The organism is Coriobacteriia bacterium, assembly GCA_018368455.1.
GTDB lineage: Bacteria > Actinomycetota > Coriobacteriia > Coriobacteriales > UMGS124 > JAGZEG01.
In genome coordinates, this window is sequence record JAGZEG010000012.1 from 1 (window position 1) to 57,671 (window position 57,671).

The following is a 57,671-nucleotide window of genomic DNA, read 5'->3' on the forward strand; positions in this document are numbered from 1 at the left end:
CCTCGTCTCCTCATCGTATTTGACCCTGAGATCCGGCACGAGAACTGCCTCCCAACCCTTGTCTCCTTTAATGAGTCCAAGAATTGGGAGGCAGTTCACGATGGGTCTCGCCCCCTTTTTTGCTGCGCGCCGGCCTACGAGGCCTGGACCCGCGGCGCCTTTGCACAGCGAGCACCGCTCTGTGGCCAGGAATCGCGCGCATGTATGGGCACCATCCGACCTCCCGAAGCCGAAGGCGTCGCGAACCGACAAAACCGCAGGTCGCGCCTTTCGCGGAGCGCTCCCTCTCAGACGAGGGGCATTCACAGCTCGGCTTTTTGGCCGCGAATAGAGCACCAGCGTGCAGGGAGGCAGCGCGCAGGCACCAGACGCTTCTCCACAACGATGGAGGTTCGGCGGGGGCCGCACATCGCATCGGGGAGAAGTGGACAGCCTGGGTAAAAACGAGCGCACGTACACCGGGAGAACAGGCGCGCCACACGGGCCGCCAAAGACGCGGCCAGTGGGAGGCGCGTGCGCATGCGCATCGTTCGGTATCTGAAGCAGTGCTGGGTCGCAGCGCTTACGATCGTCGCCCTGCTCATCTTGCAGGCCTTTTGCGACCTGTCGTTGCCGCGCTACACGTCCGACATCGTTGACGTCGGCATTCAACAATCGGGCATCGAGCATGCCGCCACCGACGAGATGAGCCAGACGACGTTCGAGGCCGTCGCCATGATGGTGAGTCCCGATGACGAGGCAACGCTGTGCTCCGCCTACGTCTGGGACGAAAGCTCCTCCACCTACAGGCTCACTGACGAGGGGCGCGACACCATAGAAGTGCTCGACACCATCGTCGCGTTCCCGCTTGCCGTCACTCACTACGCTGACCTTGCCAGCAATCTGGACACCGGGGGCGAGCCGGCGGCAACCGAAGACTCCGCCATCGATCCCTCCGCGTTTGACGTCGCACGCACGCTTGAGGCCTACGAGGCGGGCGTCGTCTCCAAGGACGACATTCGCGCAGGGCTCGACGAGGCCCGCTCCGCCCTCGGTGGCGCCAGCGACAGCATCGTCGCTCAGATGGGCATAGCCGCAGCCCGCGTCGAATACGAGCAGCTCGGCTACGACCTAGGTGCCATGCAGATGCGCTACCTGCTCCTCTGCGGCGCCAAGATGCTCGGGCTCACGCTGCTCGGCGCCATCGTCGCCGTCGGCGTCGGTCTGCTCGCATCACGCAGCGCCGCCAAGATCGCCCGCAGTCTGCGCCAGCAGCTCTTTGAGCGCGTCGTGCACTTCTCCGACGCCGAGGTTCAGGCGTTCTCGGCAGCCTCGCTCATCACGCGCGGCACAAACGACATCCAGCAGATTCAGATGACGGTCGTCATGCTGCTGCGCATGGTGCTGTACGCGCCCATCCTCGCCATCGGCGGCATCATCATGATCTCGACGACAGACGTCTCCATGAGCTGGGTCATCGCGCTGGCCGTCGTCGTGCTGTTCATCGTCATCGCCATCCTGTTCGCCGTAGCCATGCCCAAGTTCAAGGCCATGCAGCGCCTCATCGACCGTGTGAACCTCGTCGCGCGCGAGATGCTCACCGGCCTGCCCGTCATTCGTGCGTTCGACCGCCAGCAGTTCGAGGCGCAGCGCTTCGAGACGGCGAACCGTGAGCTCATGGGCACGCAGCTGTTCACGAACCGCGCCATGACGTTCATGATGCCGGCGATGATGCTCATCATGAACGGCGTTTCCGTGCTCATCGTATGGGTCGGTGGCCACGCCATCGACGCCGGCACAATGCAGACCGGCGACATGATCGCGTTCCTTACGTACGCGATGGTCATCATCATGGGCTTCCTGATGATCGGCATGATCTCCGTCATGCTCCCGCGCGCCGACGTGGCGGCCGGGCGCGTCGACGAGGTGCTCGCCACGTCGTCAAGCATCGCAGACCCCGCCGCCCCGCGCGACGTCGAGCTGGGCCGGGAGGCCGGGGCGCGCATCGCCTTCGAGGACGTGACGTTCCGCTATCCCGAGGCGAGCGCGGGGTCGGAAGACGGGGCCTCAAAGCGGGGGTCGCGCGCCGAGCGGGCAGCAGGCGCCGGCGCTTCGCAGGCACACGAGGCGGGCGAGGCGGCCCTGTCACACGTGAGCTTCGTGGCGGAGCCGGGCACGACGCTGGCCGTCATCGGCTCGACGGGCTCTGGCAAGTCAACGCTCATCAAGCTCATCGAGCGCTTCTACGACGCATCGGAGGGCCGCGTCACCATCGACGGCATCGACGTGCGCGAGCTGTCCCAGCATGCCCTGCGCTCCCAGATCGGCTACGTGCCTCAGCAAGCGTTCCTGTTCTCGGGTACCATCGGCTCGGCCATCGCCTACGCCGACCCCACCATGGGCGTCGAGCGCATCGAGAAGGCCGCCGACATCGCCCAGGCGTCCGAGTTCATCGCCGAGCGCGAGCAGGGCATGGACACGCCCATATCCCAGGGCGGCACGAACGTCTCGGGCGGCCAGCGCCAGCGCCTCGCCATCGCGCGCGCCATCGCCAGCGACGCCCGCGTGCTGCTGTTCGACGACAGCTTCTCCGCGCTCGACTACAAGACGGACGCCGCCCTGCGCCGCGCGCTGCGCACGGAGCTCGCCGGCCGGACGCTCATCATCGTGGCACAGCGCATCTCAACCGTGCTCGACGCCGACGAGATCGTCGTGCTCGACGAGGGTCGCATGGTAGGCCGCGGCACCCACGCCGAGTTGCTGCGTACCTGCGAGGAATACCGCGAGATCGCGCAGTCTCAGCTCTCGGAAGAGGAGCTTGCCGCATCGCTCGGCGATGCAACCAACACGGCCGCAGATGGCTTAGCTGCGAAGGGAGGCGATGCCCGATGAGCAGCCAGGACACAAAGCGCACCACCGGCGCGGGACGCCCTCGCCGCGGGCCCATGGGCCACGGAGGCCCCGGCATGATGCCCGTCGAGAAGGCGAAGGACTTCAAGGGCACGGCGCGTCGCACGTTCGCGTATCTCGGCCAGTTCAGGGTGCAGCTCGTCGTCGCCATCGCATTCGCTATCGGCGCGTGCGTGTTCAACGTCATCGGTCCTCGCGTGCTCTCCACGGCCACGACGGAGCTGTTCAACGGTATCTCCGCCAAGATCACCGGCACGGGCGGCATCGACTTCTCGGCCGTTGCCCGCATCCTGCTCATGACGCTCGGCCTGTACGCCATCTCGGCCGCCTGCCAGTTCGTGCAGGGCTGGATGATGACGTCCGTGTCGCAGCGCACGTGCTACCGCCTGCGCCGCGACATCACGCAGAAAATAGACCGCATGCCGATGGGCTACTTCGAGGGCACGTCTACGGGCGACGTCCTGTCGCGCATCACCAACGACGTCGACACGCTGGGCCAGAGCCTCAACCAGGGCGTGACGCAGCTGGTGACGAGCGCCGTGACCATCGTGGGCGTGCTTGCGATGATGCTGACGATCAGCCCGCTCATGACGCTCGTGACGCTCGTCATCCTGCCAGTGTCGGCGCTGCTCACGGCAACGGTCGTCAAGCGCTCCCAGCGCTACTTCCGCCAGCAGCAGGAGACGTTGGGCGCCATCAATAGCCAGGTTGAGGAGACGTTCTCGGGCCAGGCCGTCGTGCGCGCATTCGGGCAGGAACAGCGCAGCGTCGCGGCGTTCGCGGCCACGAACGAGCGCCTGTACGAGAGTGCGTGGAAGTCCCAGTTCCTCTCCGGGCTCATGATGCCGCTGATGAACCTCGTCGCCAACTTGGGGTATGTCGCCGTCGCCATCCTGGGCAGCGCCCTCGCCGTGCGCGGCGTCATCACCGTCGGCGACATCCAGGCATTCATCCAGTACGTCAAGAACTTCACGCAGCCCATCACGCAGCTCGCGCAGGTCTCCAACGTGCTGCAGATGATGATGGCCGCCGCCGAGCGCATATTCTCGTTCCTTAACGAGCCCGAGGAGACCGACGCCTACGACGTCGCGAGCGCGGCAAATCAGCCGGCCAACGATGTACGCGAGGCCCGCGTGGAGTTCGATCACGTCAGCTTTGGGTACACGCCGGAACGCCTCGTTATCCATGACTTCTCTGCGCAGGTGGAGCCTGGCAGCACTGTTGCCCTCGTCGGCCCCACGGGCGCCGGCAAAACGACGATGGTCAAGCTGCTCATGCGCTTCTATGACGTCAGCGGCGGCGCCATCCGCATCGACGGTCGCGACGTGCGCGACTTTGACCGCAGCGATCTGCGCAGCCTGTTCGGCATGGTGCTGCAGGACACGTGGCTGTTCAAGGGAAGCATTCGCGAGAACATCCGCTACGGGCGTCTCGACGCCAGCGACGAAGAGGTCGAAGCCGCGGCAAAGGCGGCGTTCGCGCACCACTTCATCATGACGTTGCCCGAGGGGTACGAGACGCAGATCAACGAGGACGCGAGCAACATCAGCCAGGGACAGCGCCAGCTGCTCACGATAGCCCGCGCCATCCTGGCCGATCGACGGATGCTCATCCTCGACGAGGCCACGAGCTCGGTGGACACGCGCACCGAGGAGCGCATCCAGGCGGCCATGGACAACCTGATGCGCGGGCGCACGAGCTTCGTCATCGCACACCGTCTCTCGACGATCCGCAACGCCGACCTCATCCTCGTGATGCGCGAGGGCGACATCATCGAGCAGGGCACCCACGACGAGCTGCTCGCGGCCGGCGGCTTCTACGCCGACCTCTACCGCTCGCAGTTCGCGGAGAGCTAAGTTGCGGGGGGCAACGGCCGAACAGACAAGCAAGGCCGTTGCCCCCTACCTCACGAGCGCCAACACCTCTTCAACATCAATGCAGCACACAGGTGAGTAGCGTGCTAGTCCCCGATCGCGCGTGATGAGCCTCCGCGCCGGGAGCCCCCGGGCCGACAGCCTCCTCTGCACAGAAACGCCCTCTTGTGCATATCTCTTGCCACGGCGTTGTTTATTTTGCCCGTCGAGTGAATGATTCTCGGTAACTATGTGCAGCATGCGCCCCCCTCTTTCCGCACTACCCTGCGGTTTTACCCGCCAGCCATCCGCGCCGGGCAGCAAACTGCTCCCAGCCCGCCAAAGAAATCTGCACTCGACGCTCGTTTTGCGCACGCCAACCCGAAGAAACATGCACTCGGCCCGTTTTTGCGCGCCAGCCCCAAAACGCGTGGCAGAACCAGCCATCCCCATAAGCCCCGTGCCATCGAAGCTGTGGATTGCGCCAACGCGGCCGCGCAGGGGCGTCACATAGCCGATAATCGCGGGCAAACAATCGAGGGACGGCGGCCGGCGACGGCGCAACGGGCCCACATGGCCGCCCGTGAGAAACCCCGGCCCACGGAGAAGGGACTCACCACCATGGTCACGCTCTACGACGGCGGGGTCTACCTGCTCGATGGCACGCAGATCATCCCGGAGGCCGACGCGCCCCAGATCGCGGCGCGCGACGGCCTCGCGCTCGACAAGGAGCAGGCCCGCACCGGCACCATCGCCTACTCCATCCTCAAGGCGCACAACACCTCGGACGACATGGCCCGCCTCAAGCTGCGCTTCGATGCGATGGCCTCGCACGACATCACGTACGTCGGCATTATCCAAACAGCCAAGGCCTCGGGCATGGAACGCTTCCCGCTGCCCTACGTGCTCACGAACTGCCACAACTCCCTGTGTGCCGTCGGCGGCACCATCAACGAGGACGACCACGTCTTCGGCCTGTCCGCCGCGCGCAAGTATGGCGGCATCTTCGTCCCGCCGCACATCGCCGTCATCCATTCGTTCATGCGTGAGATGTTCGCCGGCTGCGGCAAGATGATCCTGGGCTCCGACTCGCACACCCGCTACGGCGCGCTGGGTACGATGGCCATCGGCGAGGGTGGCGGCGAGCTCGTCAAGCAGCTGCTGCGCGACACGTATGACGTCGCCTATCCCGGCGTCGTGGCCATCTACCTCGAAGGGGCGCCCCAGCCCGGCGTCGGCCCGCACGACGTGGCCCTCGCTATCATCCGCGCCGTATTCGCCAGCGGCTACGTCAAGAACAAGGTCATGGAGTTCGTCGGCCCCGGCATCGCATCCATGAACTGTGACTACCGCAACGGCGTCGACGTCATGACGACGGAGACGACGTGCCTGTCCTCCATCTGGCGCACCGACGACGCCACGCGCGCCTTCCTCTCCGAGCACGGTCGCGAGGGCGAATACCGCCAGCTCGACCCGGCGCCGCTCGCCTACTACGACGGCTGCGTGCGCGTCGACCTATCGAGCGTCAAACCGATGATCGCCCTGCCGTTCCACCCCTCGAACGGTTTCGAGATCGACGAGCTAAATGCCAACCTGGGCGACATCCTGCGCGAGGTAGAGCTCGAGGCGCAGCGCATCGGCGGCGGGCGTGCGACGCTCAGCCTCACGGACAAGATCCGCCCCGACGGCAAGCTGCAGGTGCAGCAGGGCGTCATCGCCGGTTGCGCGGGCGGCAACTTCTGCAACGTCATCCAGGCGGCCCGGGCGCTCAAGGGCAAGAGCTGCGGCGCCGGCGAGTTCGCGCTGTCGGTTTACCCCACGTCACAGCCGGTGTTCCTCGAGCTGGCGCGTCAGGGCGCCGTCTATGATCTCATGGAGGCCGGCGCCATCGTGCGCACGGCGTTCTGCGGCCCGTGCTTCGGCGCCGGCGACACGCCCGCCAACAACGGGCTGTCCATCCGTCACACGACGCGCAACTTCCCGAACCGCGAGGGCTCCAAGCCCGGAAACGGCCAGCTCACGGGCGTCGCACTGATGGACGCGCGCTCCATTGCGGCCACGGCGGCCAACGGCGGCGTGCTCACGGCGGCAACGGAGCTGCCCGAGAGCGTCTGGGACGAGGACTGCGCGTACACGTTCGACCGCTCCGTGTATGAGAAGCGCTGCTACTTCGGGTTCGAGAAGGCGCAGACCGACACCGAGCTCGTCTACGGGCCCAACATCAAGGACTGGCCTGCCATGGAGCCGCTGGCCAACGACATCCTGCTGCGCGTGTGCTCGAAGATCCTCGATGACGTGACGACGACCGACGAGCTCATCCCCTCAGGCGAGACATCGTCGTACCGCTCCAACCCGCTGGGCCTGGCCGAGTTCACGCTGTCGCGGCGCGACCCGGAGTACGTCGGGCGCTCCAAGGCCGTCGACGCCATCGAGAAAGCGCGCCTGGCTGGGACGCCGTTGGCGCAGGCAGAGCCTGAGCTGTCGGACGTGTTCGCGGCGCTACGCGATGCGGGTGCGCTGAAAGCCGACACCGATGAGCAGGCCGTGGAGGTCGGCAGCATGGTATACGCGCGCAAGCCCGGCGACGGGTCGGCCCGCGAGCAGGCAGCGAGCTGCCAGCGCGTCATCGGCGGCCTGGCGAACATCGTGCGCGAGTACGCGACGAAGCGCTACCGCTCCAACGTCATGAACTGGGGCATGGTGCCGTTCCAGCTCGACGCCGACGAGCCGCCGTTCGAGGTCGGCGACTACGTGTTCGTGCCCGGCATCCGCGCAGCCCTCGACGGCGACCTCTCCGACGTGCCGGCGTACGTCGTGCATATGGGATCGGCCAATGCCACGGGGGCGCGTCCCGTCGCCGACGTCGAGGAGATCCACCTGTACGTGGCAGACATGACGCCCGAAGAACGCGAGATCGTGAAGGCTGGTTGTCTCATCAACTACAACCGTAACCGCGCTCAGAGGGCCTAGAAACGCAGGGTTTCCAAACAGACCAGGATTGACAGGAGGGGGCGGGCCGCATGACCCGCCCCCTCTTTTTTGCGTATCCCGGCTGACGGCGTGCGGGATATCGTGGCCCCCTGCTAAGAAACGCCGGTTTGGCGACCGCGTGAGCATCCTCTTGCTATAAAACGCCGGTTTGGCGATACCCGTTAGAACCTCCCGCTAAAAAACGCCGGTTTGGCGATCGCCCAGATACGCGCGCGAAGCCCACGCCTGTTGCCCACAGGCTTCCCACCTCGTGTTTTGCCGAAAGCCCGACGATAAGTCAAAGCAGAGAACAGCGAAAAGGGCCCTCCTTCGCCCAAGCGCATCACCAAACTGGCGTTTCTTAACAAGCTTCTCTTTTCGGGCTCGCCAAAGCGGCATTTCTTAGCAAAATCCGTCTTGCCGCAACCGCACGATTCGCCGAGCGCATGCGCCCCCGCCTCCACGGGGTGACCCCGAGCCCGCACGCCCACTTACTTCGCGAGTAGGGCATCCGCCTGCGCGGCGAGCTGGGCACGCGTTTCGTCGGATACGGCGAGCTTTCCGGTCGTAAACGCCTCGCGGTCGAGGTTCGTGCCCGTGCGCTCGTCCAGAACGTCAGCGCGCAGGAAACCGAGCAGGCCCGCAAGCTCGTCGAGCACGAACTTCGCGCCCGAACCACCTGCGGCGCCAGCCAGAGCGACTGGCTTGCCCACCAGGCACGAAGGCGTCTCGAAGTCGAAAGGCTTAACAGGGCGGCTCAGCCAGTCGATCGCGTTCTTGAGAGCGCCCGGCACGCCGTGGTTGTACTCGGGCGTGAAGATCCACAGCGCATCGGCCGCCGCCACCTGCTCGCGAATACGCGCGACAGGGGCCGGCGCGGGATACTCGATGTCCTGGTTGACGAACGGCACATCAGCGTAGTCGAGCACGGCGATGTCGGCGCGGTCGCCGATGACCTCGCGAGCGACATCGGAGAGCTGCTGCTGGAAGCCGTTCTTGCGCAGAGAACCAACAACGAACAGGATGGTCTTCTTCTCGGGCATGGCGGATTTCCTTTCAGTAGTTGGGCAGTAGCACAGGCGTGTGCCCAAAAGTGCGACGAGGCTGTCGTACGCCGGCTTATTCCCCTTTGATCAGCCCTGATATTCGCATGTTATCCATTATTTCAGTAGGTTTATAAGACAAGCCCGCTCCAGAGGCAGTAATCCGTACCCTTCGGCACTTTGCCTGCGGACGCGCCCAGAATGGCGTCTTCTTATTTCTTAGCAACAGGCCAGGAACTGGGACGCTACACTTGTCACCGACGCAGCTTATGGCCCACATCGCAGGCAAAAGCGAGGCACGCATGAACTTTAGGCAGCTTGATTGCTTCGAGCAGGTCGCGAGCAGTGGCAGCTTCACCCAGGCCGCCGCCGCGCTCTTCCTCTCCCAGTCCGCCGTCAGCCAACAGGTTATCAGCCTCGAAAACGAGCTGGGCTTTCCCCTATTCGTACGCACCGCACGTGGTACGGAGCTCACACCCGCCGGCGCACATCTGCACGGCAAAATCCCCCATCTGCGCTCCGAGTTCGAAGCGGCCATAGAGACGGCCCGCCGCATCGCTGATGAAAAGCCCGACTCCCTGCGCATCGGATTCGATGGCCCCATGGCGAGCCCATGGATTGGCCGCGCCATTCGCAAGCTGCGGGAGACATGCGGAGACATCCAGGTCACGCTGCGTCAGGCAGATATCTCCGAGCTGACGACCGACCTTCTCGACAACCGACTCGACGCCATCGTAACCGTCGAGTTCGAAGTCAAGGACATGTCCGAACTCGGGTATCAGACCATAGCAACGACAACGGCGTGCGTCTTTCTTCCCGAGGGGCACCCTCTTGCCTCGCGCGCGCTTCTCTCCCCCGCCGACCTCGCAGGCTACCCGCTGCTTGTCGACTGCGTCTCGGCGGATCCTCCTGTGCTCTCGAAGTCCGCGCGCAGCCTGCGCATGCTGGGCATCGACTACGATAGCGCCCAGCCAGTTAGCAATGGCAGCCAGTTATTCCCCATGGTTGAGGCGGGACTCGGGCTCTTCGTCGCAAGCCATTTCTGCGACGAGACCGCATCGCACTACGCCGTGACATCCGTCGACCTCGACACGGGCGGCCAACGCGCCTCGCTCGGCGTGGCCTGGAGAGCATGGGGGCCGGCCCTGTCCTCGTTTGTCGCATGCGTCCGCGACGTCGCCGGCGAACACGCGCAGGGACACCCGTAGCCCGCCCCGCCCGTACGCTCGGAAGCGTCAGGTGGCCGGGCCGCGAGTGCCCCGCACGGAATCACCGAGATGCCATCGAGAGCCAGCGACTATTCCCCATTGACCATGTTGCGCACGGCGACGCAGCTCAGCGTTGCCGAATGCCCCGAGAGGCTCATGGGGACCTGCGGTGCGTAGATCTGACCGTAGAAGCAGCCTGCAGGGTTACCGCCGGCATACAGGCCGGGAATCGGCTGGCGCTCGCCGTCAAGCACGTGCAGCGACGAGTCGATCTCGAGGCCGCCGAGCGTCGTCATCCAGCTGCTCCCCATCTCCGCTGCGTAGAACGGCGGCGTATCGACCGTCGACATGAACATGGCCGGCTTGTAGAAGTCCGTGTCCTCGCCTGCCGCGCACATGTCGTTGTAGTGCGCGAGCGTCTTCTTGAACGTCTCGCCGTCGAACTTGCCGTTGTCCCAGGCAGGGCCGTTCATCTTTTCGATGAGCTCATCGATCGTGTCCGCCTTGAGAAGCATGCCCTGCTCGATCATCAGCTCGGAGTGCTCGGACGTGTCGATGCCGTCAACGAGGCGGTCAAAGTAGTGCTCGAGGTTTTTCTCCTGCGACGCTCCGTCCCAGATGGCCCAGAACAGCCCCTCGGGCTGCTTGTCGATGATGGGGCCCGACATGAAGTACCCGATCTCCTCGTTCGTGAAGCGCTCGCCACGCTGGTTGACCTTGAGGCCGGTACCCATGGCGTTCGAGGGCAGGTTCCACTCCTTCCACGGCTTTATGAATGCGGTGAACTCGTCCTCGACGCGTTTCTTGTCAACGTCCTCGATGCGCATGACCATGGCGGGCGCCGTGCAGCCCATCATGTGGGAGTTGTACTGGCCGGGGTCCTCCATCTTGGCGCCGACCCACATGCCCATCTTGTGGCCATCGCCCGTCATCCACGTCTGCCACGTGCGCGCCGTGCGCAGGCCGATGGGATAGTAGCAGCGCACCATCTCGTCGTCCCAGTCAAAGCCGCCCGTCGCCAGCAGCACGCCCTTGCTTGCGTTTACCTTGATGTATGCGCCGTCCGCGTTTTGGGCGATGCAGCCGATGACGCGCTTGGAGTCGTCGTCTTCCCAGCCCTCCTCGCGCACGAGCTGCACAGCCGGCGTCTCGAACATATAACGCGCCCCGTGCTCAACCGAGTAGTTGTAGAGTGGGCCGAGCCAGTCGGCATCCGAGAAGTCGTCGCGGCCCCACAGGCACACACCCGGCTCCTCAGACTCGCCGAACTGGTGCTGGAGGGCGTACATGTTCCAATAGGAGTCGCTGTACACGCCCCCGGTCTGCTTCATGTCCTCCTGGGACTCCGCCACTGAACCGAGGTGCTTGTAGTAGCCATAGTAGCCGCCGACCTTCACGGGGACGCCGGCCTGCTCGATGATGTCGATGAGGAAGTCACCGACCTCGCCGGACTCGTCGAGCCACAGCTTGACGATGTCCTGTTTGCTCGTTGCGTTCGAGCCGCCAAAGATGTCCCTGACGATCGTGGCCTTCTCCTCGTCCGTGCACAGGACACCGAGCTCCTTGAGCTTCGACGTGCCGAAGAGGCTCATGCCCGTAGGTCGCGTCGTGACGATGTGCCCGAGCTTCTCGAGGCAGAGCACGTCAGCCCCCAAGCTCGAGGCGTAGGCGACCGCCGGCACGCCCGAGATTCCGGCGCCGATGACGAGCACCTCGCAGTCGTACGTCTCGGCGATCTCGTCATCGGGAATGGGAGCAGGTGCGTCCATGAATGACCAGTGCTGGGCGCCGAGCTCGTCGACGCTGATGGCGCCCGCCGAAGATGCGGGACCCTCGACGCCCGCAGCATCCGCACCGGCAGAGGAAGCGGGATCGGAATCGGCACGAGCCACGCCCGCATGACCCGCCAGCACCGCCGCGGTGCCCGCGAGCGCGGCGCCGCCCACAAACGACCTGCGAGAGACAGCCGCGTTGTTACCTGTTGCCATGGTGGCCTCCTGACGTTGGAAGGAGGCGCCCCTTGCGCCCCCCTGGCATCCCGGGCGGGGGCGCTAGCTTGCCCACCTCCCGGCTGACCCAAAGTGTAGGAGACCAACATTTTCCCAGCTAAACGTCGTGCTTATGGCCCTATCGCAAATGGAGATAGCCTGAGCTGGCGACGCTTCATGCCGACCGCGCCCGCCCCTACCCCAGCGCCGCGGCCAGGTAGCGACCCGTCACGCTCGCAGGGCAGGCGGCAACCTGCTCAGGCGTTCCGGCGCACACGACGCGGCCGCCGTCCGAACCTCCGCCGGGGCCCAGGTCGATGACATAGTCGGCGCTCGCGATGACGTCGAGGTCGTGCTCGATGACGACGACGGTCGCCCCGCTGGCCACGAGCCGGTCGAACACGCCAAGCAGCACGCGCACATCGAGCGGGTGCAGGCCAATCGTCGGCTCGTCGAACACGAACAGCGCGCCCTCCTGGGCCCGACCCATCTCGCTGGCGAGCTTGAGACGCTGGGCCTCCCCGCCAGACAGCGCCGGCGTCGGCTCGCCGAGCGTCAGGTAGCCTAGACCCAGGTCGTGCAGGGTCTGCAAACGCGCCTGAACCTTGCGCAGGCCAAGCGTCGCGTCGAGTGCCTCGTCGACGCTGAGCTCCATGAGCTGGGGAAGCGACAGCGCGCAGCCGTCGGCGCCCACGCGGTGGATGTCGAGCGCCTCCGGTGCGTAGCGCGAACCGCGACAGTCGGGGCACTCGATGTCGACATCGGGCAAGAACTGCACGTCGAGCGAGATGGACCCCGTTCCGTCGCATGTCGGGCAGCGCAGCCGACCCGTGTTGTACGAGAAGTCGCCCGCCTTATAGCCCGCTGCCTTGGCCTCGTCGCAGCGCGCGTAAGCCCGGCGCAGCTCGTCGTGGATGTCGGCGTACGTCGCAACTGTCGAGCGCACGTTCGCCCCGATGGGCGTCGCGTCGATGAGCTCGGCCCGCGTGATGCCCGGCGCGTCGAGCGCACGCACGTGATCCGGTAGAGGCGCCCCGGCAACGACGGCCTGCAGCGCCGGCACGAGCGTCTCGAGCACGAGCGTCGTCTTACCCGAGCCCGACACACCCGTCACGGCAACGAGCCGCCCTCGGGGAACGTCGACGGACAGCGGGCGCACCGTGTGCAGAGCCGCCGTCTCCAGGTGAATGCGCCCTCGGTCGAACACCTCGCCAAACGACGCGCGCTCTCGCACGAGCGGGGTCTCCGGCCCTTCGGCACCCTCGCGCATCGGCGCACCCTCGGCCTCGCACGCGAGGGCCCCTCCGCCAGGCCCACCCCCGCAGTCCGAAATGCCCCCGGCAGCGACGCCGTCCTCGACGCGTTCCGCCGCGGACGCGCTGTCGACGCCCCCGCCCCTCGCCAGCTCCCGCGCCAAGAACGGCGCGATACGCGAGCCCGAGGTGGCCGCGACCTGCCTGACGCTACCCTGCGCGATAACGCGCCCACCGTCGGCCCCCGCGGCCGGCCCCATCTCGATGAGGTGGTCACACGCGGCAAGCACCCGCACGTCGTGATCGACCACGACGACGGAGTTGCCGTCGGCCACGAGGTCGCGCATGACGCCGAGCAGACCGTCAACGTTGGCCGGATGCAGGCCGATGGACGGCTCGTCGAGCACGTAGAGCACACCGGTCGTACGGTTGCGCACGGCACGGGCGAGCTGGACGCGCTGACGCTCGCCCGTCGACAGCGTCGCGCCCGCGCGATCGAGCGAGAGGTAGCCCAGGCCGAGCTCAAGCAGTCGGCGCGCCGCGTCGAGGAAGCTCTCGCAGATGCTCGCCGCCATCGGGCGCATCGGCTCAGGCAGCGTCTCCGGAACGCCGCGCACCCACTCCGCCGCCTCGCCGAGCGTCAGCGCGCTCGCCTGCGCAAGGTCAAGCCCACAAACCTGGGGCTGGCGCGCCGCCTGCGAGAGCCGCGTGCCCCCACAGGCAGAACACGGCCCTTCGCGCAGGAACTTCGCTACGCGCTTGAGGCCGCTCTCGTCCTTAGCCTTGGCCAGCGCGTTCTCGACGGTGTAGACGGCGTTGTAGTACGTGAAGTCGAGCTCGGCGAAGTCGTCGCCCTTCTTCGGGCGATAGAGGATGTGGCGCTTCTCGGCGGGGCCCTCGAACACGATGCGTCGCTCCTCGGCCGTGAGCTCGGAGAACGGCACGTTCGTGCGCACGCCCATCGCCGCGCACACCTGCTTCATGAGATCCCACATCAGCGTGCCCCACGGCTTGACGGCGCCCTCGTCGATGGAGAGCGACTCGTCAGGCACGAGCGCCGCCCGATCGACCTCACGCACGACGCCCGTGCCACCGCACGTCGGGCACGCCCCGCCCGAGTTGAACGCGAGATCCTCCGCGCCCGGGGCCCAGAACTGCTTCCCGCATGAAGGACACGTCAGCGCGAGGCCCGCCGCGACGTTGAGCGACGGCGCCACACGCGTTCCGCAATGCGGGCACACGTGGGAGGCGCAGCGTGAGAACAGCAGGCGCAGGCTGTTGAGCAACTCGCTCATTGTGCCGAACGTCGAACGCACGCCGGGGACCGCAGGTCGCTGGTGCAGCGCCAGCGCCGCCGGCACGTGCAACACCTCGTCAACGGCGGCCTTGCCCGCCTGCGTGAGGCGGCGGCGCGTGTACGTCGACAGTGCCTCGAGGTAGCGCCGCGAGCCCTCGGCATAGAGCACACCCAGGGCCAGCGAGCTCTTGCCCGAGCCCGACACGCCCGCAATGCCCACGAGTTCGCCCAGAGGCACGTCAACGTCGACGTCCTTGAGGCTGTGCACGCGCGCCCCACGCACCTCGATGTGGCTCGGCCCCGCCTGCGACCCGCAGCACCTGCCAGCCCGCTCCACCGTCGGCTCCTGCCGAGCGTCACTCGGCCACGACCACTGCCCCATGCGCCTTCCTTTCTCGCTCGCCCATCCCATCATAGCTGGGAGTGCCCGGGTCGATGCGGCCGCAGAGTCAGACTATTGCCACCATCTCGCTCCTTCTTCCTCCAGGTTTGCCCCATCGATCTTCTTGCGTGAAATATCTGACACCTGAGGCAAATTATCGCTTGCATATGACCCGTCAAACCGCGACACTTTTCATAAGGTCATGCGAGAAGGAGCCGCACATGGGTGAGGGCCAGCACACAGGACGCGAACCGCTTACGCTCAGGTTCAGCCGGACGTTCCTGCGCTTTCGCGTCGTCGTCATGATCGTGTTCGCCATCGCCACCGTCGCCGCCGCGCTGTGCATTCCACGCGTCGCCATCAACTACTCCCTCGCGGACTATCTCCCCCAAGATGCCCCCTCGACGCGCGCCATCGACACGATGCAGGAGGTCTACGGGACGGGCATCCCCAACGCCCGCCTGTATGCCGAAGGTCTGACGCTCTCGCAGGCAAGCCAGCTCGATGACGCCCTGACGAACGTGGACGGCGTCGAGGAGGTCATGTGGCTCGGCACGCAGGTCGACGTCAAGGTGCCGATCGAGACGCAAGACGCCGACGCCGTGTCCGCCTGGAAGACAGACGACGGCTACCTCTACCAGCTCGTGATCGACGCAGCCGTGGGCAACGACGCCATAGCCGGCGTCCGAGCCGCCGCTACCGACGCCGGGGCGACACGCGTCTCCATGGATGGCGACCTCGTGAGCACCGTCTCCATGCAGGAGTCGACGTCCGTCGAGGTCGTGCTCATCCTTCTTGCCGGCATCGCTATCATCGTCGGCATCCTGTTGCTCGGCTCGCACTCGTGGTTCGAGCCCGTCGTGTTCATGGTGCCCATCGGCGTGGCCATCGTCCTCAACATGGGCTCGAATATCGTCATGGGCGAGATCTCGTTCGTGAGCCAGATCAGCGGCGCCATCCTGCAGCTCGCTGTCTCCATGGACTACGCCATCGTGTTCCTGCACCGCTTCCGCAACATGCAGCACGAGTTTACCGACCCCGTCGAGGCCATGGCCCACTGCATGCAGCGCAGCTTCTCCATCGAGCTGTCGAGCGCGGCCGTCACGTTCTTCGGTTTCCTGTCGCTGACGATCATGCGCTTCGGCATCGGCGTCGACCTGGGCATCGTGCTGGCCAAGGGCATCGCCCTGTCGTTCGTGTCCGTCATCTTCCTCATGCCGTGCCTCATCCTGCTGTGCCTGCCGGTGCTCGACAAGCTCAACCACCGCTACCTCGTGCCGTCGCTCGACAAGCTGTCGCGGGGGCTCCAGCGCATCGCCGCCCCAATGGCCATCGTCATCGTCATCATCGCCGTCCCCTGCTACCTGGGCGAGGACAAGACGGGCTTCATATTCGGGTCGTCCGACCTCGTGGCGCCCGACAGCCAGGCGGGTATCGAGAGCCAGCACATCGAGGATGCGTCCGGGACGGCGAACACGTGGGTGCTTATGGTGCCCGAGGGCCAGTGGGGCAACGAGCGCGGTCTCGTCAAGGAGCTGCAGGCGACGGAGCACGTCAGCGCCGTCACGTCCTACATCACAACGGCGGGCCATGCCATGCCGGCCGACATCGTGCCAGCCGACCAGCTCGAGCAGCTCATCAAGGACGGATGGTCGCGCATCGTCGTGACGACGGACGTCGAAGGCGAGGGCGACGTGGCGTTCGGGCTCGTCGAGACCGTGCGATCCATCGCGCAAAGCTATTACGGAGACGACTACCTGCTGGCCGGCAGCACCGTGAACACGTACGACCTCAAGACGACGACGCAGTCCGACGCCCAGCCCGTCAAGATGTTCACGATGCTGTCCATCGGCATCGTGCTGGCGATCATGTTCCGCAGCCTCACGATCCCGCTGCTCATCCTCGCGGCCATAGAGGTGTCCATCTGGATCAACCTCGCCATCCCCTACTTCATGGGGACGTCGCTGAACTACATCGGATACCTCGTCATCGACTCCGTGCAGATGGGAGCCTCGGTGGACTACGCCATCGTGCTAGCGCGCGAGTACTTTGACCGTCGGCGTTCGATGAGCGCGAAGGATGCGTCGCGCGATGCGGTCACCTACGCAGGCGTGCCCATCATGACGTCGGCCATCATCCTGATCATGGCGGGCGCCTCGGTGCAGTTCATCTCGAGCAACGGCATCGTATCCGAGCTGGGCATGCTCATCTTCCGCGGCGCGTTCATCTCCATGCTGATGATGTTCCTGTTCCTGCCGTTCCTGTTCCGCCTGTTCGACGGCATCGTGCGGCATACGTCAATCGGTCTGCACGCGTATGACCCACGCAAGGGTACGCCGGCACTCGCGAGCGCCGGCTCCGGTGGGCTGCCGGGCAAGACGGGGGCTCCCGTTGCGCCGAGCACCCCGCTCACCAGTGTCCCCGCCAAGCCCGAGGCAGGAGCATCGGACGCGCCCGCGACAGCACAGGCAGCCCCGCACGACATCCCGGCAGCACACAAGGACGGCGCTCCCGAGCCTCCGAGCGGCTATACGAACGCCCAGTAGAAACCTCCAACGACACGTGGCGTCGAGTAGGGTTTCCCAACGCCCCACCGGCTCGGCTGTCTCTATCCAGCGAAATCAAAAACCGGGCCGAAGACGAAAAGCCAGGCATCCGAAGTCGCACGGATCCCTAACTGCGGCCATCGCCCAACGCAAGTGAGGGCCGCAGGGCATCGAAACGTCCCGTGTAGGTCGCACAGGACGCCAAAGAATGACCGAACCCCGTCTGTTTGGCCAAAACTACCCTGCTTTGCGAGTCCTCCGAGGCCGCAACGCCCATCACCGGAAGGAAAACCGCAGGTAAGCTCCGATCGCCAGGCAGTCGAGGGGGCTTTTGCAGCCTGAAGACGCCCCATCCCCTCGCAAAGCAGGGGTGTTTTGGCCAGCAGAGCGGGTTTCTGTCCTTCTCTGAGCAAACGCCGCCACAATGAGCCCCCACCCGACGGTCTCGGGCGGCAGATGCCCCACGCGTTCGGCAAGCCAGCCAGAGGCAACAGACAAAAAGGCGTGCCCCTGAGCCGCAGGCAGGCACCTATACCCCCGCCCATCCGGCGGAAACGCGACGGGGGGATCCCCGAAGTAGCTGCGCCTCCTACCTCGCGTCCAGGCTGACGAACTCGTACGTCTGGCCCCCAAGCCCCAGCGCCTCGGCGTGCTCGAGCGCGTGGGCGCCGTTGCGCGACTCGACGCGCTCGATGAGGGCCGCCCCGTCGGGTGCCGCGTACACAAGGTCGAGGCAGGCGCGGTCGAGCGCCACCGGGTCGAGCGAGGCCAGGATGCCGATGTCTGCCATCTCGGGCTCGGCCGGGCTGCTGTCGCAGTCACAGTCCACCGACAGCCGGTTCATGACGTTGACGTAGCAGATGCGCTCGCCCATGTGGTCGGCAACCGCCTTCGCCGCCTCGGCCATGGACTCCAGAAAGTCATCCTGCTCTGCCGAGACCCAGTGATCCCTCGTTTGCCCCGCGCTGTGGATGAGCAGCTTGCCCGCGCGTGACGCGATGCCGATGGAACAGTTCTTGATGGCGCCACTGTAGCCGCCCATCGAATGCCCCTTAAAATGCGCGAGCGACACGAGCGTGTCGTATTCGGCAAGGTGACCGCCCACCATGTCCTCGCTGAGGTGCGTGCCGCCTTCCACCGGCAGCGCCATCTCCCCGTCGGCATCCATGATGTCGACGTCGGCAATCGCCGTGAAGCCGTGGTCGGCCGCAACTTGGAGATGTGCTTCCGTCGAGCCGCGCCCTCCTCCATATGCCGTGTTGCACTCGACGATCGTGGCGCTCAGGCCGCTCACGAGGTCGGCAATGAGGTCGGGCTGCAAGAAGTTGTTCCCGCCCGGCTCGCCAGTCGACAGTTTGACGGCGACGCGCCCCTGCGGCTCGAAGTCCAGCGCCTCGAAAGCACGCACGAGACCCGCCGGGCCGATGTCGCCTGTAAAGTAGACACGCGGAACCGCGCGATCAGATGACGAGGCCGCCCTCCCCCGGGCATCCCCCGACGCCGAGGCACCGGCATTCGCAGCGTCGTCCGCATGCGCGGAGGAACTGGCGGCGGGGGCACCCTCGCCCTGCGCCCGCGATGCCTCGGTGGCACGGGCAGCGCCACCGCGCCCAGCAAGCGCACCGCCTACCGCGGCGCCGGCGCCAACCGCAACAGTGGCGAGAAACGAGCGTCGGTCCAGAGAGCGGTCTTCCATGTCGTGCCTCCTTTTCTGCGGAGAACGCTCGGCAAAACTAGGCCTTCGGCCTTCCGCCGGCATGGGCGATCAGTTCGTCATAGTGGGCGATCTTGTAATCGAGGCGATCAAGTCCAGCCTGAAGCTCCGCCAGCCGCGCCCGCGCCTCCTCACGCTGTTCGACGAGGATGGCCTTGCGCTCCTCGATCGTCTCATCGCCCCTCTCCATGAGGCGCATATACCGGGCCAGCGCCTCGATGGAAACGTTGGCCGAGCGTAGGCACTTCACGAACTCGATACGCGCGCAGTCTTCCTCGCTGTAGTCGCGCACGCCGCTTTCGGAGCGGTGCACGTGGGGAAGCAGACCCGCACGCTCGTAGTAGCGCAGCGTGTCCGCGCTGATCCCATATTTCTCGGCTGCCTCCGCGATGCGCATGAGATGCCTCCTCAGTAGGTTCTAGTAGATCTTGCCAGCTGGACGCGGAGTCGCAGCACAGACGCCTTATGCCTTCGCAGCCTCTTCGACGCAACGGATGGCGTTGAGGCTGCGCGGGTACCCGATATAGGGCACGTTGGCGCTGACAACCTTGAGCAGCAGCGCCCTGTCGTTGCCGACGCGCATGTTGGCGCGCGCATGGCTCGTGAGCTGGGGCTCGCAGCCGCCCTGCGCCGCGAGGTAGCAGAACGTCACAAGCTCGCGGTCCGCGCCCGATAAGCCTTCGCGCGTGTACCAGTCGCCGAAGCAGTTGGCCGAGAGCCAACGGTTGATCTGCGGATACTCCGGGTTACCGCCCGCCGCAAAGCCGACCATGCCCTCGCCGAAGAACTCGACCTGCTTGGCCTCGCCGGCGCTCACACGGCTCTCGAACGTCGGCTCCGTCTCGGCCTGGGCAGGTAGCGGCAGCTGGACACCACGTGCCGTGAACTCGGCATTCGTCGCCGCGAGAAACGGAGCCACGCGTCCGATACCCAGATAGGCCGTCGCCTGGTACACAACCTCCTTCGCCTCGACCGGCGTGATGCCCATGTTGAGCGCCGCTGGCAGCAGGGCGCGAAACTCGTCGATGCCCTGGCAGCCCAGCAGCGTCGCAAGCAGGGAGAGGAAACGCGTGCGGTCGTCGAGCGGCTCGTCTCCCTCCGGAGCGCCCTCACGAACGACCTCGTCGAACGCGAAGTTCTGGAAGCGCTCGATGAACTCGGGGTCCGTCGCGGCAAGCTCGTCGAGCATCGGGTTGCCCTGCGGGAACATACGACCAAGGTAGGCGCGTGCCGCATCGGTGACGTGCGGCTCTGCGGGCCGAGGATCGGAAGCGCTGTCAGAGGCCATGGGATTTCCTTTCACTGGTAGCACCGGCGGACGCGAGAGATGCGCCGAGAACGGGCCGACTTCCCGGCATGCATTCAGGACGCCGCGCCGCAAGGATGTCCATTGAACACCTTGGAGCCCACTCACATGCAAGGTTTCTATAAGCATCCCACGCGCACCGCGCCGGCGGAATATCCGGTTTGTGCAGCCCGCATAAACTGCTGCGCAGCGCGCCAGAGCCCCATGGGCACTTCGTGGACGGAGGCTCCTTCGCCTCTCCACTCCCTTGACTTTGAGCTGGCTCCAGAAGATAGGCTTGTTTTCGGACTAGCGTGTCACCCGAGGTACAGCAAGCATATGGGAGAGGGAGCGTCACGCACATGGGTATGATCTACCGCACGCTGCCGCACGGAGGCGAGCACATCAGCGTCATCGGCCTGGGCTCGGGAGGCTTGCACAACGCTAGCACGGAGGAGGTCGAGAGGACCATCGGCGCAGCTCTGGACGCCGGCATCAACTACTTCGATTTCATTCCGGGCACCGCCGCTCCCTACGAGGGCATGTGCAACGTGCTGCGCGGGCGACGGCGCGACGTCTACCTGCAGGTGCACATCGGCGCCGAGTACACGAGCGGCAACTACGGCTGGACGACCGATGCCGACCTCGCCAAGCGGGAGTTCGAGCGTCGCCTGGCGTCGCTCGACACGGACTATGCCGACTTCGGCTTCATCCACTGCATCGACGAGGACAAGGACCTCGACGCCGTCATGACGGGTGGCATCTGGGAATACGCCTGCGAGATGAAGCGCCGGGGCGTCATCCGCCACCTGGCGTTCAGCACGCACTCGGTGCACATCGCCCGCCGGCTGCTCGCAACCGGTGTCATGGACCTCGCGATGTTTTCCATCAACCCACTCTATGACTACACGGACGCCTCCGAATACGGCAAGGGCGCGGTCGATGAGCGCTACGAGCTCTACCGCGCCCTTGAGGCAGCGGGCGTCGGCATCTCCGTCATGAAGCCGTTCGCTGGCGGGCAACTACTCGACAGCAAGCTCTCCCCGTTCGACCAGGCGCTCACGCGAGCGCAGTGCATCCAGTACGCGCTGGACAGGCCCAGCGTGCTCACGGTTCTGCCCGGCGTGCGCGGCGAGCAGGACCTGCGCGACGTGCTGAGCTACCTCGACACCAGCACCCGGGAGCGCGACTACGGAGTTTTGGGCGAGCTCGCGCCGCGCTCCAGCGAGCCATCGTGCGTCTACTGCAACCACTGCCAACCCTGCCCGCAGGGCATCGAGATCGGCCTGGCCAACAAGTACTACGACTTAGCGCGCCTTGGCGACGGGCTCGCGGCCGACCACTACCGCACGCTCGAGTTGCACGCCTCGGACTGCATCGGTTGCGGCCACTGCGACGATCGCTGCCCGTTCGGCGTCGCGCAGAGCACCCGCATGGAACAGATCGCGGGATACTTCGGGGAGTAAGACAAGGTGGCCCGCAGTCTGGGCAGCATGAGCTGCGGGCCACCTCAATGCGCAATACGCCTCTGCTTACAGGCAGAACCCCGGCACGATGCACAGCTCCAGACTCGCCGCGTAGCCACCTCCGATGACGCCATAGCGGCTGACGCCCGTGAAGCTGTGGCCGACGCCCGGAACCGGCGAGCGCGTCCACCAATCCACCGGCTCCGCTTCATCGCCGTCTGCCATCACTCTGATGAGCGTGGGGTCACCCGACCAGTCCTCATACGCCCGCGTGCCAAGATCGGCGAACAGCTGGTATTGCGAGCCTTCCGGCGCGTAGGCGTCGATGTATTGCTGGCCAAGCGGCAGCGTCGCGGGGTCAACGAGCTCGGCCACGGAGGGAAGCCACACGCGATCGGACGTCACCGTTATGGCAGCGGGGTCAACCGGCTGGAACGGCAGCGTCTCGGCGTCGGTCGACTCGCGCGGCGCATCGACCCCGGCGTTGTTCGTCAGCTTGTTCACCGGCACAACGAGGTCCTTCAAGTCGGATGGGAAGAACTTCAGCGTAACGCCAGGCAGCACGTTGCGCATACCGCTGGCCTCCCAACCGCCAACGTTCGAGTCGGTATAGGGATCCTCGTCGCCGTCATCGTTCATATAGAACGCAATGTCGGCGTTTGCATACATGAAGCTGATGCCGGCCTTGCCCGCCCCATCCGCACGGTCGTCGTGACGAAAGCCGACGATCTGGACGGGAATGCCTGCCGGGTCTCCCGGAACGCCCTCGAGATGGAGCATCTTGACCTGCGTGCCATCGAGCGTGCCATCGGCATTGCACAGGTGGTGCTCGATGGCGATGGCCTGGCCAGCGGCGTCGTCAGGCGCGGCGGAGATAGCCTGTGCGAGCTGGGAGAGCTCGGTCCACGAGTACTCGTCGACCGTCGAGCGCACCGCAACGGAAGCGATGCTGCCCGCGGGTGCCGCGCTGGGCTCCGTGCTCGCAGAATCTGCCGAGGCAGAGTCCCTCGCAATCGAGGAGGTCACCGCAGGCTGGTCGCTCGCACCCGACGGCGCCGCACCAGGCAGCGAGCACCCCGCTGCGCCACCCAGCGCCACTGCCACGGCGAGCGTCGCAAGGCCAGTCGATATCGGCGAGCCCGGCCTCCGCACGCCCACACCCCATACGCGCACTGTCATTCGTGTGACCCCCTCGCCTGCATGACATCCGTTTTCGGTCCGCAAGAGAACGCGGCCCCATCCTACACCCATGCCTGGCTAGACGAGAGGGGGCACGGCGCGTCGCTTCGAAAGCAGTAAGACCCGCCCTCGCCAGCCAAATGGGCGCAGTTTTCGATTGTGCGAGGTTGTGCGAAATGTCGGCGTGAAAATGGGCGCGAATCACGGCTGTGCAAGGTTTGCAACGGGCTCGGACGCGTGCCCCTCAAGGTGCCATGAGCAAACCTGCAGGTAGGATGCTTGGGGATTGCCGGGCAGAGATCCGCGTCAAGAAAACCGGCGCCACAAACCTGGCAGAGCCGCAATTCGCGCCCAATTTCAGGAGCCCATTTTGCAAAACCTCGCACATCCGCAATTCGCGCCCAGGCGTGAGCGCCCTCGAGGCCGTGCGGGGCTCCGGAGACGGCGAAGTGGGCACAGCTGATGCCGCATCGCGATGCCGGCATACGCAGGCGGAACCACACCGCGAGCAAGATCACCCTTGCGCGCGAACGCCCGGGCGTCGGGGGCCGCGCCCTACCCCGCCAGCACGGCAGACAGCGCCGCGAGGAAGCGCGTCACGCCGGGCGCGGGGTCACGAGCGTAGAGCAGGGCGCAGGCGGCACGGTGCTCCGGCACGAGCGGCACGCTCACGAGCATCGGATGTAAGCCGCTCCACGAGCCCGACGTCACGAGGGCCCCTCCCTCCTCGGCGCACTCGTTGAACAGCCCGAGCGTATACGTCTCCACGTCGACAACCTCGACGGACGGCACCGCGGCAAGCTCGTCGCGCAGAGCGTCCGCCCCCTCGCTCGCGTGGCGCAACGCGTGGACGCGCACACCCGCGAGATCCTCGACCCGCAGGTCCCTCTTCGTAGCCAGCGGACTCTGGCGCGGCACGTCGATAGCGAGCGCGGCGTCGCCCATCGGCTGCACCCCGCAGCGTCCCTCCCACCGCACGGGCGACCAACTCGTCAGGATGAGGTCGATATCGCGCCCCAAGTTCCCCACGACGTCGAGGCGCGCGTCATAGATGTCGCCGACAGGCACGAGCTCGAGCCTGAGCGTGAGGTCGAGGGCATGCACCTGCGGCCACAGCTCAAGCACCTTACGCCCCGGGCACATGAGCGAGACCCCGAGCCGCACCGCCTGCCCGCCCCGGCCCGCGAGCTCTCGCGCCCGGCGCAGTGCGTCGTCGGACTGCCGCATGAGCGAGCGCGCGTCCTCGACGAGCGACGACCCGGCAGGCGTCAGCGTCACGCCCCGGCGCGTGCGGTCGAACAGCGTCACGCCGTGCTCCGCCTCGAACGAACTGACCTGCTTGGCAAGCGCCGGCACGGAGATACTCAGCCGCTCGGCAGCCTTCGAAAGGCTTCCGAGCTCGGCGGCGACCACGATGGCTTCAAGCCTTCTGTCGTAAAGCGGCACTCTTCTCCCTTCTTTGCACAGAGGCATCCAGTATAAGGTTTTAGTTAATACCATTGCTCATCATCGGGTATTCCGAAGCCGGCCGCACGCATCTACCCTTTAAACCGCACGCTCAGAGGTTCCGTCATTCGGAAAGGATGCCCCATGCCGTCTGTAAGCCACGAGCTCTCCCCTACCGTTACGCTTCCGAACGGCGTCGAGATGCCGCGCCTGGGCTTCGGCGTCTACCAAATCCCCGATGTCGACCAATGCACCCAAGCCGTCGAGGACGCCATCGACGCCGGCTATCGCCTCATCGACACCGCAGCTTCCTACTACAACGAGCAGGCCGTCGGATGCGGCATCGCCCACGCCCTGGAGCGTGGGGGCGTCGCGCGCGACGAGCTGTTCGTCGCCACGAAGGTGTGGGTGCAGGATGCGGGATACGCTGCCACGATGGGGGCCTTCGAGACATCGCTGGCAAAGCTCGGCCTCGACTGCCTCGACCTTTACCTCGTCCATCAGCCGCTCTCCGACTACTACGGTAGTTGGCGCGCCCTTGAAGAGCTCTACCGCGCTGGGCGAGTCCGTGCCATCGGCGTCTGCAACTTCGGCGAGGAGCGCCTGGCCGACCTGTGCTTGGGCAGCCGCATCGCCCCGATGATCGACCAGGTTGAGATCCATCCGTTCTGTCAGCGCACCGAGCTCCTTGCAACGATGCACGAGTTCAACGTGCAGGCACAGGCGTGGGGTCCGTTTGCCGAGGGGCGACACGGGCTGTTCGCAAACCCCGTGCTCACGGAGATCGGCGCCGCGCACGGTAAGAGCACCGCCCAGGTCGCGCTGCGCTGGAACTTGCAGCTCGGCAACATCGTGCTCGCAAAGTCAACCCATGCGGAACGCATGCGGGAGAACGCCGTCATCTGGGACTTCTCGCTGAGCGAGGACGAGATGGCGCGCATCGCAGCGCTCGATACCGGCAAAAGTGCGTTTATCGGTCATGCAAGCGTCGAGTCCGTGCGCATGCGCTACGGCGTAAAGGTACACGAGTAGAATCGGCGCCCCCGACCAACTCCCAAGGAATCGAGCCCCCGTTGTCCAGAGTCTCCCGCACAAGCTCCCGCACCGCACAGGGCAGCTTCAACCCCGTCGCCATGCTCGCGGCATCGGCGGCGATGTTCCTCGCCTGCATGGACATCCTCATCACCAACATCGCACTGCCCGCCATCTCGGCCGAGCTCGGCGGCGGCATGACGGCGCAGCAGTGGGTCGTCGACGGCTACACGCTACCCTTCGCTACGCTGCTGCTTCTTGCGGGCAACCTCTCGGACCGCCTGGGCGCCCGACGCGTCTTTGCCCTGGGCACGGCGGCATTTGCGGCAAGCTCGCTCGTGTGCGCCCTGGCCGGCAGCATCGCCGTGCTCGTTGCGGGCCGCGCCCTGCTCGGCGTGGCGGCGGCCCTCATCTTGCCCTCGTCGATGACCGTCATCAACGAGGCCTACCCCCGCGAGGCCGACCGTCGCCGAGCGCTCGCCATCTGGGGCGTCGGCGGCTCAGCGGCAACGGCCGCAGGGCCGCTGCTCGGCGGCCTGCTTGTGCCGATCCACTGGAGCCTCGTCTTCTCGATCAACATCCCCATCTGCGTCGTCATCTTGATGCTCTGCCTGCGGCTGGGCCCCTCCCGGCGCACACGTGCGCCGTTTGACGCCATAGGCCAGGCGCTGGCCATCGTAGGGCTGGGCTGCCTCGTCGGCGGCATCATCGAGGGCGGCTCGGAGGGTTTCGGCTCCCCGCTTGTGGTGGGGATGCTCGTCGCTGGTGTGCTGGGATGCATTGCGTTCGTAGTCTCGCAGGCCCACGTTCAGCACCCCATGATGCCGCTTTCGCTGTTTCGCTCGCCCGGCATGCGCGTGGCCCTGCTCGGCGGCTTCTCGATGATTCTCAACTGGAACGGCCTCATCTTCCTCTGCACGCTGTTCCTGCAGCAGGAGCTGGGCCTCGCGCCGCTTACCGCCGGCCTCGCGTTCGTTCCGTCAGCCATCATCGCCATCGGGGGCAATCTGGCATCTGACCGGCTCTCGGGTGCGCGTGGTGTGCGCTTCACCATCTTCGTGGGCATCGCGTCCATGGTGTGTGGCTATGCGCTGTTGGCGATCTGCTCTGGGACGGGTGCGCTCGACGTCGTCAGCGTCGCGACTGGCGTGTGCTTCGCAGGAGTTGGCGGCTCCATCACGACACCCTGCCTGGCCAACCTCGTCCTGCGCTGCGCCGCGCCGGAGCAGTCCGGCATCGCAAGCGCCGTCTTCAACACGATGCGCCAGGTGGGAGGCGCCATCGGCATCGCCGTGTTCGGCGTGCTCGTCACGGCGCTGCCCACGTTCGGCGCGGGGCTGGCGGCGTCGTTTGCCATCTCGCTGGCGCTGCTCGCACTCATGATCGTCTGCACCATACGGCTGAAGGCGAGCCGCGCGTAGGAAAACGCGCGCGCCTCTCGAGGAGCACCGCGCTAGGGCGATTTCTTGCCAGCTCGCTCTAGCAAACGCCGCACCAAAGCGGATTCTTGCCGCAAGCCGCCCTCAGCGCGGGCTCCCGGCACCCCGACTCCCTACGCTCCCATCGCGGCGCGCAAGAAAGTGACACGGCGCTCGATGGCGTCATGGGTCAGAGCGCAATCGAACACGAAGTCGTAGCCGTGCACGGTGCCGTGCGTCTCGTTAACCTCCACGGAAACGCCGGCACCCGCCAGCCTCCCCGCATAGGCGAGCGCCTCGTCGTGCAGGCAATCGAACTCGCACGTCTCCACATAGGTGGGCGGCAACCCCACAAGCCGGGCGTCGGACACGTCCATCGGCGCAGCGTACTCTGGGTGTTCGGCGAGCAGCCGCTCCGCCTCGGAGCTACGGCGCCCCTCCCTCCCGAGATAGAAGCGCCACATCGCCGGAACCTGGCGCGCGTTGAACATCGGGACGTCCGTGAAGCGCTGCATGGACTCACCCTCCGCCGCACGATCGGTCACGGGGTACGCAAGCATCTGAGCGCACGGCACAAAGCCAAGCTCATCGCGGGCCACGAAGCACAGCGAGGCTGCCAAGGCCCCGCCGGCGCTGTCGCCGCCCACCGCAACGTGCGCGGGATCGATGCCCAGATCGCTCGCACGCTCCAGCAGCCAGATCAGCGCGTTGAGGCAGTCGTAGAGAGGCGTCGGGAACGGATACCGGGGCGCGAGGCGATAGTCCGCGTACAGCACGGAGCACCCCGCTCGCTCAGCGTAGGCACGCGCAAGGCGGTAATGGTAGGCGGCGCCCTTCATCGCAAACGCCCCGCCGTGCAGGTAGAGCAGGCAGCCTCGCGAAAAACGCGTCGCCGGCTCGTACAGCAGCGCGGGCACCGTCGCCCCGTCGCGTGCCGGGATGTCCACGCGCGTCACGCGCATGGCGTCATCGGAGCGCTCGCGATCGAGCAGACGACCTTGCACCAAGATGCTCGCCGCAATCGTCAGCCTGTTGAACGGCCCTTTCATGCGAGCCAGGCTCGCGAGCTGCGGGTCGATGTCATAGCGCGCCATGGGGTCTCCCTGATGTTTGTAACCCTGTCTACCGCGCGCCATTATCAGGCATGCAAGTACCACCGGCCCACTCGCACCCCGGAACTCCACGCTCAGTAGGTACCAGCGAGGCGTCTCTCATCCGATAATGAGCCCTGCGAGCACACGGAGGCCACCCGGGCCCACCGTTCCGCACCCGCTCGCCCATCCTAAAGAAGCTGGCCTCACCACAAACCCGAAAGGATCCCATGAGCACCTACCTCACCGCCGACACCATCCGCACGCTGCGCGAGGGGCGCGGCCTGACACAGCGCGCCCTGGCCGAGGCCCTCGGCGTCACCGACAAGGCCGTCTCGAAGTGGGAGACCGCCCGCGGCCTGCCCGACATCACGCTCGTGGAGCCGCTCGCCCAGGCGCTCGGCGTCTCAGTGGCCGAGCTGCTCACCGGCGACGTCCGCACGAACGCCAACCGCGCGGGCAACATGCTGCGCTCGACGTTCTACGTGTGCCCTCTGTGCGGCAACGTCGTCCACTCCTTGGGCGAGGGGTCGTTCACCTGCTGCGGGAGCACACTGCTGCCCCAGGAGGCCGAAGAACCCGGCGACGGTGACGCTCACGCCTTCACCATCGAACGCGTCGAAAACGACTGGTACCTCACGCTCGACCACCCGATGACGAAGACGCACTACATCAGCTTCATGGCCTACGTCACGAGCGACGCCGTCACCATCAAGAAGCTCTACCCCGAGCAGGCCGCCGAGGCGCGCTTTCCCATGCGCGGCTCGGGCTGGCTCTACCTCTACTGCAACCAGCACGGCCTGTTCCGCCTCAAGACACCGCGCGTGCCCAGGGAGCCCCGCACGCGGTAGCACGAACGTGCACTCCACAGCCCGCGCGCCTACAATGGGGCCGCAATCCACAACCAAGGAGAGGGAGCCCCACCATGAAGGTCATGCTTGTGAACGGCAGCCCACACAAGGCCGGCTGCACGAACCGCGCGCTCGAGGAGATCGCTGCGACGCTCGCAACGGAGGGCGTCGACAGCGAGATCTACTGGATTGGCGCCAAGCCCATCGGCGGTTGTGCAGCGTGCCAAGGGTGCTCGACGCGTGGCGAGTGCGTCTTCAAGGACAAGGTCAACGAGTTTCGTCCGCTGGCTGCCGCGGCCGACGGCTTCGTGTTCGGCGCGCCGGTGCACTACGCCCACGCCGGAGCCTCGCTGCTCGGCTTCATGGACCGGCTGTTCTACTCCGACGGTCGAGCCAGCCACCCGAGCTCGTTTGCGTTCAAGCCCGCAGCCGCCATCGTCAGCGCCCGGCGCGCCGGCACCACGGCGGCGTTCGAGGACATCAACAAGTTCTTTACGATCAACCAGATGCCCATCGTGAGCTCGCGCTACTGGAACATGGTGCACGGCAACACGGCCGAGGAGGTCGAGCACGACGAGGAGGGTCTGCGCACGATGCGCATCCTGGCGCGCAACATGGCCTGGATGCTTCGCTGCATCGAGGCAGGCCGCGCTACCGGCATCACGCCGCCTGCAACTGAGGCTGGGCCGGCGACGAATTTCATCCGATAGCAGGCATGCGACCCGGGGACGGATCTCTCACACGGCGCCACCACAAGGGCTGCACGCCAAAACGACACCCCCGCACAACCGCACCGCCCCCGAGGGACGTAGCCCCTCAGGGGCGGCTTCGTCTCAGGGGAGCCCAAAAAGCACAGGAACCGCCGCGTGCAACAACTCGTTGCGTGACCACGCGGGATCAGCCGCCTACACTAGGGGGAGCACAAACCCAAGCGCACAAACCCCCGAAGGAGACAGGAGCGCCCCATGGCCATCAAAGACGTGCTGCCCCAGCTGCGCCGCGAGCGAGGACTCACCCAGGAAGATCTTGCCCGCAAGCTTTTCATCACGCGACAGGCCGTGAGTCGCTGGGAAACCGGCGAGACCTCGCCCGGCATCGACATGACGAAGCTCATCGCACTCGCGCTCGACGTGCCCATCACCAGCCTGCTCGAGATGCCCGAGCACTACTGCCAAAGCTGCGGCATGATGTTCACTGCATCCGACCAGTACGCCCACGAGGCCGACGGCTCCGTGACGCACGACTACTGCAAGTGGTGCTACGACAAGGGCGCCTACACGTACGAGACCACCATGGACGAGATGATCGAGGACTGCGCCCCGCGCATGGCCGAGGCGATGGGCTGGACCGTCGACGAGTCAGCCTCCTTACTCGGCGCCGTCCTGCCCACCCTCGAGCGGTGGAGGCAGACAGAGTAGGGCCGCGTGCGTCTTGGGCGCATCTCGCGGTTGTGCGAGGTCTTGCAAAACGGCAGGCCGAATCTGGCCCCGATTTGCGTTCGTGCTAGGTTTGCGCGGCCATTCGCGAGTCAAAATCGAGCCAACATGCAACCCGCGCCTCATCTACCTGCGGGTTCTTTGTGCAACAGGGCCTCCCGCACCCAAACCAACCCGCGCAAACCTAGCACAACCGAATTTCGGGGCCAATTTGGGAGCCCCGTTTCGCAAAACCTAGCAGAACCGCGTTTTGCGCCCCACCATTATGTTTTGTGCCCCGCCGACACCAAACAGTTCCCCTACAGCCCGAGTCCCTGAGCCCATGCGGTCAGCTCGTTCTCGGAGGCATTTGCCTCGAAGCGCTTCTGACCCACCCACGTAGCATCCGGCGCCAGGGCGCTCAGCGTGTCCTGGGACTTCCCCATGCCGCTCGAGCCCGACGTCGCGAACAGCGCGACCTTCTTGCCCGCAAGGTCGGCGCCCTCCACGAACGTGTCGATGATCGTTGGCGCCGTGTACCACCAGATCGGGAAGCCGATGAGCACCTCGTCGTAGCCGCCCAGGTCAGGCAACTCACCGGCGATGGCCGGGCGCGACGAGGGATCCTGCATCTCAATCGTGCTACGGCTCTTCTTGTTCGTCCAGTCCAGGTCGGCGTCGGTGTAGGGTTGCTCTGGCACGATCTCGTAGAGGTCGGCCCCGATGCCCGCGGCCAGGCGCTGCGCGAGCGCCTTCGTCACGCCGCTGGCAGAGAAATACGCAACGAGCTTCTTGCCCATGGTGAGCCTCCTCACTCTTCCGGGGCGACCGATTCGCTCCTCGCCAGGAATCGTACCCCCTGAAGTCAGCTCTAAGGCAATCGACCATCGCCGCGGGCATACGCAGGCTCCCCATCTTCAGGGAGTCCCGCACTCCACGGCATAGCCCCTACACTCGGATGACGACCTTGCCACGCGGATGGTCCCGCACGATGTCGGGAAGTCCCCGCATCGCCGCGCCCAGGCCGTCAAGCACCTGCAGGCCCGGATGCAACCCCGAGCTTGCCATGGCCCGTACCACCCGCGGCAGCACACCTTTGCCAATCTGCGAGAAGAACAGCGCCACTTTCAGGCGCTTCCCTCTCAGTGGCAGCGTCAACACGCCAGGGCTCGCCAGGCTCGTGCCCAGCAGCACGAACGTTCCGCCCGGACGCAGCACGCGAGCGAACTCCCGCGCCGGCGTCCGTCCGTTCACGCCGATCGCCGCGTCGGCCATGCCGTCCGGGACGCCCTTTAGGACCCCTCCGCCATAGTCGACAGTGCACTTCGCCCCGCACGCCCGCGCTATCTCGAAGTTGCGCGCACTGCATGCCGCCGTCACCTCAGCCCCGAGCGCGATCGCCAGCAGCACGGCATACTGGCCGACGCCACCCGACGCCCCGCACACGAGCAGGCGCTTCCCCGCGAGCTCCGGCAACGTATCCGCACCCGCCGACGCGCCGACCTTGCTCAGCGCCGCGTAAGCCGTGACGCTCGCCGATGGCAGGGCCGCCGCCTCCTCGAGAGGCATCCCCTCGGGCACGGGCGTCGCCCATCGTGCATCGAGCACCGCAAGCCCGGCAGCGCCCCCCCGCAAGCCCCGGCGTCACACCGCACACGACATCCCCCGGTGCAAAGCCGTCCACATTCGCACCGCATGAGACAATCGTCCCCGCAACGTCGGAGCCCACGACCCTGCCCTTTTGTCAGCAGTGACTCACTCGCAAAGTCCGCCCTGTTAAGCGCGCAGCACGCCACGCGCACAAGCAGTTGGCCCTTACCCGGCTGCGGATTCGTGCGCTCTTCACACGCATAGCCGCCGCTTTTTCTCACAAGCACACGCATACCGCAGCCTCTTCCCGTTCCGCCCGAATCGCCAGATTCGCAGGCAACCAACCATCCGCCGCAGGTCAGCGCTATCGACGCGGGTCATGCTCCATCTTGGCGCGCACTGTTGTGCCCATGTACACGAACTCGTAGATGAGCTCGCCCGAGCGCTCAACCCGGGCCGACTCGCCCGCATCGCCGTCCTCGAGCACGAGCGTTCCTTCGCCCACGTTGCGCGTCGTCGAGGGCTGCAGGTCACGCTGGCGCAGCGCAGCCTGAACCGGCTCGGGCAGGGCACCCGTGGGATAGCGCGCCTCGAGCTCACGCTTGAGCGCGATCGTCCACGCAGCAGTCCTCGCGCCGTCGCGGAATACGTACTCGATGCGTTTGGGATACGTCTTGCCCGACAGTGGCTCGACGTACTCCTCCAAGAACGTGCACTGCGGCGTGTCGAGATCCTGCATCACGAGGTTGCCGTCGGCGTCTTCGAGGAAGAACATCGGCAGACGCTCGTAGCCAAAGCTCCGCTGCGTCCCAATGTCAAACACGAGCGCCGCATAGTCACCGAAGTCCTGGCGTCCCCAGATCCAGTGATCCCACGTGGCATTGTGCTCCATGTTGCCCCACTGGTGGTCATGATAGCCAGCACCGCTGACCGCGTGAGAAGCCCCGTCGTAGTACAGCGTTCCGGTCACGGTGCCACGCGGCACGGCGCACAGCCACGTGAAGTAGCCCTTGCCGTCCTCACCGAACGCAAAGCCGCCCGCACCGGGTCGCCAGGGCCGCGACGTACTTACCAGTGTGAGGTCGACGCCCACGGGAGACATCCCCGCCTCACCCGAACCGTTAGAGCCCTCCGTACGGTCAACGTGGATGCGATACGTCTGCAGGTCACCCTCAACGAAGTGCGGCCCAAAGCGCACATCGCAGCGCCCCTCAGCAAACTGGGCATCCGCAGTGTTTAGCACTACGTTGTCCTTGAACTCGCGGCCCTCGGCGTCCGTGATCTTCACGACGACAGAGGGCAGCGTGCCGTCCTGGGCGATCGTCGTGTTGTCCTTCGTGTTGAAGTGGATGACCACCGTCGAGCCGTCGTCGAGAATGAAGTCGAAGTACCACCACTCGTATGCGCCGGCACGATCGTCGTCGCGGCGTCCATCTTCCCACACCTCGATGGCGCCCGGCTTCGTGCCCATGCGCGCGTAGTCTTCCGGGCGATTCATCAGGCGCACAGGAACCGGTTGATCCCCCTGCGCGATCCGCATCCCTTCGCCGCTTCCCATTCCGTTCGTCATACAGCACGACTCCTCTCATGCCTCATCGCAGGGGCTCACGTCTGGCAGCACCGCTACGCCCCTTGCATCGAATTGCTTGCCGATACATAATGTATCCGCACATTGATGAAACAATACGTATCAGCGATGAGTCATATGGAGCAGAGGTGTTTCACCAAGAGAGGAGTCGCAGGTGAAGGCAGGTGCGCGCAAAGACATCATGCAAGGAGTCGACACGAAGAGAGCCGGCTTCGACACATCCCGCCCACAAAATGCCCTCGCAGGAAACGTCATGCGCAACGAGCAGGCCCGAAACCGCCTCGTCAACGCCCTGTTCACGCTCATGGGCCGCATGCGCTTCTCGGAAATCACGGTGAGCGACCTCGTGCGCGAGGCAGGCGTGGCACGTATAACGTACTATCGCAACTTCGAGGCAAAAGAGGACATCGTAGAGGCGTACATGGAGGGGCTGCACCGGGCCATCGTCCAGGAAGATGCCTCACCAGGCACCGCGGCATCCGCCAAGAAACTCTTGGACGAGGGCGCGCTCGCCGCAGGCTTTGCCCGATCGCTCGCCCTCATGCGCGACGAGAGCGAACGTATCCTGACGCTCGTCCACGGCGGTTTCACGACCACGCTGCAGCACATGATGGACGGCTATCTCGAGGAGCGCCTCGGCGACATGCCAGCCTCCTCCATCGAGCGCTTCGAGCTGTACTTCGTCTCGGGAGCCATGCTCAACGTCCTCGTCCAGTGGCTCGAGCAGGGGGCGGAGGAGGAGCCGGCCGACCTCGCCCTCTTCGTCGCGCAGCTTCTGCACAGAGGGCTTCCGCAGGCGTAGGATGGCCCATGCGCAGTTGGCCGACAGCCCTGCCAGACCAGGCTCGCAAGGACCAAGCCAACCCCGACTTACGCGCGGCCAGCCGCCTCGCCTTTCAACCCTTCGGCAACGAGACCCACCGCGTGTGCAACCGCCTCGTAGATCTCCTCGGGATTGTCGGACTGCCCCCGTGCGCACCATGCGCTCATGACCGCTGGCATGATGCTCGTGAGGATGGCGACGAGATAATCGTAGTCTCGCTCCGACAGGTCCTCCCCGCCGACATAGAGCCAGCGCACGAGGTCGCCGCGCCGCTGGTGCGCGTCGTAGATGATGCCGATCAGGTTGTTGTCAACCAGTGCCTTGAGCAACGTCTTCTGCTCGGTCCACGTGCGCGCGAAAAACAGGAACACCTCGCGATTCGACGCAAACCGCCGCCGAGCGAGACCCTCGCCAACCTCGTCGAATATCTGGTCACAGCGATAGACGAGCACATCTTCCACGGAGTCGAACAGCCGATAAAACGTCGCTCGGCTCACGTAGGATGCCTCATTGATATCAGTGATGCGAATGTTCTTGAGCTCCGTTGTCTCCAGGCAGCGCTCGAGCCCCTCCCAGATGAGCCACGCAGATCTCCGCGCCCGCTTGTCTTTCGAAATGTGATACACGCTTCACATCCTCTCCGGACGCCCCAGAACAACTCCTCGCGTTGCGAGACACTTTGGCGCGATCCGTACAACAACTTCTAAGACTCTTGTCTCAGAATAGCACACTTCGATACATTAGTCTCGTAATGTATCGACAGATACGCAGAAAGCCGGCATCCCGCGGAAAACGCCAGGTGCCGCAGTCAGGAAAGGGTCCCAGGGAATGGACACGAACAAGAAGGGCTTCGACTGGTGGTGCGATCGCATGTGGATCAAGGTGGGATGCTGCATCACGGGCGTCATAGTCGTCGCAATGCTGATCAACTGGCAAACGTGGTCGCCCGCTCTCAAGTGCGTATTCGCCATCGCCGCGCTCATCCCCCTGCACGTCGTGGAGGAGTGGGTGTTCCCCGGCGGCTTTAACTACCAGTATAACAGGGTGCTCTATCGATCCGACGTGCCGGACCGCTACCCCATGTGCCGCGCTTCGGACATGTTCACGAACCTCGGCACGACGGTGATGTACGCCATCTTCGGCATCATCTGCCTCGCGACGGGCGGCAACGTCCCCGCTGGCCTCGTGATGGGCACGCTGGCGTTCTGCGTCCTTGAGGTGTGCGCGCACACGGCGTTTGGCATCTGGGGCTATCGCACGTTCCAGTCCGCCGGCAAGTCGACGATCTACGGCCCCGGCTCCATCACGGCCTACCTCGGCTTCTTCCCCATCGGCGTCATCGCGCTCTACAGCCTGCAGGGCCAGGTGATCGGCGGCATGGACTGGCTCATGGCCATCGGCGTGCTCGCCATCATCGCCGTCGTGTGGATCCTCATCCCCGAGAATACGCTCAAGCGCAAGGATTCGCCGTACTTCTTCGAGACGAACGGCTACTTCGACCGCTTCCTCGACAAGGATGGCAAGCGCGCCGCGTAGGAGAGTCGACACTGCGGGAAGCGCACCTTTCAACCGGCACGGCTTACATGCCCAGCCACCTCTTCCAGCTAAAGCAGCGGCCCCTGTCTGCGACAGCCTCGTCGCGGGCAGGGGCCTTCGTCTCATGTCAAGGCCACACGCAATTCTCTCAGCCTATGCGGCGATGGCAGCGTCACGGGAAATCGCAGGCCTTCCGTCCTCGGCATGCTCGCGCTTGGATCGCACCGCGCTCGGAACAACTGCCGCCACCACGAGCAGGACGATGCCCGCAAGGCCAAAGATGGCCAGGCCCTGCATACCGTCATTCCACACGCCGCCGCCCATGTAGAGCACCTGGCGCGCCCCCTCGCTGATGAAGTGGTGCGGTGCCCACGGATAGATCCAATCGTGCCAGAACGTCGGCAGCATCTCGGGCGGGTACATGGCCGACGTTATGCCCAAGCCGTTCATAAGCATGCCAGCAACATAGCCCAGCGGCATCGCGACGTTGGCCAGGCCCAGCAGGAACAGCATGATGCAGAGACTCGTGCCCCAGTAGAACAGCACGATCGTCGCCGGGGCGTCCACGCTGGCAACCTGGGTAAGAATGACGGTCTCGGCCACGCTAATGAGCAGAGACAGAATGATGGCATAGGCCGCCTCGCGCCCGATGCCCACGGCACGCTCGCGCTTGCCCGCCGTGCGCTTCGGCCCAATGGCATTGACCATCATGATGGAGGCCAGCATGCTGAGAATATAGACGGGCGTGACCATGAGGCTCAGGCTCTGAGCACCGCCGGCCGACATCATGCCACCTGTCGAAGACGAGCTGCTCGCAGAGCCAGTGTGTATGACCTCCATGTCAACGGAGAGCCCCTGTGCTTGAAACTGCGCCGCAAGCGACTGCCGCATCATCGTTGCGACGAGCGGGCTCTTCGCATTATTGAGATACATCGTGAACGGCGCATCCTGAGAAGGCCCATCACCCGTCGTAGAGGCCTGGGCCGCCACACCGCTCGCGGCGTTCGTCTCGACCGGCGTCTCGACGGGATCGGCAACAGGCTGCGCGGCTGATTCGTCTGCGGCAACCGGGACTGTCGAGTCCGACGCGACCTCGGCCCGGCTGGTCTCATCCGCACCGGTCAGAGCTGCGGGGTCGGCGATGTCCTCGGCCGCGACAGCCTGCCCCTCTCCCGCAGCCGTCGCAGCCTCAACGGCCTGCTGCTGTTCAAGCTGCGCAGCCGTGTAGCCGGCGGGGATCACCAAAGCCCCGTAGTACTCATTGTTCGCGAGAGCCTCGTCAAGTTCCTCTTGGCCGCCGAGCTGCGTCCACGCAATAGGACTCGCTGCCTCGCTTTCATCTGCTCCGGCCTCGGAGCTCGCCGCCCTGAGCCGGTCGATCATCTGCTCACCGACGTTCATAGTGCCCTTGGGCGTCTCGGCTCCCTCATCCAGGTTGAGTACAGCAAATGGAAGGTTCTCCGCCTGCATATGCATCATGGGATAGAACATGAGCGAGAGAAAGCAGCTCATGACCACGACGATAGCAACCGGCACGACATAGCGCGCCTTTCCTAGCTTTTCGAACACGTGTGACCTCCTCAAAGTCCGCATGGCACGCCACAGGCACGCCTCTTCCTTGACGGGTCACATTTTATTGGTCATACTATCTAGTTAAATGGCTAATATTCGACAAGATGACTAGTTTAAAACTGCATCATTGTCTCGAGAGAGGATCGCGCTGCATGGGACGACCAAGAAAAGACGAGGTAGGGCCCACTGCGAAAGAGCGGATGCAACTGGCGTTCTGGGATGAGCTCGCCCTGAACACGTACCATAAAATCACGGTCAGCGCCGTCGTACAGCGCGCCGGCGTCAACAGAAACGCATTTTACTACCACTATTCCGACATGAACGCACTCGCTCAGGACGCAATCCAACATGAGCTTGAAAACGGAGACGTCCCGCGCGCGCTTGTCATGACCTTACAAGCCCCGCTCGATGCCCTTGAAAACGCCCTGTCCGCCCGGTTACACGACGGCCTCATGCCTGTACGCATCGAGCGAGCCCTTCTGTTGTGCGGGCCCCATAGCACGCCCGAGCTGCTTGGGATTTTGAGAAACGCCCTACGTACCGCTTGGCTCGACATCGTCGGCGTCGACGAGAGCGCCCTCTCGCCGGCAGGCCGTCTATCCCTCGACTTCCTGCTCGGAGGCGTGCTCGCCTTGCTCCCCCAGTGGACAACGACGATCAAGCAACTCGGCCCCGAGCGCCTCGCGTCCATCCCCATCATTCAGGATGCCGTGCGCAACGTGCTCAGCATCGGGCAGGAGCACATCACCCAACCGTAATTTTCTAGCACGCAACAGCAAGGCCCCCTACCTGCAAGAACACGACGTTTCCGCAGATAGAGGGCCTTGCTAAGAAATTGCGCTTGGGCGATGCGCTCGCAGCCCGCAGACGGGTCGCAGCCCGCGTCCTACCCCTTGAGCTCCGTCCAGATCTTTTCGTACGCACGCAGCGGCTTGGGCCCGAGCAGCCGGATGAGGTTCCCGTGCTCGAACTCCTCCGCCGGCACGTTCTCGCTCGGGTTGTCCTGCACCTCCTGCGGCAACAGCTTGACAGCCTCCGTGTTGCACTGCACGTAGGGATACTCCTCGGAGGCCAACGCCGCCACGTCAGGCCGCATGACGTAGTCCAAGAACAGCATCGCGTTGTCGTAGTGGCGGGCCTGCGCCGGCACGCACCAGTTGTCCGTGCAGATCGTGCAGCCCTCCGTCGGGAACACGAGCTCGATGTCGGGGTTCTCGCGCTGCGCCAGCGCGATCTCGGCCGTCCACGTCACGCCGACGGTGCAGTCGCCCGTGATGAGCGACTGCGAGGGGTCATCGGTGTTGTACAGGCGCACGGTCGGCTTGAGCTTGAGCACCTGCTCGCGAATCCGCGCGATGCTCTCCTCGTCCACCTCGTTGCCCGTCAGGCCAATCGTCGAGGCGCAGAAGCACATGACCTCGCGCACGTCGTTGGGCACGACGAGCCGCCCGTCAAAGCCGGGCTCGAGCAGGTCGGCGAAGCACTCGACCCGCGAGCTCACGCGCGAGCGGTTCACAGCGATGGCCGTGCAGTTGCCCATGTAGGGAATGGAATACTTGTTGCCCGGGTCGGACTCCCAGTCGAGGTACTGCGTGCCCAGGTACTTGAAGTTGGGCAGGCGGCTGTAGTCGAGCGGCTCGAGCAGTCCCTGGTTCCACAGCGCCTCGACCATATAGTCCGACGGCATCAGGATGTCGTACGTACCCGGGTTCTCCGTGCGCACCTTGGCCAGCATGTCCTCGTTGCTGCTGAAGAACGTCTGGTTGACCTTGATGCCGAACTCCTCCTCGAAGCCCTCAACGAGCGCCTCCGGCACATACTCTGCCCACCAGTACACATTGAGCTCGTCGGGGCCGCCCCCGGTCGAACAGCCCGTCAGCCCGCCGAGCGCCGCCGCGCCCGCAAGCCCAGCAGCGCACGTCGCCGCGCCGCGCATGAATGAGCGCCTCGTCAGGCCGCGTTCTGCCGCAGCACCCTCCGCCCGGCGCCCGGCGGCACGCGCCGCGATCTCGCCCGGCGAGCGGCGCCACCCACACGCCCAGCTCCCGTCACGTCCCGACATCACAGCACCTCCCGATCGTCGCGCCCGGCAGCCGCGCCGGCATCGTCTCGCGAGGCCCCTGTGCTCTCGCCCGTATACGTCACGTCGTCCTCGAGCTCGTCGCCCTCCTCGCGAGCCTCGGCCTCGCGCGCGGCCTCCTCGATCTGCTCGATGCCCTCGATGCCCTCGAGCTCGACGAGGTCCTCGGGGTCGACGAGCCGTGCTGCCTCGGCGGCATCCACCTCGCCCGCGGCCACGTAGGCTGCCAGCGTCGCCGCCCGCCTGCGCTCGCGGTGGCGCGCCCGCACCTTGCGCACGATGTCGCTCTGCGTCAGCACGACAAGCAAGATAGTGCCGAGCAGCACGAGCGTCGACAACGCGTTGACGTCGGGACGCACACCGCCCTTGATGGAGGTCATGACCTGGAGCGGGAACGTCGCGTCGACGCCGTACACAAAGTAGCTCACGACGACGTCGTCGATGGACAGCGTGAACGACAGCAGCGCGCCGCCCGCGATGCCCGGCATCAGCATAGGCAGCGTCACGTTGAAGAACGTCTTGAGGCGCCCGGCGCCCAAATCCATGGACGCCTCCTCGAGCGACGAGTCGTAGCCGCCGAGGCGCGCCCGCACGTTAAAGATGACGAACGACACGCAGAACGTCACGTGCGCGATGACGAGGCCCACCATGCCGCGCGGGATGCCCGTCTTGACGTAGAGCATGAGCAGCGACACGCCCATGACGATCTCGGGGATGACGACGGGGATGTACAGCAGCCCGTCGATGAGGTTGCGCCCGCGGAACTTGTAGCGGTACAGGCCCACGGCCGCGATCGTGCCGATGACGGTGGCCACGACCATCGTCGTGAGCGCCAGCACCATCGTGTTGCCGAATGAGCGTAGCAGGGCGTCGTTGTCGAACAGGGCCCCGTACCAGCGCAGCGAGAAGCCCTCCCACGTGAGGTACGGCTTTTCGGTCGTCCCGTTGAACGAGTTGATGACGACGACAGCGATGGGCAGGTACAGCAGGGCAAACACCAGGGCGCAGTACACGCCCCCAAAGCCGCTAAACAGACGCCTGCGCGTGCGATTCTTCAGGGACATGTCCTACACCTCCAGGCTCTTCATGTCGCCGCCGGCCTTCTGGTAGAGCTTCACGAGCAGCAGCGTGATGATGACGAGCAGCACCGAGAGCGCCGCACCGAGCGGCCAGTTATTCGCTGCCTCGAACTGGCGCTGGATCAGGTTGCCGATGACGTCGGAGTTGCCGCCGCCGAGCAGGTCGGAGATGAAGAAGTATCCCAGGCACGGGATGAACACCATGATGCAGCCCGAGAACACGCCACTCATCGTCTGGGGCACGACGACCTTGCGCAGCGTCGTCAGGCCGCGCGCGCCCAGGTCCTGCGACGCCTCGATCTGCGACTGGTCGAGCTTCTCGATAGCCGCGTAGAGGGGCAGGAGCATGAACGGGAACAGGTCGTACACCATGCCGAACACGGTGGCGCCCTGATTGTAGAGGAACTCGACGGGCTCGTTGACGATACCTAAGCTCATGAGCACAGAGTTCAGCACGCCGCCAGCACCCAGGATCGTGCGCCAGCCGTAGATGCGGATGAGCGAGTTCGTCCAGAACGGGATGATGATCATCATGTAGAGCAGCATTTTGCGGCTCTTGAACGTCCGCGCGATGAAATAGGCGAACGGATAGGCCAGAAGAAGGCAGATAGCCGTAGAGATAGCCGCGATGAGCAGCGACTGGCCGTAGATCTTGAGATACTGCGGGTCAAAGAGGGCCGCGTAGTTCTCAAGCGTGAACTGGAACACAACGTTGTAGTGGTCGTCGACCTGGCAGAAGCTCAGGACGAGGATGTAGAGCAGCGGGATCGCCATGAAGAACAGCAGCCACAGCGTCAGCGGGCCCACCGTCAGCATGGCCGGCAGCGTGTTGTTGCGCAGCTGCCAGCGTCGCGATGACGCCGCGCGCTCAGGATCGGGCGCGCCTCCGCCCACCGCGATCGCAGGTGTGGCCGAACTCGCCGCCGGCCCCTCCCCCGCGCTTCTCCCCGCCGCCAGCTCCTCGGGCGACGGGGCTCCTCCCCACTTGGCTCGTGCCATGGCCTACCGCCTTTCTACCGCCCTGTCGCGCCGCTCAGGCCGGACGCCCTCGCCTTGTGCAGGCAGACGTCCCAGCGATCAAACGGCGCGGAGCGGACGAGATCTCGTTGAACGAAGCTAACCGACAGCGCGCAGGATGCGGGCGTCCTCGGGTTTCCAGGACAGGTACACGGCCCCGACCTCGGGCAGCGTCGCCTCGTCGCCAGCCAGGCGTTGGACGCGCACCTCGCTGCCATCCTCGAGCGCGACGATGAGCTTGATGGCGCTGCCGACGTAGACGGGCTCGCGCACGACGCCCCTCACCGAGAAACCCGCGACGGGCTCACGCGACAGGCGCAGGCGCTCAGGACGCACCGAGACGCAGACCTGCTCGCCTTCGCGGGCGTCGCTCCCGTGGCCGAGAGGCGCGACGAGGGCGCGCCCCCCACAGGCGAGCTCCACTTCGACGCCAGAGTCGTGCGTCGCACACACCGTCGCGTCGATAAGGTTCGTCTCGCCGATGAACGACGCAGCGAAGCGGCTGGCCGGCTCTTCGTAGATCTCGCGCGGCGTGCCGAGCTGCTCAAGCACGCCGTCATGCATGATGGCGATGCGGTCGCTCATCGTGAGCGCCTCTTCCTGATCATGCGTGACGCAGATAAACGTGATGTTGAGCTGGCGCTGCAGACGCTTGAGCTCGAGCTGCATCTGCTTGCGCAGCTTGAGGTCGAGCGCGCCGAGCGGTTCGTCGAGCAGCAGCACCTTCGGGCGGTTCACGAGGGCGCGCGCGACAGCGACGCGCTGGCGCTGGCCGCCGGAGAGCTGGTTGGGAAGGCGCTCGTCGAACGCCGACATCTGCACGAGGTTGAGCATCTCGTCGACGCGCTGCTCTATCTCGCCTTTGGGGGTCTTCTTCTGGCGCAGGCCATAGGCAACGTTGTCCCACACGTCCATGTGCGGGAACAGCGCATAGTTCTGAAAGACGGTGTTGACGTCGCGCTCGTAAGGCGCGCGGTCCGAGACGTCGCGCCCGGAGATGAGCACCTGACCGCTCGTGGGCTCTTCGAAGCCGGCGATCATGCGCAGCGTCGTCGTCTTGCCCGAGCCGGACGGGCCCAGAATCGTGAGGAACTCGCCCTCCATGACGTCGAGCGTCAGGTCTTTCACGACATGCGTTTCGTCGTCATAAAACTTGTTGACGTTCTTGAGCTGAACGATGGGTTGAGAAGCAGGCGTGGTCGAGGCCTGCGAAGAGACAGACGTACCCCGTGGTGCCATAGGTTATCACCCCCGCGCGCCGCAGCGCACACATCAAAGGGCACCCAGCGCACGATGCAGCGCCGCAGTGCCCGCTTGTCTGAATGCACAGCAAGGTTGTTGATAGAGAAGTGAAGCCGCGCAGAGGTCTTTCTATCATCTCACCGCCGGTGGCGCCTGATCGCGCGCGCTGCGCGCTTGCGCGGCTGCTGCGCGGGCCCCCTCGAGCAGCGGCTTCGTCTGCTCGAACCCTTCCGGGCGAAAGTGGACAATACAGATGTGTATGCTAGACGCTTCCGACGCGGGGGGCAAGCAGCGTTTTTCGTCTCGCAATAGGCACATGAAAAGGTTTCGTAAGGCATGCCTCGAGTGGGGCGCACGGAGACACGGTGGCTGCGCTATAGTGGCAAAAACGACGCACTTTTTTGACCGAAGGGACGCTCAATGGCACCCACGCCCACCGACGCCGAGACACCCGCCACCACCGCCACTCAGGCCCCCGTGCCCGAGTCCGGCGCACTCCCCTCAGCCGCCGACGCCGTCGTCTCGCGCGCGCAGCAGGCGCGCGCCGAGCGGGACGTCCGCCACACGCGCCATCACTCGGAGCTCGGCCGCAAGCTCGTGGGCTCGTCGCGCTTCCTCGCCATCATCCCGAGCTTCGGCCTGTTCGTTGCCGCCATCGCGCTGACGATCGCCACGCTCGTCGCGGCCGTCAACGTCACGATCGAGGCCATCGGCGGCCACCTCAGCATGCAGGACATGCTCGTGGACTACATCGAGTACGCCGACTTCTTCCTGCTGTCCATCGTGCTGTACATCATGAGTATCGGTCTGTACTCGCTGTTCATCGACGACGAGGTCGAGCTGCCCTCCTGGCTCGAGATCCACGATCTCGACGACCTCAAGGAGAAGCTCATCGGCGTCATTGTCGTCGTCATGGGCGTGTTCTTCCTCGGGCGCCTCATCCACGGGGCCGAGCCGCTCGACCTGCTGTGCATGGGCATCGGCGTCGGGGCCGTCATCATGGCGCTTGCTTACTTCGTGCGCCACGTCATGGTCGCCCACAAGTTCATCGCCGCGCAGTCCGACGACGATGACGAAGAGGGCGCGCCGCACAACGGCACGCCCTTCCCGACCCCTCGCGGATAGCCTGTTCTCGTAGTCCCACCGGAGCTTAGGCCTGCGACGTCCGGCTCTTCCCCTTCGCGTCGAACTGCGCGAGATACAGCTCGACGCGGCTCTCGCGCAGCGAGCAGTGCTCGCACAGGATGCACGCGAGCGTCGTCGTGACGCAGGGGCAGCGCCGGTCGAGCTCAGCGATGTCGGCGCCTTGCCTGATGAGATAGTCGCCCACCGCAGAGCGGATGCACTCTGCCGCGACTATGGGCGCCGGCTTTGCCTTGCGCGGCAGCTCACCACCGAGACGTTCTTCGAGCTGCGCCGGCGTGACAGCCAGCGCCTCGTCGATCGTCAAACCCTCTATCGCGCTCGCCACAAGCGACGCCGCCGCGATCATGCCGAGCGCCCCGGCAGCTCCGAAGCGCGCCTTTTCAATGACCTCCGTCTGCGGGTTGACAGACAGCCACAGCTGGCACGAGTTCTCGCCGCGCTTCGAGCGACCCGCCATGCCCACGGCGTTTGCCCCCTCGAAGCCACCGTTGTTCGTGAAGCTCGCCACGATGTCGAGCACCTGCTGGGAATAGCCCGCGACGCCCTTCTCGTTTTCGGCCTGGTAGACGTCCTGCGTGCGAATGACACGCCGCACGCCCGGATCGATCGTCACGTCTCGCCCGGCGTCTTCCCTGTCGTACGTGTCCGCCGACACCTGAGACGTCTCCGCGACCTGCGTCTCGTTGTCTTCCATATCTACAGCCCTCTCCTTCGCGCTGCGGGCGCCCCGTAGGGCCGCAGCCCTGTTATACGTTCATCGGCTTCTCGACGGAGTACCACTCGGCCAGGGCCTTGGCCTGAGCCGTGCTGAGATACGTCGTCGAGTAGTAGTAGACGTCGCCGTTTGAGGCGCTGCACGCCTTGATATCGGGATAGTCGCCCGATTCCTCCACCTGCCGGAACACGCCATAGACGTGGTCGAGCGTGAAGTTGTACGGGTCGTTCGTCAACGAGCGGGCAAGCAGCGGACGGGGGTAGATCTTGCACTCCTGGCGCGTGTTGTCGACAAGCGTCGCGACGTCGTCACCCTCCTCGGCGAGGTAGGCCCAGTGCGCATAGCTGTCGCTCATGTGGTCGGCAGAGTAGAGGTAGACGTCATGCCCGCCCTCGATGGTGCGGATGTCGGCGCACTCGAGAGGGTCGTGGACGTGCTCGAGCACTGCCGGCTCGACGTATGTAGCCTCCACGCTGTCCGTCGGCTCGGTCGTCGTCACACCGGAGCCCGCCGGCGACTCGTCAGCCGGCGCCCTATCGTCCGTCAGCTCCCCCTCAGGGCAGCCAGCCTGATCCACGCATTCCGCCGGAGCCTCTCCGTCAGCCTCAGCATCATCGCAAGGTTGAGTGTCGGGATTGGGATACGCACCGTCGTCCGCCTCGGCCTCGCCCTCGTCAGCCACATCGCGCGGATCGGGATAGATCTGCTCGTCGACAGGCAGACCCGACCCGTCGAACGGAGCGTCCTTCTCTGCCGACAGACAGTCGAACACGAACGCGGCAAAGGCGTCGTCATCCATGTGTGCCGGGGCAAGCGAGCGCTCCGCCCACCGCGCCGGCGTCACGAGCCTCCCGGCCACGCTCCTGGCACGCACGTCGTCGAGCACAGCCTGGACAGCCGTGCGCTCTGCCACGAGCTGAGCCTCGCCGGGTAGCAGGGGGCGCTCCTCGACGCGAGGCCGCTCGGGATCCCCCGGAATGCGCATGCCGTTCTCGCGCAGCAGCTCCTCGGTCATGCCCGTCGAGTTCGACAACATGCCGGCCAAGAACATCTCAAGGTCGTTGGGCTGCTGCGGCGCGTCACCCTGCACAGCCGGGACGACCTCGCTCGCCACCGGTTCTGCAGCAAGCCCCTCCGACGGCACGCTCTCGCCCTCGTCCTGCCCCATGGGACGTCTCCTCTCGCTCTGGTTTCGTCCGTCACACGCTATCGCGCGCCAAACGCGGCGCATCGCCTCTTTGAGGTGAGTACACGCTCATCCCACGTCCGCCTGACATATCCGGCTCAGCATTCCCCACACTAGGCGCATCAGACGGTACTCGGATCAATTCCTACAAAGAACAGGTTTTTTGTCAGGCAAGGGCTTCGACGGTTGAAAAACAGGCCATTCCTGCAAATACTTAGCGAAGGCATACACATGGCGGAGCTCTCACCTGCGCGGTCACCACCCGCAGGGGTAGCGCTGCGGTATCCTCAGGACAAGATGAGACCCGGCCGAATCCACGTTCGGCAGCCACGGAGAGGGACAGCATTGGCCGAGATCGAACAGGGTGTCCTCGCACGCAAGGCCGAGACGCCAAGCACCGACCCAGCCAGCCTGCGATCCATCGTCGCGCAGCTTGCCCCGTCGTGCATGGGTCTGGCGTCGGCGCGCGTAGCCTATCTCACGCTGTCGTTTGGTAGCTACCGCCGCACTGACGACGGCCTCATGACAGACGGCGCCCTCCTCATCGCCATCCTGATGCTCTGCATCCCGCTCATCGTCCTGCAGCGCCCCGCCGTTCACGTCAAGAAGCGTCAGCTGTGGTCCATAACCCGCGCAAGCATGATCACCCAGGCGGTCCTGCTGCTCGTCTACGCCTTGTTGCTCGAATTCGACGTCCCCAGCACCTCGTTGGCCTACGCCGTCAGCATCGCCGCCGCCCTGGCGTTCGCGGGCTCCACATTCCACTGGATCCGCCGTGCCTGCGGGGCAAACGCCGACGTCGCCGCCGTGTTCGTGCTTCTCGCCCTTGCCATCAGCGAGGCGCTCCTCTACGTGCTCGCCCTGCTCCCCGAGGCGCTGAGCTGCGTGGTGGCTTCCGTGCTCGTGCTGGCGCAGTTCCCCTGCATCAGCGCCGCCCGCCGTCGGCCCCTGCTCGCCGACCTGCGCCTCGGCAACCTCAGGGATGGCTTCTTTGGCGATGCGGCCCGCATGGCCATCACGAGCCGCAAGTTCCTGGCAACGAGTGCCGCCGGCCTCATCCTCATGGGATTCGCCGTGGGTATCCTGCGCGGCTACCCGTTCGGTGACGCCATACAGTTCGACGGCGCGACGCGTTTCGGCTACGCCGCGCTCACGATCGCGCTCTGCCTCTATCTGTGCATGCGGACGACGGGCGGGGCCTCGGGATCTCCCATGACGGTGGCGGCCTGGGTCGTCATGCAGCTGCTCGGCGCCCTCGCCCTGCTGATGTACGCCGTCCTGCCCAACCACCTCGCGGTGGGAGCCATGTTCACCAACACGTTGAACGCGCTGCTCATCGCCTACATGTGGTACGGGACGATCGCGTTTCTCAGCTGCGGCCCCAACGACGCGCACTACTACTGCATCGGCGGCTGGACGGCATTTCTGCTGCCGCGCGCTATCACGCGCGCGACGTCCATCACGATCGTGACGACGCAGACGGGCATCAGCATCACGGTTGCCATGGTGGGCCTGCTGCTGCTCGTCTGCGCACAGGTCGTGTTCCTGCAGCTCTATAGCCTGCGCAGTACCCCCGCCGATCAGACGGCCCCCAACTCGCTCGGCGCCCCGCTCGACCACATCCTCGGCCTGTCGACGACGCTCACACCTTCCGAGGTGCGCGACGCGTCCATCCAGCGGCAGATCGGCGAGATCCGCGACCGCTACCAGCTCTCCGACCGCGAGGCGGAGGTGCTCGCTCTCTATGCGCAGGGCGAGACGCAGAACAAGATCGCCGAGACGCTCGGCATTACGATCAACACGGCCCACGCCCACATCAAGCACATCTACAGCAAGTGCGACCTGCACTCCCGCCAGGAGGTTCTCGACTTCATGCGCGACTACGGGCGCATGTAGCGCGCACCTGCGCTATGCGCGACCCTCATCCTGCGATGCCGCAGCCAGCACGCGGTCAGGCACGTAGATGGCGCGGCGCCATTTGCCCAGCCGGTAGTACGCAATGAACGCGAGGGCCGTCGCGCCCCACGTCACCGGGTAGACAGCCATGACGGTGATGATCGTGCGGTCGAGCGGCACGACGAGTAGGATCCACGCGATGCGCAGCAGGCACGTGCCCACGAGCGTCACGATCATCGGCTTCACCGTCTCGCCCGTGCCGCGGATGGCACCGGACAGAACCTCGACGAACACGAACGTCCAGTAGAACGGCGCCAGGAACATAAGAATGTGCCGGCACTCGTCGACGGCCGTGACGTCAGGCGTGAACAGCATGGCCAGGTTGCCGCCAAAGCAGTACAGCAGCACGCTCAGCGGCAGCAGCAGCGCCACCGACAGGACGATGCACACACGTACGCTCTTGCGCGCCCGCATGTTGAGGCCAGCGCCATAGTTCTGCGCTACGAACGTCGTGATGGCGATGCCAAACGCGTCGAGCACGAGCCACATGAACAGATCGATTTTGCCCGCAAGCGCCGCGCCCGCCACCGCCTGGGCGCCCAGGCCGTTGATGCCCCACTGCACGACGGCGTTGCTCACCGGGTACAGCGCCGACTGGATGCCCGTCGGCAGACCGAGGCCCACCATGCGCCGCAGCATGGGACCGTGGAAGCGGATCTTGCGCACGACAAGCCGATAGGCGTGCGTCTCGCGCATGAGCGTGATGACGGTCAGCACGGCGGCGCTCGTCTCGGCGAGCACGGTCGCCAGGGCGGTGCCAGCGACGCCCCAGCCCAGCACGGGCACGAACAGCAGGTCGAGCACGATGTTGACGAGGCAGCTCACAACGAGGAAGAAGAACGGGCGCCGCGAGTCACCAACGGCGCGCAGGATGGCGGCGCACATGTTATACGTCAGCAGTGGGATCATGCCGCAGAAGTAGATGCGGATGAACGTGACGGCGTAATCCCAGTTCTCGGGCGGCGTGTTCAGCAGATGGAGCATCGGAGCAGAGACGACGAGTCCCAGCACCGTGATGAGCGCGCCTCCCACCAGCGAGAAGGCGACGGCCGTGTGAACGGCGGTACCCACCTCGCGATCCTTCTGGGCGCCCCACAGCTGGGCTATAACGATGGTCGCGCCCGTCGACAGCCCCATGAACAGGTTGACGAGCAAGCGGACGATGGAGAACGTGGAGTCGACGGCGCCCAGGGCGAGCGCCGAGACGAACTGGCCGAGAATGACGGCGTCGATCGTCGTGTAGAGCTGCTGGAACAGCGAGCCGCCCATGAGCGGCAGCACGTAGAGCATGACCTGCCGCCACAGGTTGCCCGACGTGACGGAGACGTCCTTGAACGAATCGCGCCTGTGATGCTCGGCCATGCCCTGCCCCTCCCCGCGCCCCTCCGCTGCGTGCCAAGCATTGTGCGCCATAACGAAGCGGCCGTGGGGTCTGAAACGCGCCCTCTCTAGAACGACAGGCCCGTTGCGAGCATGAGCAGACCACACCCGACGCCCGCCAGCCACAGGGCCGCAGCGATGAGCAGGTTGAGGCGCGCCCCAGCGTTCGTGCGGAACAGGACGAGAAGGCCGATGCCCGCCGAGACGAGCGACCCGGCAAGCAGGGCCGCCGAGCCGATGGCGCCCTCAAGGTAGAGCTCGGCCACGACGACGCTCGCAGCGCAGTTGGGGATGAGGCCAACGACGCCGGCCGCCACCACGGACACGACGGGGTTGCCTGCCATGAAGCCGGCCAGGACGTCCGTGCCACCCGCCAGCTCGATGAGCAGGTTGATAGCGAGCGTCACGAGGAAGATGAACAGCGTGACCTGCAGCGTGTGGTGCAGCGCCCCCGTCACGACGCCGTGGGCGACCGAGCTCCCGCCGTGCGAGTGGGCGTGAGAGTGGCCCTCGTGACCTTCATGGCCGTGCTCCTCGTGATCACCGTGAGCGCGCGCCCCGTCATCGTTGTGCCCGTCGGCCTCCTCATCTAGAGGGGCGGGCTCGTCCTCGGCGTCGCAGCCGCAGTGCTCCCGCTCGCACAGCTCGTGCACGTGGATGTGGCCGTCGCCCGCTCGGTGCGTCAGGCGCAGCACGGCGTCGACGGCAAGGCCGATGACCAGCGCGAGCGCGGCCTTCACCGCGAGGATGCGCAGCAGCTCCCCCACGTCGCCGCCCTCGGACAGGAACACCGGCAGCAGCTCGTCGCCCGTCGAGAGGAACACGGCCAGCAGCGTGCCAACTGTGATGACGCGCCCGGCATAGAGCGTGGCCGCCGCCGCGGAAAAGCCGCACTGCGGGACGGCGCCGAGCACGGCACCAATGACAGGCCCCAGGCGCCCCGCCCGCTCGACGACGCGCGTCGCGCGCGCCCCGGCCGCGCTCTCGAGCGCCTCCATGGCAAGGTAGGTCACAAACAGGAACGGCAGCAGCTTCAGCGTGTCGATGACCGCGTCTGTCAGCACGTCAACTAGCATGTCCACTATCTACCGCTCGCTTCCTCGACGTCCGGGCACCCGGCCCGGCCGCGCTTCGATCTCCAAAACCAGCCACGTGACAAAGGCTCGTTCTCCGCCCATCTCAGAGCAAAGAGGGCCGGCGCACCGCCTAAAACCAAGGCGGCGCATCCCGACCCCCATCCCGCGCAACTCACATGTCGGACATGCCGGCGAGCATGCCTACGCCAGCATCTCCTTGATGCGCGCCATAGCCTCCTCGACATCAGGGCGCTGCCCGAAGGCGGACAGGCGCAGACGTCCCTCACCCGCCTGGCCAAAGCCGGCGCCCGGCGTGCCGACAACCTGGGCCTGCTCGAGCAGTCGGTCGAAGAAGTCCCACGAGCGCATGCCGCCGGGGCACTCAAGCCAGATGTACGGAGCGTTCTTGCCGCCCGTATACGCGATGCCCAGCTCGTCGAGATGCTGGGCGATGACGGCGGCGTTGCCCAGGTAGTAGTCGACCTGCGCACGCGTCTGCTGGCGGCCGAGTGGCGACAGGGCGGCCTCGGCGGCGCGCTGCACGATGTACGGCACGCCGTTGAACTTCGTGTTCTGACGGCGGCGCCACATCTGGTTGAGGTCAACGTCGCCCGCCACGGTCAGCGTCTTAGGAACGACGGTGAAGCCACAGCGCACGCCCGTGAAGCCGGCCATCTTCGAGAACGACGAGATCTCGACCGCGCACTTCTCGGCGCCGTCGATCTCGTAGATCGTGTGGGGCAGGCCGTCTTCCCGGATGAACGCCTCGTAGGCGGAGTCAAAAATGATGAGCGCCTCGTGGTCAAGCGCGTAGCCAACCCACGCCGCCAGCCCAGCCGCGTCGTACACGGCGCCCGTCGGGTTGTTCGGCGAGCACAGGTAGATGAGGTCGGCGTCAACCGAGTCGTCGGGCAGCGGCAGGAAGCCGTTCTCGGCAGAGCCGTGCATGTAGCGAATCTTGTGACCCGCCATGATGTTCGTGTCCACGTAGGTGGGATACACCGGGTCGGGGATGAGCGCCACACAGTCGGGGCCCGTGAGGTCGAGGAAGTTGCCCAGGTCACTCTTGGCGCCGTCCGAAATGAACACCTCGTCGCTGCCGAGCTGCGCGCCCAGCTCCGCATAGTGGGCGGCAACGGCGTCGCGCAGGAATTCGTAGCCCTCGGCGTCATCACAGTAGCCGCGGAACGTCTTCTTGGCACCCATCTCGTCGACGGCCTTGTGCATGGCCTCGATAATGACGGGCGCAATCGGCTCCGTGACGTCGCCGATGCCCAGGCGGATGATGCGACGCTCGGGGTTCGTGGCCGAGTACGCCTTCACCTTGCGCGCAATCGTCGAGAAGAGGTAGTTCTGCCCGATCTGGGCAAAGTGCTCGTTCACCAGCATGAGACGGTCTCCTATCCTCGCGACCGCCTGGGAAACCGGCTGGCGGCACGCGGTCGCGTTCGAACATGCGGCGTGCTATATATGCATACCTTCATGCACCGGACGTGGGCGTGACACCGCGGCTTTCCTCATTCACGATAAGCCCATGCACGCGGACGGGATCCGAGCAAGGTGACGCAGGGCCACCGCCCCATATCGTCGAAGGCGAGTTCTGCAGCCGCGCTTTGTGCGGCGAAGCTGTCTGAGTCCGGCGATGATATGGGGCGGCGGCCCGTCCGATCAGGATGGCTACGCCTGGAACGTGTCGCGATCGGGCGCGAAGGAACGCATGGCGTCGATCGTGCGCTGCATGAGCTCCTCGAGCGTCCAGCCGAGCCGCTCGGCGCCCTGGCTGATGACGTCGCGCGAGCATCCGGCCGCAAAGTGCTTGTCCTTGAACTTCTTCTTGAGCGACTTCACCTCGAAGTCCATGACGCTCTTCGAGGGGCGCATAAGCACGGCGGCACCGATGAGGCCCGTCAGCTCGTCGCAAGCAAACAGCACCTTCTCCATGAGCAGCTCCGGCTCGAACTGCGTGCCCGTCAGGCCCCAGCCGTGCGAGGCCGTCGCGCGGATGGCCTCCTCCGAGACACCCGCCTCGCGCATGAGCTCCTGCTCCTTGACGCAGTGTTGCTCTGGCCAGCGCTCGAAGTCCAGGTCGTGCAGCAGGCCCACCTGACCCCAAAACTCGACGTTCTCCGGGTCATACTCGGCGGCGAAGTAGCGCATGACGCCCTCGACCGTCTCGCCATGCTGGATGTGGAACGGATCCTGGTTGTACGTCGTAAGCAGCTCAAATGCCTGCTCGCGCGTCAGGTTCGTCGTAAGCGTCGCCATAGGTGCGTCTCCCTCTCTCGGCATCGTGTCGCGTCGAGGCCATATCGTACACGCCCCGTCTGATGCCGCGATGGAGCATGGCAGCGGCCAAGACCGCGCCATCCGTCGCCTACCAGGGACGCAGCACGCCCTCGTCGTAGCGGACACTCCAGAACGTCAAACCGCACGATGGGGCGCATGGGCCAGCCGCGCGGCGGTCGCAGGCGGCCAGGACGTCGCCCACCCACGCAGGCGTGCGATGTCCTCGCCCCACTTCGACAAGCGTCCCCATGATCGTGCGCACCATGTTGTGAAGGAACGCATTGCCAACGATGCGCATGACGAGCTGACGCTCCCCAAGCTGCTCCTCCTCGAAGAAGTCGATGCTCTCGACAAAGCGACACGTCGGCTTGCCCTCGGCGCTCGCCGTCTTGCAAAAGCTCTTGAAGTCGTGCTCGCCCTTGAGCAGCTCGGCGCCCGCGCGCATCGCTTCGACGTCGAGCGTCCCCTCGCTGCGCAGCCACCAGGCCCACGAGCGGCAGAACATCGGACGCGCCGGCGAGCAGATGAGCCGGTAGCGATATTCCCGCGCCCGCGCGTCAAAGCGCGCCGAGAACCCGGAGGCCGCCCGGAGCACCTCCGTCACGGAGACGTCCTCGGGCAGCACAGCAGAGAGCGAGCGCACCAGCCGGCGCCCCGACAGCTCCTGGGATTCCCGGGACGTCGTCGGCAGACTCACGTACTGGGCGCGCGCGTGAACGCCGGCGTCCGTGCGCCCAGCGCACGTGAGCTCGACGGGGCGCCGCAACAGCGTCTGCAGGGCGTTCGTCAGCTCGCCGGCCACGGTGCGCACGTGCGGCTGACCCTCTTGGGACGCAAAGCCTGAGAACGCGCCCCCGTCATACGACAGCCGCAGCACGAGCGCATCGCCAGGGAGCGCGGCCTCGTCTGCCGCCGACTCGCACCTCTCCAAAGCCTCGCTATCGAGCTTCATGGTCCCTCCCACCCCACCTTAGCGCCCGCAGGGCTCTTGATGGCCAGAAAAGCGAGTCGTGAACTGCACGCCTTTCCAACCCGAGCCGTCTGGGCCGCGCCTTCTTGCAGATACGCTATCCGCCAATGTACATATGGACATCGCAGCGCTCCAAAATGAAAGTGCCGCACATCTCCCCCGCTGCACGCCAAACGCCACGGCATACACAAGTCTGCTTCTTGGCCGCAAAGCACTCGCCACGTGCAAGAAGCGGGCCCTGCAACCGAGCCTCGCCAGGCTACAGCAATGCAGACGTCGCCACGCACGCCACCAGCCCCACCACCAGCACGACGACGTCCACAACGCGCATCCGCAGCGTCGTCAGCTGCGTGCGGCCCTCGCCTCGATAGCAGCGCGCCTGCATGGCACCGGCCAGTGCTTCCGATCGGCGAAAAAGGCCCACGATAAGCGGGATCATGACGGGCACCCACGACGTCACGCGGTGCACGATGCTTCCCTGCCCCACCCGAGCGCCTCGCGCACGCTGGGCAGTCGCCACGCGATCCAGCTGCTCAGCACACACGGGGATAAACCGCAGCGCGATGGAGAGCGTCGTCGCAATGTCATCGACCGGCACGTGCAGCCGGCGCAACGGCTTAAGCATCCACAACAGCGACTCCGTGAGCGCCGACGCCGTCGTTGTAGAGCTCACCAACAGCGCCAATGCCACCATACACGCAATGCGAACAACGGCAGCGGCGCCACGCAGCGCTCCACTCGTAGAAAGCCCGAACGAACCGACCAGCGCCACGTCTCCCGACCCGTCAAAGCGCAGCGCATTGGCAGCAAGCATGACAGCGAACACGATGAGCATCGGCACGAGGTTGCGCGCGACCCTTCTCAGCGACATGCCAGCCAGAACGCCGAGAACAAGCGAGCCGACCAGCACAGCGATCAGCGCCGGCAGGCTTTCGATGCAGAACAACGCAACCGTCGCAACGAGCAGCAGCGCCACCTTCACGCGGGCATCGAGGCGGTGCACCGGCGAGTCGCCGACAACGTACGTTCCCAGTGCAATGCCCCCCAGGCTCATGGTCGCACCTCCGGATGCCCGTCGCACACGGCCCCGTCGCCTCGACCAACACAACCCTTCACGGGGCACTCGGCAGGAGAGTCGGCACCGCACACCACAGCATGGCCATCCCGAAGCTCAAGAAGCCCGTCGACCATCGGCAGGCAGCGCTCGACATCATGCGACACGATGACGACACCGGTGCCGCTCGACCGCAGGTCCGAAACGAGCTTGCGCAGATCACGGAGCCCGTCGGCATCGAGGCCGATCGTCGGCTCGTCAAGTGCCACGAACGGCGTTTCCATAGCAAGCACGCCCGCCAAAGCGACGCGTCGCATCTGCCCCCCAGACAGGCCAAACGGGCTGCGCGCCCCGAAAGCATCCGGATCGAGCCCCACGCGCCCCAAAGCCGACCGAGCGCGTCGCACAGACTCCTCGTGCGAGCAGCCGAGATTGCGCGGGCCGAACGCCACGTCATCGAGCACGGTGTCAGCGAACAGCTGGTCCTCCGCCCGCTGAAACGAGCAGGCAACCAGCTCCGGGCACGTGGGACGACCATCCACGGCAACGGTTCCCTCCGAGGGGCGAAGCAGGCCGGCAAGCAATCGCATGAGCGTTGACTTCCCGGACCCCGTCGGCCCACTAACGAGCACGGCGCCACCATGCGCAACACACAGCGAGACGTCCTCAAGCGCCAGCGCAGTAGGATGACCCCTTCGTCGGCCACGCCGCGTGCCGTCGTCGTATGCGAACGAGACAGCGCTCGCATTCAGCGCTTCCTCTTTGCAAGCCACATAGCTCGCAGCGTCGGTATCCATGCCCCGTAAGACATACTTATCGGAAGCAGGCTCATTCCCATGCGCATCTCCGAAAGAGCGGCGAAGCGCACCGCTCACGAGGCACCGCGAGCGCGCAAGAGCATCGCGATCGCTCAGTAATGCGCGCGGTGTCCCCTCCCACACGACACGCCCTTCCTCCATAACAAGGACGCGATCGTAGTCGATGACGTCCTCGAGCTCATGCGTAACGTGCAGCACGCCGCAGCCTTCGTGCGCCGCCTTGTCCACGACACGCAGCACGCCCTGGCGCGCCTTTCTATCGAGCATGGAGCACGGCTCGTCGAGCAGCAGGTACTGTGGCTGCATCGCGAGCACGCCGGCGAGTGCAACGCGTTGACGCTGCCCGCCCGACAACGTCGAAACATCACGCGCGTCAAAGCCGACAAGACGGCACTGCTCTAGGGCCAGACTCACGCACGAGCGGATCTCCTTCGCAGGTAGTCCCAGGTTACAGGGGCCGAACGCGACCTCCTCAAAGACGGTCGACGCCACCATCTGATCGTCGGGGTCCTGCCCAACAACGCCCACAGCGCGCCGATGCTCCCAAAGGGTATGCGAGTCGCTCCAGGAGAGAGTCGTCCCGTACAAAACGACGTCACCCGAGGTCGGAGCTACCCCACCGGATGCAATACGCAACAGCGTAGATTTGCCTGATCCGTTGTGTCCCAGTAAGGCGACGCGCTCCCCGGGATGCACGACAAGACCTGCGCCACGAACCGCGATGGCCTCTGAAGCGACAGAAGGCGAGTCCGGGCCCAGAGAGGCAGGGGGATACCCAAACGTGATGTCGCGCAGCTCAAGCATGGGCACCTCCATCCGCCATTGTCACCATACAGCCCATAAAATAACAAGGGGACCCGCGCAACGCAGGCCCCCTTGCAAGTTAACGCATAGCACGTCGGGCAAGCCGACTCGAAGCTTACGCCTCGGCCTTGGCCTCGCCCTTCGTCTCCTCGACAGCCTCAGCGGGCGTCTCGGCGGCCTCAGCCTCGGGGGCCTCTTCGGCCTCAACGGGCTTGACCTCAGAGACAGCCTTAGCAGCGGCCGGAGCGGCCTTCTTCTGCTTCGGCTGAACGGGCTCAGTCACAAGCTCGATGATGACCATGGGGGCATTGTCGCCCTTGCGGGGACCGAGCTTGTAGATGCGGGTGAAACCGCAGGTGCGGTCAGCCCACATGCCCTGCTCAACCTTCTCGAAGACCTCGCGCACGATCTCCTTGTCGTTGAGCTTGGCGAGCGCAAGACGACGAGAGTGCAGGTCGCCGCGCTTGGCCCACGTGATGATACGATCGACGTCGCCACGGATGGCCTTGGCGCGCGTCTGCGTCGTCTTGATACGGTCATTCAGGAACAGGGAGTTAACCAGGCTCCGCTTCATCGCCTTGGTGTGGGCGGCGTCGGTGCCCAGCTTCAGCCCATGCTTCTTCTGGTGCCTCATTTGCCTTTACTCCGATCTGTGCTATTGCTTGAGGCTCATGCCCATCGAGGCCAGCTTGTCCTTGACCTCTTCGATGGACTTGACGCCAAAGTTACGGATATTGAGCAGGTCGTTCTCGCTGAAGTCGAGCAGCTGACGCACAGAGTGGATGCCAGCGCGCTTCAGGCAGTTGAACGAGCGAACCGACAGATCGAGGTCGTCGATGCGCTTGTCGAGCTCGACGTTGTCGCTCGTCTCCTCCTGCGCGAAAATCGACGTGTCCTCGGGCGCCTCCGTCGTCGTAGCCAGCGACAGGAACGCATTCATGTGCTGGTTGATGATGTTGGAGGCCTGGACGAGCGCATCGGAGGGGCTCACGGCGCCGTTCGTCTCGATCTCGAGAACGAGGCTGTCGTAGTCCGTACGCTGGCCGACGCGGCACGGCTCAACGAGCTTCGTGCAGCGACGAACCGGCGAGAACAGAGAGTCCACGTGGATGATTCCGATGGAATCGTCCGAACGCACGTTCATCTCACCGGGGACATAGCCGCGACCACGGCCGATGCGCATGGACATCGTCAGGTGGGCGCCGTCCTCAAGCGTGGCGATGACGCACTCGGGGTTCACAAGGTCGAACTCGGCCGGCACGAAGAAGTCCTCGCCCGTCACGACAGCCGGACCGTCAATGTCGACGGTCGCAGTGGCCTCGTCGCCCTGACCGTTGGCCTTGAAGACCAGCTCCTTGACGTTCAGGACGATGTCGGTGACATCCTCGCGGACGCCCTTGAGCGCCTGGAACTCGTGCTGGATGCCC

The 57,671-nt window shown here is 65.4% G+C and carries 44 protein-coding genes and 2 pseudogenes (1 of these 46 running past the window's edge); 16 read left to right on the forward strand and 30 right to left on the reverse strand.

Annotated features, from left to right (window positions below):
- Window positions 1-519 precede the first annotated feature (519 nt).
- From KHZ24_08490 to KHZ24_08500, 3 genes are all read left to right on the forward strand, one after another.
- Window positions 520-2,871 (forward strand): ABC transporter ATP-binding protein, encoded by a 2,352-nt coding sequence (locus tag KHZ24_08490; protein ID MBS5451231.1) that lies wholly within the window; start codon window positions 520-522, stop codon window positions 2,869-2,871.
- Window positions 2,868-4,745 (forward strand): ABC transporter ATP-binding protein, encoded by a 1,878-nt coding sequence (locus KHZ24_08495; protein MBS5451232.1) that lies wholly within the window; start codon window positions 2,868-2,870, stop codon window positions 4,743-4,745. The genes KHZ24_08490 and KHZ24_08495 overlap by 4 nt, the downstream gene beginning before the upstream one ends.
- A gap of 618 nt (window positions 4,746-5,363) precedes the next feature.
- Window positions 5,364-7,712 carry a hydratase gene (locus KHZ24_08500; GenBank protein MBS5451233.1) on the forward strand — a complete coding sequence of 783 codons (2,349 nt, stop codon included), beginning with the start codon at window positions 5,364-5,366 and terminating at the stop codon, window positions 7,710-7,712.
- 491 nt (window positions 7,713-8,203) lie between these two features.
- Here the strand turns inward: KHZ24_08500 and KHZ24_08505 are convergent, their stop codons facing one another.
- The gene (locus tag KHZ24_08505; GenBank protein ID MBS5451234.1) at window positions 8,204-8,755 is read right to left on the reverse strand and encodes an NAD(P)H-dependent oxidoreductase; all 552 of its coding nucleotides are present in this window, start codon (window positions 8,753-8,755) and stop codon (window positions 8,204-8,206) included.
- Window positions 8,756-9,057: 302 nt separating this feature from the next.
- Between KHZ24_08505 and KHZ24_08510 the strand changes: the two genes are divergently transcribed.
- Window positions 9,058-9,963, forward strand: coding sequence for a LysR family transcriptional regulator (locus KHZ24_08510; protein ID MBS5451235.1), 906 nt, complete (start codon window positions 9,058-9,060; stop codon window positions 9,961-9,963).
- An 89-nt stretch (window positions 9,964-10,052) separates the two neighbouring features.
- Here the strand turns inward: KHZ24_08510 and KHZ24_08515 are convergent, their stop codons facing one another.
- From KHZ24_08515 to KHZ24_08525, 3 genes and pseudogenes are all read right to left on the reverse strand, one after another.
- Window positions 10,053-11,951 (reverse strand): FAD-binding protein, encoded by a 1,899-nt coding sequence (locus KHZ24_08515; protein MBS5451236.1) that lies wholly within the window; start codon window positions 11,949-11,951, stop codon window positions 10,053-10,055.
- A gap of 196 nt (window positions 11,952-12,147) precedes the next feature.
- Window positions 12,148-13,185: pseudogene (locus tag KHZ24_08520) on the reverse strand (excinuclease ABC subunit UvrA).
- Between the two features lie 108 nt (window positions 13,186-13,293).
- Window positions 13,294-14,883: pseudogene (locus KHZ24_08525) on the reverse strand (excinuclease ABC subunit UvrA).
- Between the two features lie 221 nt (window positions 14,884-15,104).
- On the opposite strand from KHZ24_08525, the gene KHZ24_08530 reads away from it, so the two are divergent.
- The gene (locus tag KHZ24_08530; GenBank protein ID MBS5451237.1) at window positions 15,105-17,429 is read left to right on the forward strand and encodes an MMPL family transporter; all 2,325 of its coding nucleotides are present in this window, start codon (window positions 15,105-15,107) and stop codon (window positions 17,427-17,429) included.
- 589 nt (window positions 17,430-18,018) lie between these two features.
- Here the strand turns inward: KHZ24_08530 and KHZ24_08535 are convergent.
- From KHZ24_08535 to KHZ24_08545, 3 genes are all read right to left on the reverse strand, one after another.
- Complete coding sequence (locus tag KHZ24_08535) at window positions 18,019-19,125, reverse strand: DUF362 domain-containing protein (GenBank protein MBS5451238.1); 1,107 nt, start codon at window positions 19,123-19,125, stop codon at window positions 18,019-18,021.
- A gap of 37 nt (window positions 19,126-19,162) precedes the next feature.
- Window positions 19,163-19,540, reverse strand: coding sequence for a MerR family transcriptional regulator (locus tag KHZ24_08540; protein ID MBS5451239.1), 378 nt, complete (start codon window positions 19,538-19,540; stop codon window positions 19,163-19,165).
- Window positions 19,541-19,606: 66 nt separating this feature from the next.
- Window positions 19,607-20,431 (reverse strand): carboxymuconolactone decarboxylase family protein, encoded by an 825-nt coding sequence (locus KHZ24_08545; protein ID MBS5451240.1) that lies wholly within the window; start codon window positions 20,429-20,431, stop codon window positions 19,607-19,609.
- A 365-nt stretch (window positions 20,432-20,796) separates the two neighbouring features.
- On the opposite strand from KHZ24_08545, the gene KHZ24_08550 reads away from it, so the two are divergent.
- Window positions 20,797-21,894, forward strand: coding sequence for an aldo/keto reductase (locus KHZ24_08550; protein MBS5451241.1), 1,098 nt, complete (start codon window positions 20,797-20,799; stop codon window positions 21,892-21,894).
- A 66-nt stretch (window positions 21,895-21,960) separates the two neighbouring features.
- Here the strand turns inward: KHZ24_08550 and KHZ24_08555 are convergent, their stop codons facing one another.
- Together KHZ24_08555 and KHZ24_08560 are read right to left on the reverse strand one after the other, a co-directional pair.
- Window positions 21,961-23,073: a hypothetical protein gene (locus tag KHZ24_08555; GenBank protein ID MBS5451242.1), complete on the reverse strand. Its 1,113-nt coding sequence runs from the start codon at window positions 23,071-23,073 to the stop codon at window positions 21,961-21,963.
- Between the two features lie 555 nt (window positions 23,074-23,628).
- Window positions 23,629-24,519, reverse strand: coding sequence for a LysR family transcriptional regulator (locus tag KHZ24_08560; GenBank protein ID MBS5451243.1), 891 nt, complete (start codon window positions 24,517-24,519; stop codon window positions 23,629-23,631).
- Window positions 24,520-24,663: 144 nt separating this feature from the next.
- Here KHZ24_08560 and KHZ24_08565 point away from each other — a divergent pair, with 144 nt between their 5' ends.
- Window positions 24,664-25,551: an aldo/keto reductase gene (locus KHZ24_08565; GenBank protein MBS5451244.1), complete on the forward strand. Its 888-nt coding sequence runs from the start codon at window positions 24,664-24,666 to the stop codon at window positions 25,549-25,551.
- 122 nt (window positions 25,552-25,673) lie between these two features.
- Complete coding sequence (locus KHZ24_08570) at window positions 25,674-26,972, forward strand: MFS transporter (protein MBS5451245.1); 1,299 nt, start codon at window positions 25,674-25,676, stop codon at window positions 26,970-26,972.
- A gap of 131 nt (window positions 26,973-27,103) precedes the next feature.
- Here the strand turns inward: KHZ24_08570 and KHZ24_08575 are convergent, their stop codons facing one another.
- On the reverse strand, window positions 27,104-28,063 hold the full coding sequence (locus KHZ24_08575; protein MBS5451246.1) for an alpha/beta hydrolase: 960 nt from the start codon (window positions 28,061-28,063) through the stop codon (window positions 27,104-27,106).
- A 227-nt stretch (window positions 28,064-28,290) separates the two neighbouring features.
- On the opposite strand from KHZ24_08575, the gene KHZ24_08580 reads away from it, so the two are divergent.
- The 3 genes from KHZ24_08580 (at window position 28,291) to KHZ24_08590 (ending at window position 30,329) form a co-directional block, all read left to right on the forward strand.
- The gene (locus KHZ24_08580; GenBank protein MBS5451247.1) at window positions 28,291-28,911 is read left to right on the forward strand and encodes a helix-turn-helix domain-containing protein; all 621 of its coding nucleotides are present in this window, start codon (window positions 28,291-28,293) and stop codon (window positions 28,909-28,911) included.
- A gap of 74 nt (window positions 28,912-28,985) precedes the next feature.
- Window positions 28,986-29,621 carry a flavodoxin family protein gene (locus KHZ24_08585; GenBank protein ID MBS5451248.1) on the forward strand — a complete coding sequence of 212 codons (636 nt, stop codon included), beginning with the start codon at window positions 28,986-28,988 and terminating at the stop codon, window positions 29,619-29,621.
- A 255-nt stretch (window positions 29,622-29,876) separates the two neighbouring features.
- On the forward strand, window positions 29,877-30,329 hold the full coding sequence (locus tag KHZ24_08590; protein ID MBS5451249.1) for a helix-turn-helix domain-containing protein: 453 nt from the start codon (window positions 29,877-29,879) through the stop codon (window positions 30,327-30,329).
- A 317-nt stretch (window positions 30,330-30,646) separates the two neighbouring features.
- Here KHZ24_08590 and KHZ24_08595 read toward each other — a convergent pair whose 3' ends face one another.
- The 3 genes from KHZ24_08595 to KHZ24_08605 form a co-directional block, all read right to left on the reverse strand.
- On the reverse strand, window positions 30,647-31,126 hold the full coding sequence (locus KHZ24_08595) for a flavodoxin (GenBank protein ID MBS5451250.1): 480 nt from the start codon (window positions 31,124-31,126) through the stop codon (window positions 30,647-30,649).
- Window positions 31,127-31,274: 148 nt separating this feature from the next.
- Window positions 31,275-31,907, reverse strand: coding sequence for a zinc-binding dehydrogenase (locus tag KHZ24_08600; GenBank protein MBS5451251.1), 633 nt, complete (start codon window positions 31,905-31,907; stop codon window positions 31,275-31,277).
- Between the two features lie 373 nt (window positions 31,908-32,280).
- On the reverse strand, window positions 32,281-33,486 hold the full coding sequence (locus KHZ24_08605) for a hypothetical protein (GenBank protein MBS5451252.1): 1,206 nt from the start codon (window positions 33,484-33,486) through the stop codon (window positions 32,281-32,283).
- Window positions 33,487-33,685: 199 nt separating this feature from the next.
- Here KHZ24_08605 and KHZ24_08610 point away from each other — a divergent pair, with 199 nt between their 5' ends.
- Window positions 33,686-34,306, forward strand: a complete 621-nt coding sequence (locus KHZ24_08610) for a TetR/AcrR family transcriptional regulator (GenBank protein MBS5451253.1) — start codon at window positions 33,686-33,688, stop codon at window positions 34,304-34,306.
- Window positions 34,307-34,374: 68 nt separating this feature from the next.
- On the opposite strand, the gene KHZ24_08615 is transcribed toward KHZ24_08610, so the two are convergent.
- Window positions 34,375-34,953, reverse strand: coding sequence for a TetR/AcrR family transcriptional regulator (locus KHZ24_08615; protein ID MBS5451254.1), 579 nt, complete (start codon window positions 34,951-34,953; stop codon window positions 34,375-34,377).
- Window positions 34,954-35,155: 202 nt separating this feature from the next.
- Between KHZ24_08615 and KHZ24_08620 the strand changes: the two genes are divergently transcribed.
- Window positions 35,156-35,863 carry an HXXEE domain-containing protein gene (locus KHZ24_08620; GenBank protein ID MBS5451255.1) on the forward strand — a complete coding sequence of 236 codons (708 nt, stop codon included), beginning with the start codon at window positions 35,156-35,158 and terminating at the stop codon, window positions 35,861-35,863.
- Between the two features lie 153 nt (window positions 35,864-36,016).
- Here KHZ24_08620 and KHZ24_08625 read toward each other — a convergent pair whose 3' ends face one another.
- Window positions 36,017-37,432: an ABC transporter permease gene (locus KHZ24_08625; GenBank protein MBS5451256.1), complete on the reverse strand. Its 1,416-nt coding sequence runs from the start codon at window positions 37,430-37,432 to the stop codon at window positions 36,017-36,019.
- 155 nt (window positions 37,433-37,587) lie between these two features.
- Here KHZ24_08625 and KHZ24_08630 point away from each other — a divergent pair, with 155 nt between their 5' ends.
- The gene (locus KHZ24_08630) at window positions 37,588-38,193 is read left to right on the forward strand and encodes a TetR/AcrR family transcriptional regulator (protein ID MBS5451257.1); all 606 of its coding nucleotides are present in this window, start codon (window positions 37,588-37,590) and stop codon (window positions 38,191-38,193) included.
- Between the two features lie 128 nt (window positions 38,194-38,321).
- Here the strand turns inward: KHZ24_08630 and KHZ24_08635 are convergent, their stop codons facing one another.
- The 4 genes from KHZ24_08635 to KHZ24_08650 all read right to left on the reverse strand — a co-directional run bounded on the left by KHZ24_08635 (window position 38,322) and on the right by KHZ24_08650 (window position 42,850).
- The gene (locus KHZ24_08635) at window positions 38,322-39,497 is read right to left on the reverse strand and encodes a spermidine/putrescine ABC transporter substrate-binding protein (GenBank protein ID MBS5451258.1); all 1,176 of its coding nucleotides are present in this window, start codon (window positions 39,495-39,497) and stop codon (window positions 38,322-38,324) included.
- Entirely contained in the window at window positions 39,497-40,579 is a 1,083-nt protein-coding gene (locus KHZ24_08640; GenBank protein MBS5451259.1) for an ABC transporter permease, read from the reverse strand. Before KHZ24_08640 ends, KHZ24_08635 begins: the two co-directional genes overlap by 1 nt.
- 3 nt (window positions 40,580-40,582) lie before the next feature.
- Entirely contained in the window at window positions 40,583-41,410 is an 828-nt protein-coding gene (locus KHZ24_08645; protein ID MBS5451260.1) for an ABC transporter permease, read from the reverse strand.
- A gap of 300 nt (window positions 41,411-41,710) precedes the next feature.
- Window positions 41,711-42,850, reverse strand: coding sequence for an ABC transporter ATP-binding protein (locus KHZ24_08650; protein MBS5451261.1), 1,140 nt, complete (start codon window positions 42,848-42,850; stop codon window positions 41,711-41,713).
- Window positions 42,851-43,273: 423 nt separating this feature from the next.
- Here KHZ24_08650 and KHZ24_08655 point away from each other — a divergent pair, with 423 nt between their 5' ends.
- Window positions 43,274-43,978: a YqhA family protein gene (locus tag KHZ24_08655; protein ID MBS5451262.1), complete on the forward strand. Its 705-nt coding sequence runs from the start codon at window positions 43,274-43,276 to the stop codon at window positions 43,976-43,978.
- A 25-nt stretch (window positions 43,979-44,003) separates the two neighbouring features.
- Here the strand turns inward: KHZ24_08655 and KHZ24_08660 are convergent, their stop codons facing one another.
- A complete protein-coding gene (locus tag KHZ24_08660) occupies window positions 44,004-44,693 on the reverse strand; it encodes an iron-sulfur cluster assembly scaffold protein (protein MBS5451263.1) in 690 nt (229 codons plus the stop codon).
- Between the two features lie 52 nt (window positions 44,694-44,745).
- A complete protein-coding gene (locus tag KHZ24_08665; GenBank protein ID MBS5451264.1) occupies window positions 44,746-45,882 on the reverse strand; it encodes a hypothetical protein in 1,137 nt (378 codons plus the stop codon).
- Window positions 45,883-46,245: 363 nt separating this feature from the next.
- Between KHZ24_08665 and KHZ24_08670 the strand changes: the two genes are divergently transcribed.
- Window positions 46,246-47,796: a response regulator transcription factor gene (locus KHZ24_08670; GenBank protein ID MBS5451265.1), complete on the forward strand. Its 1,551-nt coding sequence runs from the start codon at window positions 46,246-46,248 to the stop codon at window positions 47,794-47,796.
- 12 nt (window positions 47,797-47,808) lie between these two features.
- Here KHZ24_08670 and KHZ24_08675 read toward each other — a convergent pair whose 3' ends face one another.
- The 9 genes from KHZ24_08675 to KHZ24_08715 all read right to left on the reverse strand — a co-directional run.
- Entirely contained in the window at window positions 47,809-49,218 is a 1,410-nt protein-coding gene (locus KHZ24_08675) for an MATE family efflux transporter (GenBank protein MBS5451266.1), read from the reverse strand.
- 86 nt (window positions 49,219-49,304) lie between these two features.
- Window positions 49,305-50,318, reverse strand: a complete 1,014-nt coding sequence (locus KHZ24_08680; protein ID MBS5451267.1) for an arsenic efflux protein — start codon at window positions 50,316-50,318, stop codon at window positions 49,305-49,307.
- 195 nt (window positions 50,319-50,513) lie between these two features.
- Window positions 50,514-51,701: an LL-diaminopimelate aminotransferase gene (locus tag KHZ24_08685; protein ID MBS5451268.1), complete on the reverse strand. Its 1,188-nt coding sequence runs from the start codon at window positions 51,699-51,701 to the stop codon at window positions 50,514-50,516.
- 288 nt (window positions 51,702-51,989) lie between these two features.
- Window positions 51,990-52,577: a hypothetical protein gene (locus KHZ24_08690; GenBank protein MBS5451269.1), complete on the reverse strand. Its 588-nt coding sequence runs from the start codon at window positions 52,575-52,577 to the stop codon at window positions 51,990-51,992.
- Between the two features lie 109 nt (window positions 52,578-52,686).
- Entirely contained in the window at window positions 52,687-53,550 is an 864-nt protein-coding gene (truA, locus tag KHZ24_08695) for a tRNA pseudouridine(38-40) synthase TruA (GenBank protein ID MBS5451270.1), read from the reverse strand.
- Window positions 53,551-53,827: 277 nt separating this feature from the next.
- Window positions 53,828-54,622, reverse strand: a complete 795-nt coding sequence (locus KHZ24_08700) for an energy-coupling factor transporter transmembrane protein EcfT (GenBank protein MBS5451271.1) — start codon at window positions 54,620-54,622, stop codon at window positions 53,828-53,830.
- The gene (locus tag KHZ24_08705) at window positions 54,619-56,244 is read right to left on the reverse strand and encodes an ATP-binding cassette domain-containing protein (protein ID MBS5451272.1); all 1,626 of its coding nucleotides are present in this window, start codon (window positions 56,242-56,244) and stop codon (window positions 54,619-54,621) included. The genes KHZ24_08700 and KHZ24_08705 overlap by 4 nt, the downstream gene beginning before the upstream one ends.
- A gap of 115 nt (window positions 56,245-56,359) precedes the next feature.
- On the reverse strand, window positions 56,360-56,878 hold the full coding sequence (gene rplQ, locus KHZ24_08710; protein MBS5451273.1) for a 50S ribosomal protein L17: 519 nt from the start codon (window positions 56,876-56,878) through the stop codon (window positions 56,360-56,362).
- Between the two features lie 21 nt (window positions 56,879-56,899).
- A protein-coding gene (locus KHZ24_08715) for a DNA-directed RNA polymerase subunit alpha (protein ID MBS5451274.1) crosses the window boundary here: on the reverse strand, window positions 56,900-57,671 show its 3' portion. The gene runs 170 nt beyond the window's last position; the window shows 772 of its 942 coding nt (coding positions 171-942); the start codon falls outside the window, past its right edge; it ends in the stop codon at window positions 56,900-56,902.

Excerpts from the sequence above, each read along its gene's own strand:
- KHZ24_08515 (MBS5451236.1), bottom strand. The coding sequence starts at position 11,951 with ATGGCAACAGGTAACAACGCGGCTGTCTCTCGCAGGTCGTTTGTGGGC.
- KHZ24_08595 (MBS5451250.1), bottom strand. The coding sequence starts at position 31,126 with ATGGGCAAGAAGCTCGTTGCGTATTTCTCTGCCAGCGGCGTGACGAAG.
- KHZ24_08575 (MBS5451246.1), bottom strand. The coding sequence starts at position 28,063 with ATGGCGCGCTATGACATCGACCCGCAGCTCGCGAGCCTGGCTCGCATG.
- KHZ24_08650 (MBS5451261.1), bottom strand. The coding sequence starts at position 42,850 with ATGGCACCACGGGGTACGTCTGTCTCTTCGCAGGCCTCGACCACGCCT.
- KHZ24_08605 (MBS5451252.1), bottom strand. The coding sequence starts at position 33,486 with ATGACGAACGGAATGGGAAGCGGCGAAGGGATGCGGATCGCGCAGGGG.
- KHZ24_08535 (MBS5451238.1), bottom strand. The coding sequence starts at position 19,125 with ATGGAAGACCGCTCTCTGGACCGACGCTCGTTTCTCGCCACTGTTGCG.
- KHZ24_08675 (MBS5451266.1), bottom strand. The coding sequence starts at position 49,218 with ATGGCCGAGCATCACAGGCGCGATTCGTTCAAGGACGTCTCCGTCACG.
- KHZ24_08545 (MBS5451240.1), bottom strand. The coding sequence starts at position 20,431 with ATGGCCTCTGACAGCGCTTCCGATCCTCGGCCCGCAGAGCCGCACGTC.
- KHZ24_08655 (MBS5451262.1), top strand. The coding sequence starts at position 43,274 with ATGGCACCCACGCCCACCGACGCCGAGACACCCGCCACCACCGCCACT.
- KHZ24_08510 (MBS5451235.1), top strand. The coding sequence starts at position 9,058 with ATGAACTTTAGGCAGCTTGATTGCTTCGAGCAGGTCGCGAGCAGTGGC.
- KHZ24_08590 (MBS5451249.1), top strand. The coding sequence starts at position 29,877 with ATGGCCATCAAAGACGTGCTGCCCCAGCTGCGCCGCGAGCGAGGACTC.
- KHZ24_08550 (MBS5451241.1), top strand. The coding sequence starts at position 20,797 with ATGATCTACCGCACGCTGCCGCACGGAGGCGAGCACATCAGCGTCATC.
- KHZ24_08530 (MBS5451237.1), top strand. The coding sequence starts at position 15,105 with ATGGGTGAGGGCCAGCACACAGGACGCGAACCGCTTACGCTCAGGTTC.
- KHZ24_08660 (MBS5451263.1), bottom strand. The coding sequence starts at position 44,693 with ATGGAAGACAACGAGACGCAGGTCGCGGAGACGTCTCAGGTGTCGGCG.
- KHZ24_08585 (MBS5451248.1), top strand. The coding sequence starts at position 28,986 with ATGAAGGTCATGCTTGTGAACGGCAGCCCACACAAGGCCGGCTGCACG.
- KHZ24_08635 (MBS5451258.1), bottom strand. The coding sequence starts at position 39,497 with ATGTCGGGACGTGACGGGAGCTGGGCGTGTGGGTGGCGCCGCTCGCCG.
- KHZ24_08540 (MBS5451239.1), bottom strand. The coding sequence starts at position 19,540 with ATGCGCATCGCGGAGGCAGCCGAGAAATATGGGATCAGCGCGGACACG.
- KHZ24_08570 (MBS5451245.1), top strand. The coding sequence starts at position 25,674 with ATGTTCCTCGCCTGCATGGACATCCTCATCACCAACATCGCACTGCCC.
- KHZ24_08630 (MBS5451257.1), top strand. The coding sequence starts at position 37,588 with ATGGGACGACCAAGAAAAGACGAGGTAGGGCCCACTGCGAAAGAGCGG.
- KHZ24_08700 (MBS5451271.1), bottom strand. The coding sequence starts at position 54,622 with ATGAGCCTGGGGGGCATTGCACTGGGAACGTACGTTGTCGGCGACTCG.
- KHZ24_08685 (MBS5451268.1), bottom strand. The coding sequence starts at position 51,701 with ATGCTGGTGAACGAGCACTTTGCCCAGATCGGGCAGAACTACCTCTTC.
- KHZ24_08645 (MBS5451260.1), bottom strand. The coding sequence starts at position 41,410 with ATGCTGACGGTGGGCCCGCTGACGCTGTGGCTGCTGTTCTTCATGGCG.
- KHZ24_08610 (MBS5451253.1), top strand. The coding sequence starts at position 33,686 with ATGCAAGGAGTCGACACGAAGAGAGCCGGCTTCGACACATCCCGCCCA.
- KHZ24_08505 (MBS5451234.1), bottom strand. The coding sequence starts at position 8,755 with ATGCCCGAGAAGAAGACCATCCTGTTCGTTGTTGGTTCTCTGCGCAAG.
- KHZ24_08490 (MBS5451231.1), top strand. The coding sequence starts at position 520 with ATGCGCATCGTTCGGTATCTGAAGCAGTGCTGGGTCGCAGCGCTTACG.
- KHZ24_08690 (MBS5451269.1), bottom strand. The coding sequence starts at position 52,577 with ATGGCGACGCTTACGACGAACCTGACGCGCGAGCAGGCATTTGAGCTG.
- rplQ (MBS5451273.1), bottom strand. The coding sequence starts at position 56,878 with ATGAGGCACCAGAAGAAGCATGGGCTGAAGCTGGGCACCGACGCCGCC.
- KHZ24_08555 (MBS5451242.1), bottom strand. The coding sequence starts at position 23,073 with ATGACAGTGCGCGTATGGGGTGTGGGCGTGCGGAGGCCGGGCTCGCCG.
- KHZ24_08495 (MBS5451232.1), top strand. The coding sequence starts at position 2,868 with ATGAGCAGCCAGGACACAAAGCGCACCACCGGCGCGGGACGCCCTCGC.
- KHZ24_08640 (MBS5451259.1), bottom strand. The coding sequence starts at position 40,579 with ATGTCCCTGAAGAATCGCACGCGCAGGCGTCTGTTTAGCGGCTTTGGG.
- KHZ24_08620 (MBS5451255.1), top strand. The coding sequence starts at position 35,156 with ATGGACACGAACAAGAAGGGCTTCGACTGGTGGTGCGATCGCATGTGG.
- truA (MBS5451270.1), bottom strand. The coding sequence starts at position 53,550 with ATGAAGCTCGATAGCGAGGCTTTGGAGAGGTGCGAGTCGGCGGCAGAC.
- KHZ24_08665 (MBS5451264.1), bottom strand. The coding sequence starts at position 45,882 with ATGGGGCAGGACGAGGGCGAGAGCGTGCCGTCGGAGGGGCTTGCTGCA.
- KHZ24_08580 (MBS5451247.1), top strand. The coding sequence starts at position 28,291 with ATGAGCACCTACCTCACCGCCGACACCATCCGCACGCTGCGCGAGGGG.
- KHZ24_08565 (MBS5451244.1), top strand. The coding sequence starts at position 24,664 with ATGCCGTCTGTAAGCCACGAGCTCTCCCCTACCGTTACGCTTCCGAAC.
- KHZ24_08500 (MBS5451233.1), top strand. The coding sequence starts at position 5,364 with ATGGTCACGCTCTACGACGGCGGGGTCTACCTGCTCGATGGCACGCAG.
- KHZ24_08705 (MBS5451272.1), bottom strand. The coding sequence starts at position 56,244 with ATGCTTGAGCTGCGCGACATCACGTTTGGGTATCCCCCTGCCTCTCTG.